The sequence below is a fragment of the Janthinobacterium sp. BJB401 genome (assembly GCF_013372745.1).
Taxonomy (GTDB): domain Bacteria; phylum Pseudomonadota; class Gammaproteobacteria; order Burkholderiales; family Burkholderiaceae_D; genus Janthinobacterium; species Janthinobacterium rivuli.
On sequence record NZ_JABXFH010000022.1, the window covers coordinates 1 to 57,671 of the forward strand.

At 60.7% G+C, this 57,671-nt stretch carries 49 protein-coding genes (1 of these 49 running past the window's edge); 27 read left to right on the top strand and 22 right to left on the bottom strand.

Annotated features, from left to right (window positions below):
- Positions 1–22: 22 nt before the first annotated feature.
- Positions 23–1,327, bottom strand: coding sequence for an MFS transporter (locus HWE17_RS15485; protein ID WP_176389356.1), 1,305 nt, complete (start codon positions 1,325–1,327; stop codon positions 23–25).
- Positions 1,328–1,479: 152 nt separating this feature from the next.
- Between HWE17_RS15485 and HWE17_RS15490 the strand changes: the two genes are divergently transcribed.
- Complete coding sequence (locus tag HWE17_RS15490; protein WP_176389357.1) at positions 1,480–2,196, top strand: SDR family oxidoreductase; 717 nt, start codon at positions 1,480–1,482, stop codon at positions 2,194–2,196.
- A 3-nt stretch (positions 2,197–2,199) separates the two neighbouring features.
- Here HWE17_RS15490 and HWE17_RS15495 read toward each other — a convergent pair whose 3' ends face one another.
- Positions 2,200–2,478, bottom strand: coding sequence for a DUF1993 family protein (locus HWE17_RS15495; RefSeq protein ID WP_176389358.1), 279 nt, complete (start codon positions 2,476–2,478; stop codon positions 2,200–2,202).
- Between the two features lie 134 nt (positions 2,479–2,612).
- Between HWE17_RS15495 and HWE17_RS15500 the strand changes: the two genes are divergently transcribed.
- From HWE17_RS15500 to HWE17_RS15560, 13 genes are all read left to right on the top strand, one after another.
- The gene (locus tag HWE17_RS15500) at positions 2,613–3,035 is read left to right on the top strand and encodes a hypothetical protein (RefSeq protein WP_176389359.1); all 423 of its coding nucleotides are present in this window, start codon (positions 2,613–2,615) and stop codon (positions 3,033–3,035) included.
- Between the two features lie 74 nt (positions 3,036–3,109).
- A complete protein-coding gene (locus tag HWE17_RS15505) occupies positions 3,110–4,075 on the top strand; it encodes a bifunctional helix-turn-helix transcriptional regulator/GNAT family N-acetyltransferase (protein WP_176389360.1) in 966 nt (321 codons plus the stop codon).
- An 83-nt stretch (positions 4,076–4,158) separates the two neighbouring features.
- Entirely contained in the window at positions 4,159–4,797 is a 639-nt protein-coding gene (locus tag HWE17_RS15510) for a TetR/AcrR family transcriptional regulator (RefSeq protein ID WP_198521383.1), read from the top strand.
- A gap of 116 nt (positions 4,798–4,913) precedes the next feature.
- Positions 4,914–5,708 (top strand): alpha/beta fold hydrolase, encoded by a 795-nt coding sequence (locus HWE17_RS15515; RefSeq protein ID WP_176389361.1) that lies wholly within the window; start codon positions 4,914–4,916, stop codon positions 5,706–5,708.
- 148 nt (positions 5,709–5,856) lie between these two features.
- Positions 5,857–8,061 carry a TonB-dependent receptor gene (locus HWE17_RS15520; RefSeq protein ID WP_176389362.1) on the top strand — a complete coding sequence of 735 codons (2,205 nt, stop codon included), beginning with the start codon at positions 5,857–5,859 and terminating at the stop codon, positions 8,059–8,061.
- 84 nt (positions 8,062–8,145) lie between these two features.
- The gene (locus tag HWE17_RS15525; RefSeq protein ID WP_176389363.1) at positions 8,146–9,141 is read left to right on the top strand and encodes a PHB depolymerase family esterase; all 996 of its coding nucleotides are present in this window, start codon (positions 8,146–8,148) and stop codon (positions 9,139–9,141) included.
- A 74-nt stretch (positions 9,142–9,215) separates the two neighbouring features.
- Positions 9,216–10,079 carry a hypothetical protein gene (locus HWE17_RS15530; protein ID WP_176389364.1) on the top strand — a complete coding sequence of 288 codons (864 nt, stop codon included), beginning with the start codon at positions 9,216–9,218 and terminating at the stop codon, positions 10,077–10,079.
- A gap of 81 nt (positions 10,080–10,160) precedes the next feature.
- Positions 10,161–12,956 carry a type VI secretion system Vgr family protein gene (locus HWE17_RS15535; RefSeq protein ID WP_176389365.1) on the top strand — a complete coding sequence of 932 codons (2,796 nt, stop codon included), beginning with the start codon at positions 10,161–10,163 and terminating at the stop codon, positions 12,954–12,956.
- A gap of 18 nt (positions 12,957–12,974) precedes the next feature.
- A complete protein-coding gene (locus tag HWE17_RS15540) occupies positions 12,975–15,266 on the top strand; it encodes a DUF3274 domain-containing protein (protein WP_035825275.1) in 2,292 nt (763 codons plus the stop codon).
- A 58-nt stretch (positions 15,267–15,324) separates the two neighbouring features.
- Positions 15,325–16,941, top strand: a complete 1,617-nt coding sequence (locus HWE17_RS15545) for a DUF2875 family protein (RefSeq protein ID WP_176389366.1) — start codon at positions 15,325–15,327, stop codon at positions 16,939–16,941.
- Positions 16,942–16,954: 13 nt separating this feature from the next.
- The gene (locus HWE17_RS15550; protein WP_035825279.1) at positions 16,955–17,221 is read left to right on the top strand and encodes a PAAR domain-containing protein; all 267 of its coding nucleotides are present in this window, start codon (positions 16,955–16,957) and stop codon (positions 17,219–17,221) included.
- A gap of 100 nt (positions 17,222–17,321) precedes the next feature.
- Positions 17,322–17,969 carry a hypothetical protein gene (locus HWE17_RS15555; RefSeq protein ID WP_176389367.1) on the top strand — a complete coding sequence of 216 codons (648 nt, stop codon included), beginning with the start codon at positions 17,322–17,324 and terminating at the stop codon, positions 17,967–17,969.
- Positions 17,970–18,013: 44 nt separating this feature from the next.
- Positions 18,014–18,448, top strand: coding sequence for a DUF695 domain-containing protein (locus tag HWE17_RS15560; protein WP_052755885.1), 435 nt, complete (start codon positions 18,014–18,016; stop codon positions 18,446–18,448).
- Here the strand turns inward: HWE17_RS15560 and bla are convergent, their stop codons facing one another.
- Both bla and HWE17_RS15570 read right to left on the bottom strand, forming a co-directional pair.
- Positions 18,449–19,342, bottom strand: a complete 894-nt coding sequence (gene bla, locus HWE17_RS15565; RefSeq protein WP_176389368.1) for a class A beta-lactamase — start codon at positions 19,340–19,342, stop codon at positions 18,449–18,451. It lies immediately after the preceding gene.
- Positions 19,335–22,010, bottom strand: coding sequence for a PAS domain-containing protein (locus HWE17_RS15570; RefSeq protein WP_176389369.1), 2,676 nt, complete (start codon positions 22,008–22,010; stop codon positions 19,335–19,337). Before HWE17_RS15570 ends, bla begins: the two co-directional genes overlap by 8 nt.
- A gap of 542 nt (positions 22,011–22,552) precedes the next feature.
- Here HWE17_RS15570 and HWE17_RS15575 point away from each other — a divergent pair.
- Complete coding sequence (locus tag HWE17_RS15575; protein WP_051959425.1) at positions 22,553–24,778, top strand: TonB-dependent receptor; 2,226 nt, start codon at positions 22,553–22,555, stop codon at positions 24,776–24,778.
- 78 nt (positions 24,779–24,856) lie between these two features.
- Here the strand turns inward: HWE17_RS15575 and gluQRS are convergent, their stop codons facing one another.
- From gluQRS to HWE17_RS15640, 13 genes are all read right to left on the bottom strand, one after another.
- Positions 24,857–25,786: a tRNA glutamyl-Q(34) synthetase GluQRS gene (gluQRS, locus tag HWE17_RS15580; protein WP_176389370.1), complete on the bottom strand. Its 930-nt coding sequence runs from the start codon at positions 25,784–25,786 to the stop codon at positions 24,857–24,859.
- Between the two features lie 126 nt (positions 25,787–25,912).
- Positions 25,913–26,764, bottom strand: a complete 852-nt coding sequence (locus tag HWE17_RS15585; RefSeq protein ID WP_176389371.1) for a hypothetical protein — start codon at positions 26,762–26,764, stop codon at positions 25,913–25,915.
- Positions 26,765–27,380: 616 nt separating this feature from the next.
- The gene (locus HWE17_RS15590; RefSeq protein WP_176389372.1) at positions 27,381–27,803 is read right to left on the bottom strand and encodes a hypothetical protein; all 423 of its coding nucleotides are present in this window, start codon (positions 27,801–27,803) and stop codon (positions 27,381–27,383) included.
- Between the two features lie 317 nt (positions 27,804–28,120).
- Positions 28,121–28,597, bottom strand: coding sequence for a hypothetical protein (locus HWE17_RS15595; protein ID WP_176389373.1), 477 nt, complete (start codon positions 28,595–28,597; stop codon positions 28,121–28,123).
- Between the two features lie 76 nt (positions 28,598–28,673).
- Entirely contained in the window at positions 28,674–29,282 is a 609-nt protein-coding gene (locus tag HWE17_RS15600) for a hypothetical protein (protein WP_176389374.1), read from the bottom strand.
- Between the two features lie 37 nt (positions 29,283–29,319).
- Positions 29,320–29,604, bottom strand: a complete 285-nt coding sequence (locus HWE17_RS15605) for a hypothetical protein (protein ID WP_176389375.1) — start codon at positions 29,602–29,604, stop codon at positions 29,320–29,322.
- Between the two features lie 62 nt (positions 29,605–29,666).
- Complete coding sequence (locus HWE17_RS15610) at positions 29,667–30,122, bottom strand: hypothetical protein (protein ID WP_158300035.1); 456 nt, start codon at positions 30,120–30,122, stop codon at positions 29,667–29,669.
- Positions 30,119–30,286: a hypothetical protein gene (locus HWE17_RS15615; RefSeq protein WP_176389376.1), complete on the bottom strand. Its 168-nt coding sequence runs from the start codon at positions 30,284–30,286 to the stop codon at positions 30,119–30,121. Before HWE17_RS15615 ends, HWE17_RS15610 begins: the two co-directional genes overlap by 4 nt.
- Before the next feature lie 85 nt (positions 30,287–30,371).
- Positions 30,372–30,647 carry a hypothetical protein gene (locus tag HWE17_RS15620; RefSeq protein ID WP_158300037.1) on the bottom strand — a complete coding sequence of 92 codons (276 nt, stop codon included), beginning with the start codon at positions 30,645–30,647 and terminating at the stop codon, positions 30,372–30,374.
- Positions 30,590–30,940 carry a hypothetical protein gene (locus HWE17_RS15625; RefSeq protein ID WP_176389377.1) on the bottom strand — a complete coding sequence of 117 codons (351 nt, stop codon included), beginning with the start codon at positions 30,938–30,940 and terminating at the stop codon, positions 30,590–30,592. The genes HWE17_RS15620 and HWE17_RS15625 overlap by 58 nt, the downstream gene beginning before the upstream one ends.
- Positions 30,941–31,017: 77 nt before the next feature.
- On the bottom strand, positions 31,018–32,064 hold the full coding sequence (gene tssG, locus HWE17_RS15630; protein WP_176389378.1) for a type VI secretion system baseplate subunit TssG: 1,047 nt from the start codon (positions 32,062–32,064) through the stop codon (positions 31,018–31,020).
- Complete coding sequence (gene tssF / locus HWE17_RS15635) at positions 32,028–33,881, bottom strand: type VI secretion system baseplate subunit TssF (RefSeq protein WP_176389379.1); 1,854 nt, start codon at positions 33,879–33,881, stop codon at positions 32,028–32,030. The genes tssG and tssF overlap by 37 nt, the downstream gene beginning before the upstream one ends.
- Positions 33,882–33,959: 78 nt before the next feature.
- On the bottom strand, positions 33,960–34,772 hold the full coding sequence (locus tag HWE17_RS15640; RefSeq protein WP_081922859.1) for an outer envelope protein: 813 nt from the start codon (positions 34,770–34,772) through the stop codon (positions 33,960–33,962).
- Between the two features lie 440 nt (positions 34,773–35,212).
- Between HWE17_RS15640 and HWE17_RS15645 the strand changes: the two genes are divergently transcribed.
- The 6 genes from HWE17_RS15645 (at position 35,213) to HWE17_RS15670 (ending at position 42,528) form a co-directional block, all read left to right on the top strand.
- A complete protein-coding gene (locus HWE17_RS15645; RefSeq protein ID WP_176389380.1) occupies positions 35,213–36,727 on the top strand; it encodes an ABC transporter ATP-binding protein in 1,515 nt (504 codons plus the stop codon).
- Entirely contained in the window at positions 36,720–37,796 is a 1,077-nt protein-coding gene (locus tag HWE17_RS15650) for an ABC transporter permease (RefSeq protein WP_035825304.1), read from the top strand. The genes HWE17_RS15645 and HWE17_RS15650 overlap by 8 nt, the downstream gene beginning before the upstream one ends.
- Positions 37,789–38,718: an ABC transporter permease gene (locus HWE17_RS15655; protein ID WP_176389381.1), complete on the top strand. Its 930-nt coding sequence runs from the start codon at positions 37,789–37,791 to the stop codon at positions 38,716–38,718. Before HWE17_RS15650 ends, HWE17_RS15655 begins: the two co-directional genes overlap by 8 nt.
- Positions 38,719–38,739: 21 nt before the next feature.
- Entirely contained in the window at positions 38,740–39,816 is a 1,077-nt protein-coding gene (locus tag HWE17_RS15660; protein ID WP_176389382.1) for a BMP family ABC transporter substrate-binding protein, read from the top strand.
- A gap of 121 nt (positions 39,817–39,937) precedes the next feature.
- Positions 39,938–40,774, top strand: coding sequence for an HDOD domain-containing protein (locus tag HWE17_RS15665; RefSeq protein ID WP_099379493.1), 837 nt, complete (start codon positions 39,938–39,940; stop codon positions 40,772–40,774).
- A gap of 137 nt (positions 40,775–40,911) precedes the next feature.
- Positions 40,912–42,528 carry a M28 family peptidase gene (locus HWE17_RS15670; protein WP_176389383.1) on the top strand — a complete coding sequence of 539 codons (1,617 nt, stop codon included), beginning with the start codon at positions 40,912–40,914 and terminating at the stop codon, positions 42,526–42,528.
- 165 nt (positions 42,529–42,693) lie between these two features.
- Here HWE17_RS15670 and HWE17_RS15675 read toward each other — a convergent pair whose 3' ends face one another.
- On the bottom strand, positions 42,694–43,908 hold the full coding sequence (locus HWE17_RS15675; RefSeq protein WP_176389384.1) for an MFS transporter: 1,215 nt from the start codon (positions 43,906–43,908) through the stop codon (positions 42,694–42,696).
- Between the two features lie 148 nt (positions 43,909–44,056).
- Positions 44,057–45,055 carry an LLM class flavin-dependent oxidoreductase gene (locus HWE17_RS15680; protein WP_176389385.1) on the bottom strand — a complete coding sequence of 333 codons (999 nt, stop codon included), beginning with the start codon at positions 45,053–45,055 and terminating at the stop codon, positions 44,057–44,059.
- Positions 45,056–45,315: 260 nt separating this feature from the next.
- Here HWE17_RS15680 and galT point away from each other — a divergent pair, with 260 nt between their 5' ends.
- The 5 genes from galT to HWE17_RS15705 all read left to right on the top strand — a co-directional run bounded on the left by galT (position 45,316) and on the right by HWE17_RS15705 (position 54,402).
- Positions 45,316–46,419: a galactose-1-phosphate uridylyltransferase gene (gene galT, locus HWE17_RS15685; RefSeq protein WP_176389386.1), complete on the top strand. Its 1,104-nt coding sequence runs from the start codon at positions 45,316–45,318 to the stop codon at positions 46,417–46,419.
- Entirely contained in the window at positions 46,416–47,531 is a 1,116-nt protein-coding gene (locus HWE17_RS15690; protein WP_176389387.1) for a M24 family metallopeptidase, read from the top strand. Before galT ends, HWE17_RS15690 begins: the two co-directional genes overlap by 4 nt.
- Positions 47,528–48,595 (top strand): galactokinase, encoded by a 1,068-nt coding sequence (gene galK, locus HWE17_RS15695; protein WP_176389388.1) that lies wholly within the window; start codon positions 47,528–47,530, stop codon positions 48,593–48,595. The genes HWE17_RS15690 and galK overlap by 4 nt, the downstream gene beginning before the upstream one ends.
- Before the next feature lie 66 nt (positions 48,596–48,661).
- A complete protein-coding gene (locus HWE17_RS15700; RefSeq protein ID WP_369681742.1) occupies positions 48,662–50,512 on the top strand; it encodes a glycoside hydrolase family 2 protein in 1,851 nt (616 codons plus the stop codon).
- Between the two features lie 53 nt (positions 50,513–50,565).
- The gene (locus tag HWE17_RS15705; RefSeq protein WP_176389389.1) at positions 50,566–54,402 is read left to right on the top strand and encodes an NAD(P)-binding protein; all 3,837 of its coding nucleotides are present in this window, start codon (positions 50,566–50,568) and stop codon (positions 54,400–54,402) included.
- A 315-nt stretch (positions 54,403–54,717) separates the two neighbouring features.
- Here HWE17_RS15705 and HWE17_RS15710 read toward each other — a convergent pair whose 3' ends face one another.
- Positions 54,718–55,218, bottom strand: a complete 501-nt coding sequence (locus tag HWE17_RS15710; protein ID WP_176389390.1) for a hypothetical protein — start codon at positions 55,216–55,218, stop codon at positions 54,718–54,720.
- A gap of 436 nt (positions 55,219–55,654) precedes the next feature.
- Here HWE17_RS15710 and HWE17_RS15715 point away from each other — a divergent pair, with 436 nt between their 5' ends.
- Positions 55,655–55,954 carry a hypothetical protein gene (locus tag HWE17_RS15715; RefSeq protein ID WP_099400830.1) on the top strand — a complete coding sequence of 100 codons (300 nt, stop codon included), beginning with the start codon at positions 55,655–55,657 and terminating at the stop codon, positions 55,952–55,954.
- On the opposite strand, the gene HWE17_RS15720 is transcribed toward HWE17_RS15715, so the two are convergent.
- Complete coding sequence (locus HWE17_RS15720; RefSeq protein ID WP_255206268.1) at positions 55,955–56,368, bottom strand: VanZ family protein; 414 nt, start codon at positions 56,366–56,368, stop codon at positions 55,955–55,957.
- Positions 56,369–56,917: 549 nt separating this feature from the next.
- Positions 56,918–57,671 carry the 3' portion of an SDR family NAD(P)-dependent oxidoreductase gene (locus tag HWE17_RS15725; protein WP_035825332.1) on the bottom strand. It continues 11 nt past the right edge of the window, so the window shows 754 of its 765 coding nt (coding positions 12–765); the start codon falls outside the window, past its right edge; it ends in the stop codon at positions 56,918–56,920.

Below are 57,671 nucleotides of genomic sequence, written 5' to 3' on the forward strand. Positions count from 1 at the left end.
CACGCCGGGGCGCTGCGCGGATCTAGCGTCCCACGGTCTGCCGCTGATCCTTGATGAACAGCGCCGTCAGCATGCCCACCACGCACACGCCGATCACGTAATAGGCGGGACCCAGCACGTTGTTCTTCAGCATCAGGGTCACGACCACGGGCGTCAGGCCGCCGAAAATCGCGTACGACAAATTGTAGGAAAACGACAATCCCGAGAAGCGCACCTGGGCCGGGAACGCTTGCACCAGCACGTAGGGCACGGCGCCGACGACGCCGACGAACAGGCCCGTCATCGCGTACAGGGGCAGCAGCAGGTCGGGGCGGCTGCCGACGGTGGTATAGAAGAGATAGGTGGAAATGGCCAGCAGCACGGAACCGACGAAGATCACGCGCTTGCCGCCCAGGCGGTCGGCCAGCATGCCGGCGATGATGCAGCCGAAGGCCAGGCAGAGTGTCGCCACGGTATTGGCGACCAGGGTGGTGCGCGGCGCGATGTGGTGGATCTTTTGCAGCAGGGCAGGTGTCATCAGGATGACGACGACGATGCCGGCCGACAGCATCCACGTCAGCAGCATCGATACGACGACGGCGCCGCGGTGGCTGCGTAGCACGGATTTCAACGGCATTTCCGTGGCCAGCGCCTTGCGCTGCTGCATTTCCGCAAACACCGGGGTTTCATGCAGCCAGCGGCGCAGATACATGGCGCCAAAGCCGAAGATGCCGCCCAGCAGGAACGGGTAGCGCCAGGCGCCCTCGGTGATTTCTGCTGGTGTATAGACGGTGTTCAAGCCCGTCGCCACCAGCGAACCGAGCAGGATGCCGACCGTCAGGCCGGCCGTCAGCACGCCGCAGGCAAAGCCCGTGAAACGGCTCGGCACGTGTTCGGACACAAACACCCAGGCGCCCGGCACCTCGCCGCCCACGGCCGCGCCCTGGAAGACGCGCATCAACAGCAGCAGCAGCGGGGCGGCCAGGCCGATGGTGGCGTAGGTGGGCAGCAGGCCGATCAGCAATGTCGGCACGGCCATCATCAGGATGGACAGGGTGAACATGCGCTTGCGGCCGAGCAAGTCGCCGAAGTGGGCCATGACGATGCCGCCTAGCGGACGCACGACGTAACCGGCGGCAAAGATGCCGAAGGTTTGAAGCAAGCGCAGCCATTCCGGCATTTCCGGCGGGAAGAACAACTGACCGATGGCGTTGGCAAAGAAGACGAAGATGATGAAATCGTAGAATTCCAGCGCGCCGCCGAGGGCGGCCAGCGACAGGGTCTTGTAGTCTTGTTGGGTGAGGGGACGGCTTGCGGCGTTGATGGCGGCGGTGTTGGAAGTAGGCATGTGTCTCGTTCTTGTGTGTTATCGGAGATTGCCAGATCTAGCATACGCATTTCCGCCGCGTGAGTAAATGCGGCGCGTATGGGGAGCAGCCTCAGCTGTGCTTAATACAACGCCGCTATCATCAGCGTTGACTTCATTGGAAAGGACACACAATGCACATCATGATCGTGGGCGCCAGCCGAGGCCTGGGACGCGCGCTGGTGGACGGTTTGCTCGCTGACGGCCATGCCGTCATCGGCGTATCGCGCCAGCGACCTGCCGACTTGCCCGCCAGCCAGGGCGCGCAGCTGCAATGGATAGCGGCGGACCTGGCGGCACCGGCCGAGGCCGTTGAACGCATCGCGCGCGAGGCACCGGCAGCATTGGACGCGGTCATCTATAACCTGGGCGTGTGGGAAGAAAAGGCGTTCAGCGACGAGTACGCTTTCCTCGGCGATGCGGACGACGCCATCGTCGACATGGTCAATACCAACATCACGGCGACGATATTGCTGCTCAAGCGCCTGGTGCCGCGCTTGCTGGCCAGCAGCAAGCCGCAGCTGATACTCACGGGTTCCACGTCCGGCCTGCGCCAGAGCGGCCGTCCGGAAGTGACGTTCAGCGCCTCGAAATTCGCCTTGAACGGCATCGCCGACGCCTTGCGCGAAGGTTTCCGTGTACAGGGGCTGGCCGTGACGGCGCTGCAGCTGGGCTATTTGAATACCTACGATGGCTTGTCCGTGCCGCTGGCGGATGCCGCCGCGCGGGGCGAAGGCGAGCTGATTCCGGTGCATGACGTCGTGGCCGTCGTGCGCATGCTGCTGAGCCTGTCGAATGCCTCGTTCGTACGCGAACTGGTGATGCCGGCGCTGCGCGACGAGCGTTTTTAGGCTTTACGCCGGAAACAGCGCCCCGGCTTGTCGCATGTTGGCGGGCGTGGCGAGCTGGGGCAGCGCTTGCCGCGTCAGCCGGCACACGGCTTCCTGCGCTTGGGTGCACGTAAATTCCACCTGCCGTGCCAGGGTGTGCATGTCGGGCACCAGCCGTGATACGAGCAGGTTTTGCGCATCGAAGCCCAGCGCCTGGGCGCGTTCTTCGCCTTTAATTAACAGCGTCGTCAGGGAGCGCAGCATCTGTACAAAGCAGGGAATGGTGATGGCGTAGACCGACATGGACTTCCTCAAGTAAAGGGGCGAGAGCAATACCGGCATGATGCCCGTGCCAGCCGGGTTTCAGCGTGCCGCTTGAACATGCTACAGTCCGCCATTGCCGCCAGCCCAGTGCGGCGCTCCCTGGATCAAGATTGATGCCTACCTGGACTTCCCCGCCCCAACTCGTCGCCCTGGCCGCCTTCTATGCGCAAGCGCAAGCCCATCCGGAAACGCTCAGTGATGCTGTCTTCCTGGAAAATGCGAAAAGCGCCCACTGGCCCACCAATTGCTGGAGTTACGTGGAAGCATCGTTCGCCATCATCGCGCCTGCCTGTCTGCTGCGTCCGCATCTGACTGCCGAGCTGATCGCTTTCCCCATCGACGCCATGATCGCGGGCGGCCTGGAGGATGCAGGGCAAGTCATCGCAATCGGCCTGGCCTGCGCCACGCGCGACGCGCCGTATGTGGCGCCAAGCGAGGAGGGTAAGCGCTGGCTGACGCAGGTGTGGCCGGGACTGGGGGAGATGGTCGAGGCCGTGTTTCAGGCCAGGTTGCAGGAGGCGTTGGCGGAAGACTAAGCAAGCTGGTGCTTGACCTGGAAAGCTGGTTTACGTTAGGGTATACGTAACTACTTACATATATCCTGACTAACATGTCCTCCACCCTGCAAACCTACGGCTCCCTGATGCTGGCCAGCCGCCTGCGCCGTCTTTCCGATCAACTGTATGCCGGCGTCGATACCAGCTATGTGGCGGCCGGCGTCGAGCTGACGTCGCGCTGTTTCCCCTTGTTATTGCTGCTGCGCGACAACGGTCCCACGGCGATCACGGCCCTGGCCGCGCAGATTGGGCAGACGCATCCTGTGGTGGTCCAGTTGGGGCGCAAGCTGCTCGATGCTGGCGTGGTGACGGAAATGCCGGACGCCAAGGATGAGCGCCGCCGCCTGCTGGCGCTGTCCGACGCGGGGAAAGCCTTGCTGCGCGATATGGCGCCCCTGTGGGATGATGTGCGCGCGGCCGTCGATACGGTGTTCGAGCAGGGTACGCCGCAGCTGATGGCCAGCCTGGACCGGGCCGAAGCGCGCTTGCAGGCGCAAGGTTTCGGCGAGACGATCGCTGCCTGCCGGCGCCAGCGCGAGCAGGCCGCCGTGGAGATCATTGATTACGCCGCCCACTATGCGGCCGACTTCAAGCGTTTGAATATCGAATGGCTGGAACGCTATTTCTATGTTGAGGCGCTCGACGACAAGGTGTTGTCCGATCCGCAAAGCTCGGTCCTCGACGCTGGCGGGCAGATTTTCCTCGCGCGCCTCGATGGCAAGATCGTTGGCACTTGCGCGCTGATCCGCGCCGATGACGCCAGTATCGAGTTGTCGAAGATGGCTGTCACGCCCGAATGCCAGGGCCTGGGCATCGCGCGCAGGCTGATCGAACGGGCCTTCGATGCATTCGAGGCCAGCGGCGCGCAACTGCTGTTCCTGGAGTCGAACAGCAAGCTGGCGCCCGCCATCCGCCTGTATGAAAGCAGCGGCTTTGCCCACGTGGCGCGGCCGGCCGGCGACGCGCATTATCAGCGCGCCGACGTCTACATGGAGTGGCAGGGCAGGCCGCGTAGTTGAACACCCCATCGGCCGTCTCCCGCGTTACAATACGCGCACCCATAACGGAACTTAGGTTCCACTATTCGAGACGCCGACGCCGCATGCCTTCCTTTCCGATGCCCTTCCCGCAGATGATCGTTCCCCCGGAACCCACCCAGGCGCGCAGCAAGCAAGCGTTCGAGCGCCTGCTGCAGGTCGGTGAACAGTTGCTGGCGGAAAACCGTTTCGATGAAATCGGCGTGGCTGATCTGGCGAAACTGGCGGAAACCTCGGTGGGCACGTTTTACCGTTTGTTGGGCGACAAGGACACCTTGAGCCGCTTGCTGCTGCAGCGCTTTTTTTCCGACATGGTGGAAAAGGTCGAGACCCTGACGGAGTTGCGCCAGTGGGAAGGGCGCAGCCTGGAAGACTTCATCCGCGCCATGGTGGCCATGTTCGTGGCCGTGAATGGCGGGCGCAGCGGCGTCTTGCGGGCCTTGATCACGCGCGCGTCGCAGGATGCGCAATTTCGCGACAGGGTGCACCAGATCAATCATCTGATCTCGCAACGCACGGTGGCCGTGCTGGCCAGCAAGTCGTCCAGCATCCGCCACCCGAATCCCACGCAGGCGATGATGGTGGTGCCGCCCGTGCTGCTGGGCATCCTCAACCAGCACACCCTGACGGGTTCGCTGTCCTTTTTGTCGGGCGCGGCGCTCGAGGATGAACTGGTGCGTGTTGCTTTAAATTACCTGACTTGAACTATTTAGCGATTTAACTTGAAATCGGAATTCGGATTCCGTATTATGTTTTCCAACAGCAGGAAAACATATTCCTGCACCTGAACACAAAGCATGTTCAACAGCAAGGAGACAGAATGCGGCGTCACACGACATCCGATGTTCCATTGCATTACCTCGACCTCGGCAAGCAGCAGGGCGAGCCCGTGTTTTTGCTGCACGGCCTCGGCTCCTGCGCCGAAGACTGGCGCCCGCAGATCGACGCTCTCGGCAGCAGCTATCGCCTGATCGTGCCCGACCTGCGCGGCCATGGCGCCAGTCCCGCGCCCAACGGCGACTGGCAGATCGGCGACTTTGCCAACGACCTCTTCAATTTGATGGACCAGCTCGACGTGCCGCACGCGCACATCGTCGGCTTTTCCCTGGGCGGCATGGTGGGCCTGGAAATGGCCAACCGTGCTCCCGGCAGGGTGGCCAGCTTGTGCCTGATCAATTCCCAGCCGTTCCAGGGTAGCAAGCCGGCCGCGCTGCTGTTTGCCTACTGGCTGCGCCGCACGGTGATCGCCACCTTCGGCCTGAAAGCCATGGGCAAGATCATCGGCAAGAAACTGTTCCCCGATCCTGCACAGCAAGCGCTCGTCGAGCGCTTCGCCACGCAGATGGCGGGCATGGACAAGCGTGCCTACCTGGCCGCGCTGGACGCCATTTTCCACTGGGATATCGATATTCACTTCCAGGCCCTGGCCATGCCCGTCCTCATCATGGCGGCCGACCAGGATTACACGCCCGTCGCCAGCAAGCGGGCCTTTGCCGCACAGTTTCAGCAGTGCGAGATCGAGATCATCGCGAACTCGCGCCATGCCACGCCCCTGGACCAGGCGCAGCGTGTGAATACCTTGTTGCAGTCCTTCCTTACCATAAATTCAAAATAAACAGGCCACTCGCCGCACGGGCCGGGGGCCGGGAAACAGTCATCGCAGGGCAGGTGCTCGCATTGCGCGCGCGGGTACCGTTACGTCTTGCAATCCTGGGATCCGGCCGTCTTCCCTGGCGGTAAGCAAGCCTGACATTGGAGACGCTATGAAACTTGCTTTGAAATTGATGCCCGCCGCCCTCGCCGTTGCCGGCGCTTTTGCCACCCAGGCTCAGGCGCAGGAAGCCATCCCGGCCACTGCTGCCAGCGCCCAGGAAGCCAGCGAGGCGAAAGAACGCATGGAAACCGTGACGGTCTCTGCCCGCCGCCGCGAAGAGCGTCTGCAGGACGTGCCGCTGGCCGTCACGGCGTTTTCCGCCAAGGCCCTGGAACGGGCGAATATCCAGAACCTGGCCGACTTGCAGGAGCGCGTGCCGAACCTGACCGTGTACGCCTCGCGCGGCACGAATACGACATTGACGGCCTTCATTCGCGGCGTGGGCCAGGCTGACCCTGTCTGGGGCGTGGATCCGGGCGTGGGCATTTATTTTGACGACGTCTACATGGCCAGGCCGCAAGGCGCCCTGCTCGACGTGTTCGACGTGCAACGCATCGAAGTGCTGCGCGGCCCGCAAGGCACCCTGTACGGCAAGAACACCATCGGCGGCGCCATCAAATACATTTCGCGTCCGCTGGCGAAGGAAAACGGCGCGTCGGCGGAAGTGGGCATCGGCAACTACAAGCAGCGCAACTTCAAGGCCGCCTTCAATCTGGCCAACGAGAGCGGCACCTGGCGCGCGCGCCTGGCCGCCGCCAAGCTGGACCGCGACGGCTTCGGCCGCAACACCTTCAATGGCGAACAGGTCAGCGACCAGGACAGCACGGCCGCGCGCCTGTCCGTCGGTTACTTTCCGCAAGACATCCCCTTGACCGTCGTGCTGAGCCTGGACGCCACGGATGACAAATCGGGCGTGCGCGGCTTCCAGCGCATGGGAGTGAGCGCCTTCGACCCGCTCAAGCGGCCCGCCAGCACGGATGCGTATGACATCCAGAGCGGCATGCCGGGCAATAATTTCACGCATAACCGGGGCGGCTCGCTGGTGGCCAATTACACCTTGTCGAATGACTGGTCCGTCAAAGTGATCGGCGCCAAGCGGCGCAGCACGTCCGAGCAAACCATCGACTTCGACGGCTTGCCGCAGCCCATCGCCGACGTGTTCGGCGACTCGCGCGACGAGCAGAAGAGCCTGGAATTGCAGGCGTCTTACAGCGGCGACTACGGCGCCGGCGTGATCGGACTGTACCGCTTCGAAGGCACGGCCGGCGGCGGCATCTACAACAACTTCCTGGGGCGCCAGTTCACGGCCGCCGTCAGTACGGTGGAGACGGACAGCACGGCGTTGTACACGGACTTGACCTGGCCGCTGGGCAAGGTGTGGAGCATCAATGCGGGCTTGCGCCACACGCGCGAGGAAAAGCGCGCCATCGTGCTGAACCGCGCCTTTGCCGACGTGGGCTTTACGCGGCCCATCCAGACGGCGGCTGACTTCGACAAGTCCTTGTCGGTCAGCAATACCTCGCCGAAACTGTCGGTGCGCTATGAAGCGTCGAAGACGACGAATTTCTACAGCAACCTGTCGCGCGGTTTCAAGTCGGGCGGCTACAACGTGCGCGCCAACAACCTGGTGGTGCCGGACTCGGCGCGGCCGTACAAGGATGAAAAACTCGACGCGCTGGAAGTGGGCATGAAGTATGCGGCGCCGGACGACACGTTTGACGCCAACGTGGCCCTGTTCTACAACCGCTACAAGGATATCCAGTTGTCGGTGTTCACCAGCTATGTGCAGCCGGGCGGCGTGCCGGGCTTCTATGGCGACTTCACGAATGCGGGCAAGGCGACCGTGAAAGGGGCCGAGTTCGAATTTTCGTGGCGGCCCAACCGCCAGTGGGAAGTCAACGGCTTCCTCGCGCTGCTCAATGCCCATTATGACGAGTTCATGAGCGGCGGCAAGAATATCGCGGATACGCAAAAGTTCAGCAATACGCCAGCCCGGCAAGTGGGCTTGAACCTGACACGCACGGACCGCGACGTCTTCGGCGGTGCCTTGCGCAGCATGGTCGGTTATGGCTACCGCAGCAAGGTCTACCCGACCACAGACTTGAGCGAAACGCTGGCGCAGGGCGGCTACAGCATCTGGACGGCCGGCGTCGTGTGGGAAGCGCCGAAGAACTGGACCTTCAGTCTGCATGGCAGCAACCTGGGCAATAAACGCTACCGCACGGATGGCTACAACATTCCGGCCGTGTTCATCCTCGACGGTTTCTACGGCCCGCCGCGCCAGATCATCGCCAAGGCTGGCTACAAGTTTTAAAAGGTTGTTGAAGTGCCAGCCTGGTTAGCGCCAGGCTGGTTTGTTGTCGCTGTTTTCGTCCTTAATAACAATCAGGAGACTGGCATGGCACATCTGCATCAGCAACTGCGTCACTTCTTATCTGCACTCATCGCCGCCTGCGGCTTGCTGGCCGCGCTGCCGGCCGCAGCCGGACAGTGGGACTTCGGCCTGTACGCGAGCCTGTGGGGATCGCGTGAATACCAGGTCTGGCTACCGAGCAATTACAATCCGAATACGCCGCTGCCCGTCGTGCTGATGCTGCACGGCTGCGGTTCCGAGCCCAACAGCATGGCCGCCGTCAGCCGCTACAACCAGCTGGCCGACAGCGAAAACTTCATCGTCGTCTATCCGCGCCAGAACGCCACGGCCAATCCCATGCGCTGCTGGAATTTCATGTTGCCGCTGAACCAGGAGCGAGGCACGGGAGAACCGGCCGTGCTGATGGGCATCTTGAACAAGGTCAAGAGCAAGTATGCGGTGCAGGACAGCCGCGTGTACGTGACGGGCATCTCGGCCGGCGGCGCCATGGCCTCCATCATGGCCGCCTGCTATTCCGATGTGTTCGCCGCCGTGATGGTGCATTCGGGCGGCATGTACAAGGGCGCCATCGGCATGCTGACGGCCGCCGATTCGCTGTTCAACGGCAGCTCGTTCGACCCGAAAGTGCGCGGCAAGGATGCCTGGCGCTGCTCCGGCTCGCCGCGCCGGCTGATGCCGACGATGGTGTTTCACGGCACGTCCGACATCGTCGTCAATCCCGTCAACGGAGAGCAAACCATCGAGCAATTCCTGCAGACCAGCGACTATGGCGACGATGGCCTCGACAATGACAGCGTGCGCTATCGTGCCGACAGCATCGTGCGCCAGACGGTGCCCTACGGCCGCAGTTACGCCATCGACACCTATCTGCACAACGGCGCCGTCATCGCGCAAAAATACACGGTCGAGGGCATGAACCACGCGTGGAGCGGCGGCCCTCCCGGCTGGCCATTCAGCGATGAGCTGGGCCCGGACGCCACCGTGATCAGCTGGAATTTCTTCAAGAATTACCAGCGCTGATGCTTTGGGAAACTTGCAGCTTGTACAATGGGGCGCAGCGATTGCGCCCCATTTTTTAGCCCGTGAAAGATTTCATGTCTGCTTGCCGCCTGTTGTCCTGTCTTGCCGCCGTACTGCTGTCCGCTTGCGCCAGCGCCGGGCCGCCCGCGCCATCGGCGGCCGACGCGCAAGCGTTCGAGCATGCCGCCCAGCAAGACAGCATGCGCAGCGAGTGCGACTGGAACGTGCGCTATGCTCCCGTCGCGCCACAGGAAGCCAGCGTGGCGCAACTGCAAGCCATCGCCACGGCGCGCCTGGCGGCCCTGCAACTGGCGCCCGCCTGGACCCTGGCCGTGCCCGGCAGCGCGGCGCACGCTTTCACGGACTCGGCGCAAGACCGTGCCGGGCTGCAATTGTTGCTCAGCATCGTCTTGCCGGCCATGGAGCGCTACCCGGCTGGCGTCTTCGCGCGCACGGGCTTGCGCCACGTCGTGCTGGTGAAAGACTTGAGCGTGGACGGCCAGCGCCGCCTGGCCATGCCGGCGCCGGAAATCGACAGCGTCGTCTACGCTGACAACCTGCTGGCCGCCCTGTGTCCATCCGGCATGGAGCTGCGCGTGCACCACGAGTATTACCACTTCATTGAATTCCGCCTGTTCAACGACTTCTATTACCGCGACCCCGCCTGGCTGGCCCTGAACCCGCCCGGCACGGCTTACGGCCAGGGCGGTGCCACGGCCTATGGCAAGGGTTTCCAGAACCTGGGCCACCCGCAGCCGGGACTGGTCAGCCTGTACGCGGCCTACGGCCCCGAGGAAGACAAGGCGGAAGTGTTCGGCTGGATGATGGCGCCTGCGTATGCGCTGCGGCTGGAGCAGTGGACGGCGTTTGATCCCGCCTTGTTGGCGAAGCGGCAATTGTTGAGGGATGTATTGAGCAGCAAGACAGCCTCTTACTAAATATCAAGTATTTCCCTGCCATCCCATGGCATTGTCGGTTCTCCAGCTTGATTCGATGCAAGTGCGAACGAGGAGAATGCCATGGACGGTGACGAGTCGATATCGGGTGCCGAGCGACCGCTGCGCCTGCGCCTGGGTGTTTCGCCCAAGGTGCCTGCCGGCGTGCTGATACCGCAGCGTATCGCCGGCAGCGAGGCCATCTGTGGCGGCATCGAATACCGCATCTTGTGTGTCTCGACGCATGCCGACTTGCCGCTCAGTAGTTTGATTGCCTTGCCCGCGGCTATCGATATCGTCACCGATCAGGGGCAGCTGCGCAGTATCTGCGGCATCGTCACGCAAGCCAGTGCCGGCGACAGCGACGGCGCGCTGGCCAGCTACCAGCTGGCGCTGACGGACGCCTTCGCCATCATGGAAAAGCGCTGCAATACGCGCGTCTTCCGGCGCCTGACGGATATCGAGATCGTCAAGACCTTGCTCGATGAATGGATACGCAGCAATACCGTGCTGGCGCATGCCTTCCAGTATGCGTTTGCCGATTTCTTTGAGGCGCAAACGTATCCGCAGCGCGAATTTGTCATGCAGCACAATGAGTCCGATGCAGCCTTCGTACGGCGCCTGCTCAAGCGCAATGGCGTCGCCTGGTTTTTTCGTGCCGAGGGCAGTACGGATGCACATGCCGAGCCAGCGCATACCTTGGTGCTGTTCAACCATGCCGATGGCTTGCGGAAAAACATGGCCGATACCGTGCGCTATCACGCGGACCGCGCGACGGAACAGCGTGACACCCTGACGTCGTGGAGCGAAGTGCGCAAGTTGCAGGCGGGCAAGGTGACGCGCCATAGCTGGAATGAAGAACATCCGCGCGCGCGGCCGTTCATGACCGCCGATGCCCTGGGACGGGGGACGCAGGGCATGCATGGTAATGCGATTGCCGCTACGCTCGATGATTACCGCGTGCTCCCGCCGCGTGCGGGCAACGATCATGAGGCCTTGTGCCAGCTGGGCATGCTTGCCATGCAGCAGCACGATTACGAGAGTCATTGCTTTCACGCCGAAGGCAGCGTACGCGACCTGTGTCCGGGTGAATATTTTACGCTGGCCGAGCATCCGGACGTTGACGCCTTGCCAGCGGCCGCGCGCGATTTTGTCGTCACGTCGCTGCACGTGGCGGCGCAAAACAATTTACCCAGGGAGCTGGCCGCCCGGGTGGCGCGTTTGTTTGCGCGTAACCGCTGGCTGGCCGATGAGGCATCGCTGCCGCAGTGCGAACTGGCGGCTGCCGTGGACGGTGGCCCCTTGCGCATGCATATCGAACTGACGGCAGTGCGGCGCGGCGTGGCCATCGTGCCGGCCTACGACACGCGCAGTGATTTGCCGCCAGTCACCATGCAAAGTGCCATGGTGGTGGGGCCGGCGAATGAGGAAGTCCATTGCGACGCGATGGGCCGGGTCAAGGTGCGCTTTCCCGCCACGCGCAAGCTGGACCACGAGCATGCAGGCGGCACGGGCGCCTCCGACACGGATGCCGATTCGGCCTGGGTGCGCGTCGCGTCGAGCTGGGCGGGAAACGGACCTGGCAGCATGCAGCAATGCGGCTATCTCGGTTTGCCCCGCGTCGGCAGCGAAGTTTTGCTGGCCTTTCTGGGCGGAGATCCGGACCGGCCCATCATCGTGGGACAGTTGTACAACCATAATGCGCAGCCGGTTGCCTTGAGCAAGGTGGGCGACCTGCCCGGCAACCGTTATTTGTCCGGCATCAAGAGCTGTGAGATCAAGGGCACGCGTGGCAACCAGCTGCGCTTTGACGATGTGCACGGGCAAATCAACGCTCAGCTTGCCAGCGATCACGGTTCCAGCCAGCTCAACCTGGGCTGGCTGACGCAGGACCGGCGCAATGGCCAGGGCGAGGCGCGCGGCGAAGGCGCCGAACTGCGCACCGATGAGCAACTGGCCATGCGGGCGGGCAAGGGCATGCTGATTTCGGCCTGGAAGCGCCTGAACGGCGAGGGTAGCCACATGGCGCGCAGCGAATATCTGGGCCTGATGGAAAACTGCCTGGAATTGTTCCGCTCGCTGGGTAGCTATGCGGCCACGCATCAGGGGCTGGAGCACGCGGACGAAGCGCAGCAGGAATTGCAGCACAGCTTGAAAGGCTGGGAAGGCGGCAGCAATACGCAGCCCCGTGCCGAATTGGGCGGTGCGGCGGCGATTGCCGTCACGGCGCCTGCCGGCATCAGCTTTGCCAGCTCGAAAGCTATCGTCAGCTATGCCGTCAGCAATATCGATACCGTGGCGCAGCAGCACCTGCAAGCGGTGGCAGGCCAGCGCTACAGCGTGAATGCGGGCAAGGGCATCTCGTTGTTTGCCCATGCGGATGGCATCCGCGCCATCGCCCATCATGGCAAGTTCCTGCTGCAAAGCCAGCATGACGACATGGACCTCAACGCGGCGAAAAATTTGAAGCTCACCGCCAGCGAAGGCAAGCTGACGGGCATGGCCGATGAAATCGTGTTGATCTCCAAGCACGGCGCTTTCATCCGCATCGCCGACGGCATCACCTTCGGCAGCAAGTCGCCGCTGAACTTCAATGCGCCCAATTTCATCTTCAATGACCCGCAAAGCATGGAGGTGCAATTGCCAAGCTTTGCCGAGGGCAAGGCCGACCAGCAATTCATCTTTCAATATGAAGGCGACGACAGCGCCGTCGATGGCGTGCCGCAACAACCGCAGTTGGCACCGCAGGCGCACTTTGCCGTGGAGCTGGGCGATGGCTCGTCGGCCAATGGGCGCAGCGATGGAGGCGGCAAGACGGACGTGCTGGAGCGCGCAGCGATGCACCTGGCCGCCATCGAAGTTTTCAACAACAAGGATTGATGACGCCAGGAGAGTGCGATGGGCAGCTATCCGAAAGTACCGTACGTGGTGGGCGAGGAAGTGGCGCTCCTGCATTGCGAACGCAGCGTGTGCAAGAAGGTGAAAATACGCCGCAACCTGCCGGGCAATATCATCGTCATCCATGGCGTCAACGATGTGGGCGTCAGCTACAAGGCGGTGGAGCATGGCTTGTGCGAGGGCTTGACGAAAAGGCTGGGACGCGGCTTTACGCCAGCTTCTTACCGCATGCCTGTGGCAGCGGACAAGGACAAGCTGGAAGATGACCCCGATGCCGTTTTCTTCAAGCGCACGATCGCCAAGGACACCAACAGCCCCGTGATTCCCTTCTATTGGGGCTACCGCGAAGTTGAAGGTAAGACGACTACCATCCATGGTCAGTTCGTTGACCGTTACGGCAACCGGCTGGACAAGGATCTGTCGAAGGAAGGTGGGCCGTTCGGCAACGCCACCAGCAGCTTGCCCGACATGTGGCGTCCGGGCATGTATGCGCCTGCGGACCCCATGGGCGATGCCTTGCGGCCACTGAAAACGGCGCCCGGGCGCATGTATATGGTGCTGGCGGCGCAGCGGCTGGCCGCACTGATTTCCATGATCCGCGATTACGACGCGGATGATACCGTCAGCATCGTTGCGCACAGCCAGGGTTGCCTGCTGTCGCTGCTGGCGCAAGCCATGCTGATGGAGAAAGGGTTGGCGCCAGCCGATAATTTGATACTCACGCATCCGCCGTACAGCCTGGTGGATAGCCTGCCTCTGTTGATGCGAGGTGCTGCCTGGTTCGATGGCGGTGAGGATGCGGCGATGAAGCCCTATTACCATTTGCTCAGTGGTGCGCAGACCATGGGAGCGCGCCTGAAGACATTGGTGAACATAGTTTCCGGCGTGGCGAAGGGCAACGGCCAGGCTTGCCAGCCGCCGTTTGCCGAGCTGAAGAAGGACGAACATCGCGGTATGGTCGGCAGCCGCTGGCAGAGCGCCGACGACCGCGACAACCGCCGCAAGGTTTATCTGTATTTTTGTCCTGAAGACATGACGGTGGCACTCGATAACATCCAGGGCATAGGGTGGGATGGCGTGCCCGATCATGCACCGGGAAGTGAATTGGTGGAAGAAGAGGAGACATCCAGTCTTGATGGGTACAGTATTTCCTCCGGTCATACCAAGATGGTGGAACACAAGCAGGTACGCGGCGCTCTGGTGGAACTGGGTGGCAGATTTTATCAGCGGGTATTCAGCAACAAGATCCGGCTGGATCCGGCCACGGGAAAGACCACGGTGTCGTTGGTAGGCAAGCCGCCACCGTTTGACTTTCCGTTGCGCCTGTCGACGGAAACGGAGCAATCGCACGTGGAGGTTTCTCTGCGAAAACACCGCGCACAACATCAAGCGGTGGCCTGGCCTGTCAATACCCGGTTGAGCAAGACGGAGCAGCGCAATGGCATTCGAACTATCACGGGCGAAGCATTGAAGCTGCCCGTAGCCGCCGACTTGCGCGGCACATCGCAAATCGATCCGGAGAATATCCCGGCTACGTCCATGATGAGAAATCGTCCTGTTGCCGATCAGGGACCAGCGGAAGAAGTCGATCCTTGCGATGCGTCAGTGGCACCGACCAGCGGGAGCGGCATGCAGCTACGCAGCGAATTTCGTCCTGATCCTGGCGGTTATCAAAAGTTTCCCGAACGGGCAGAACACCTGAATCTACGAGAGCTGGCATTGATGACGGCAAGCTACAACAAGGAAAAAGGACTGGACGTGAAAGACAAGCTGGATCAACGCGAAATTGTCTCGGCGCAACGCTACCCTGACAGCAATGTCGTGGCGAAAATTCAGGAAAGCCCGAACGAGGCGCGCTTGCGCTGGCAGCGGGAAGTCAGTGCCAAGTCTTTCCACAGTTCCATTATCGGTAGCGCGAAAAATCATAGCCAGGTGACCGCGTATGACGTGGCGATTGGCAGCGGCAAGGCGTCGTCGGATCCACAGTTTTATGCGTATCTGTGCGCGGTGGCGGATTGGCGGGTGAAGATTCTGAAGAAAGGTGAGCAACCGAGAGACGGAATACTATTAATGCATCGATTTCGTGCTTTGTATTCTTCTTATCTGGATGTTGAGCCAGCATGGCGGCAATCCATTATTGAAGGAAATATTGGCTATTACAACAGCGGAAGTTTACCTGCAGGACTTCCATTGCTGTCGGGCGCCTTATGGAAGATTGTCGTATCGCAAACAAAAAATATGAAAGTAGTGGCTGAAGAAAAGGTAAGTAGCGTGTCCAAGACGCATCGATAACAGCTTACTTGGACTGATTGTGCATCCTTCGGAATTGCAGACCTAAAAGGTGAGAACTATGATGATGCTTCGTTGGTTGGGGATATCGATAGTTGTTGTAATTTTATTTACTGGCTGGTTATGGCTAGGCGCCGCATCTAAGAGCCAAGCACGTGAAATTGCGTCACAGTTGCAGGCGCAACAGAAAAAGCTGCCTTTGGAACTAGGACGAGAGTATGTGCTGGAAGTGATCGGATTTGGCGTGACGTTGGATAAATATCGGCAGGGTAAATTGTGGGAAGCCTTACAAAAAGGAAGTGCTTATACCAGCATACGTGAGCAGGATCCGATGAAGTATCCGTGGAAAGGAATGGATAAAGATGGGCAGGGGGGAGGCCGAGCCTGCGACGCATTGGAAAACGGCGTTAATTTCACGCCCATGTATTGGGGCTTACCATCGTTTTATGCTGGTTCTCCGATTCTTGATCCTGATGAGCAGCCCAGTTTATACGCGCCGATGGCCGGATTGGTAGCTGGTGCATCGACAATTGGTCTGCCGGCACATTTATTTTCGATAGGTCCTTGGAAATTGGATGAGAGACCGGATCGCTTGTTGATTGAAGTCTTTGAATTTTTTGACCAACATCCAGAGCTGCCTTATGTTGTCGTACATTCCGAAGATAGTGTGGGTACGCGCGATGGAAATCGCAAGCCGGGTGATGCGATGAGATTAAAGGATGGCTACTATATCCCCGAGATGCCCGATACCACTGCCGTATTTGTGCTGGCGCGCCGCGACAGAATAGATCCTTTGCGCCCTTATGTATGGGAGGATCCCGAGAATAAGTTTGTTCAGGGGCACTTCAAGGCCATGTATTACGATTTGAAGAGTTCATTGGCCAAACCAGTCAAATCAATATGGTCCAGTTTTAGCATGTCTCGCCAACCCACCGTCGCCGAATGGCTCGCCGCTGCCGCCGCTTTTGCCCAGCGGCCCGATATCCGTGGCGTGGGCTTGCATACGTTCGACAAGCTCAATCCCTGGGAAAATCGTCCCCCGCGCGACTGGAAGCCGACGCCGTGGTTTCCCATTCCGTGGAACCGGGAACAGATGGAAACTTTCGACCGCCTGCCCTCATTCGGTTTCGTGCACCGACCCGTATTCGTCAAGTTCGCGGATGAGGAAGGCAAGCCCGTCACGCGGCGCGACGCGCGCCAGAAGATATTCAATGCAGGCTGGCAGCAGGCACTGCAGACCTTGCCGCAAGCGGAGCGCGGCAAGGGGCCAGCGCGCATCGTGGCCGGTACGGGAAATCAGCCGGAGCAGGTGCTGATGCTCGAAGGCATGTTGCATGACTATGCGTCACAAGGCGGGCCGGAAATCGACAGCAGCAAGAGCGCACAGTTCATCAATACCGATCTTCGCCTGGGCAATACCGGTGCCGCCACCTGGTTCATGCAGATGGCCATTGGCGTGATGGGCAGCTATCGCGATGGCGGCGCCACTGCCGCGATTAATTTGCGTGACGGCAATGAGGCCAGCATCATCTTCATCACGCCGCCATCGGACGCCAAACGCCAGCAGCAGGATGCCAATGGCGATATCTTCCGCAGCCGCGTCACCCCGTCCGTCGATCCGGGCAATTATGCGGCGCCATCGGTGGAAGCCATCCTGGAAAGCTCGGTGGGCAAGTAGAACGGGAGGCAGCATGCGTAAAGTCATCCGTTTGGGCGACGCCACGTCGCATGGCGGCAAGGTGCTCAGTTGTGCCGCCACGCATTTTACGGTCAATGGCATTGCCGTGGCCTGCGTCGGGGACTTGTGCAGCTGCCCCGTCAAGGGGCATCAAGGCTGCAAGATCGCCAGCGGCTCGTCGCGGCACACCATCAACGGCATCGCCATCGCCTTTGAAGGCGATACTACCACCTGCGGTGCCAGGCTGCTCGCTGGTGGTGTCAACTTCCGCACGTCCTGACGCCGTACGCTCCTTGTATTTCCTGGTAACTATATAATCTGCGCTTGGGCGATATCCGCCCCTGAACGTCGATTGAAGGAATGCCATGCCAGGATATTTCATGCGCTCTGTAGCGCTCTTTACCCTATCGGCCGTGTGCATCTCAGCCAGTGCCGCCGAGGTGGTGGCAGTGGATGCGCAGCAGCGCGCGTCCTTGCTGGAATTTTATGCACAGCAATATCCGGGCGAGCCGGCTGCGCGCACCGTGTTCGAGAGCGTGCCCGTGGTGGGCGGCCGCGGCAGCGAAGTGGTGGGCAGCGTGGAAACGTCGCCGTATCGCGGCCATGGCGCGCTGTGCCGGACGCAGCGCACCAAGTTCGTGCTGCACGGCGAGGGCAAGCAGGCGCGCTGGCAAGAGGCGGGCATGGAGTATTACGCCTGGCTCGACCGTGGCACCTGCCGCGCGGTGGCCGAACCCGTGCGCATGCTGCAGCGCATTCCCGATGTGGAACTGGAAGGCGTGTTGTTGTACCAGAAGCCGTTGCTGGAGCGGGCGCGTTTATTGATGGCGGGCAATACTGCCTGCGCCCCCTTGCGGGCGCTGAAATTTTCGCTGGCGGCCGTCGACGTGGGCACGGCCGCACCGCGTGCCGAAGAGCGCTATGCGCTGGTGTTCAAGAGCGACCGCGACAGCTACGCCCGCGTCTGGCTGCGCAAGAGCGGCGCCCAGTATGACGCGTGGAATGTGACTTGCCCGCCAGTACTGTAGACTGCTCGCCCTTTGCCCGATTTTACTTTTTGACTGTTGCAACCATGAACGAAAATTCCACTTCCGCCCGCAGCTGGGGCACCATCGTCACGCATAGCGACGAGATGGCCATCATCTACCGCTATGTCGATACTTTCCATGACGACTGGGACCTGTCGTCGCAGCCGGACCGCATCATCATCGCCTGGCGTTATGAAGACGAAACGGGCATGCCCGCGCCGAACGAGCGCGAGCACATGGAAGAGCTGGAAGCGGCGCTGGCGCCCGTGGTGGAAGAAGACGGTTTCGCCACGCTGGCGCTGGTGTCCACCGGTGAAAACTTGCGCGAATGGATTTACTACACGCAGTCGGGCGAAGAGTTTTTCAACCGCCTGAACACGGCGCTGGCGCCGCGTCCAAAGTTCCCGATTGAAATCCGCAGCGCGGCCGACCCCGCATGGTCCACGTACGCGGGGTTTATGGCTGCTTTACCGAAATAATTAGGTCAGCGCGGCCGTCACGATACGCGTGGCGGCCGTGATGATGTCCTGATTCGTGTCCGCTTTTTTCTGTTCGCGCGTGTAGTACACGGCGATGACCAGTGGTGCGCCGCTGGGCGGGTAGGCCACGCCGATGTCGTTGACGCTGCCATACGCGCCCGAGCCCGTTTTATCGGCCACCTGCCAGCCGGCAGGCACGCCGGCGCGGATGCGCTTGTCGCCCGTCGTGTTGCCGCGCATCCAGGTATCGAGTTGCTGGCGCTGCGGCGCCGGCAAGCTATTTTCCAACAACAATTGCTGCAAGCTGTGCGCCATCGACGCAGGGCTGGCCGTGTCGCGCACTTCTCCCGGGATGGCGCTGTTCAATTCCGTTTCCCAGCGTTCCAGCTGGAACACCGTATTGCCGATGCTGCGCGCAAACGCCGTCACGGCTTGCGGCCCGCCTAATAATGTCATCAAGAAATTGGCCGCGCTATTGTCGCTGTACTGCAAGGTGGCGGCGCACAGGTCGGCGACCGTCAGGCCGTCGGCCAGATGCTTTTCCGTGATGGGCGAGTAGGTGACCAGTTCCTTTTTCTCGTAACGCACGTGCTGATCCAGCAAGCCCGGCTGGCTGACGCTGCGCGCCAGCACGGCACCCGCCAGCATGGCCTTGAAGGTGCTGGCCAGGGGAAAGCGTTCATCGGCGCGGTAGGCCACGCGCAGCTCGCTGCCCTGGCGCCAGGCGGCAACGCCGAGGCGTCCGCCTGCGGATTTTTCCAGCGCGGCCAGTTGCGTCTGGGCGGCGGCGATGCTGGTGGCGGGCGCGGCAAACAACATCGGTGTCGGGCACAGCAGGGCGGCGCCGCCGGCCAGCAGGAGGTTGCGGCGGACGTGGTTCAGGGATTCAGTCATGGTCTGTCAGTGTTGTTGGAGTGGAAAGGGTGGCCAGCAGTTCGCCGATGGCGAGCAGGTTGGCCGGTTTGGTCAGATGGTGGTCGAAGCCGGCCGCGCTCGATTGGCTGCGGTCGTTTTCGGCGCCCCAGCCCGTCAAGGCCACGAGCACGACGTTGGCGCCGGCCGGTATCCGGCGCAGCGCACGCGCCACTTCATAGCCGTTCATGCCGGGCAGGCCGATGTCGAGGAAGATAACGTCCGGCAGGAATTGCGGCGCCACGGCCAGAGCCTGTGCGCCGTCGTGGGCCACTTGCGTGGCGTGGCCCATCATGTCGAGCACGGCGGCGAGGGTGTCGGCCGCATCGACATTGTCGTCGACCACCAGCACGCGGAAATGGCGGCTGCTGGCGGAGCTGGCGGCGATGGCCGGTTCGGTGGGCGCCTTGGGTTCCACCGTCAGCAGCGGCAGGCGCACGCTGAAGGTGCTGCCCAGGCCGGCGCCTGGACTGGCCACCGTGGCGCTGCCGCCATGCAGCTCGGCCAGGCGCCGCACCAGTGACAGGCCGATGCCCAGGCCGCCCTGCGCTCTGCCCATGTTTTGTCCCACTTGCGTAAACATGTCAAACACGGTGGCGATCGATTCGGCGGGGATGCCCACGCCGCTGTCTTTGACTTCGATCAAGGCCTCGTGGCCATCGCGTAATGCGCGCAAGCTGATCTGGCCGCCCGCCGGCGTGTACTTGGCGGCATTGTTGAGCAAATTGCCCAGCACTTGCGCCAGGCGCGTGGGATCGGCCTCGAGTGGCAGCGCCTGCTCGTCGAGTTCCACTTGCAATTGGTGGCGGCCCGCCTCGATCAGCGGCATGCTCGTTTCCACGGCGCCGGCGATGATGGTTTTCAAGTCCGTGCGCTCGGGCTTGAGTTCGATCTGGCCCCGCGTGATGCGGGCCACGTCGAGTAAATCATTGACCAGGTGCACCATCTGATTGACTTGCCGCTCCATCACGTCGCGCACCCGCGCCACTGTGGCGGGCTTGTCGGCGGCCAGGCGCATGATCTGCAAGCCGTTGCGGATGGGCGCCAGCGGGTTGCGCAGTTCGTGCGCCAGGGTGGCCAGGAATTCCGTCTTGCGCCGGTCCATTTCGGACAGGTTGTCGGCCAGCTGGCGCAATTGCTGTTCAGATCGCTTGCGCTCGCTGATGTCGCTGAACAATACCGTCAGCAGGCGGCTGCCGGGGCCGCCCAGGCGCGCGGCGAAGACTTCGAACCAGCGCTCCATGGCCACGGCTTCGTTTTCGTAGCGCACGGGCTCGCCGGTCTTGACGACCTGGTCGTACAGGTCGAACCAGTGCTGGTCGTGGTCGGGCACGAAGCTGCGGATGGTCTTGCCGATGGCGTTTTCCAGTCCCGACTGCTTGACGAAAGCGGGATTGCCTTCCAGGTAGCGGAAATCCACGGGGCGGCCTTGCTCGTCGTACAGCATTTCGATGACGCAAAAGGCCTGGTCCATCAGCTCGATCAGGGTACGGTAGCGTTCCTCGCTGCGGCGCAGCGCATCTTCCACTTGTTTCTGGCGCGTGATGTCGAGCAGGACGCCGGGCAATTGCAAGGGCGTGCCATCGGGCGCGTATTCCGCGCGGCCCCGCGCGATGACCGAACGGTACTGGCCATCGCCGGCGCCGACGCGGTAGCTGGCCTCGAACGGCGTGTGCGCCTGCAGCGCCTGGGTAATCTGCGTGCTGACTTGCTCGCGGTCATCGGGGTGGATGATGTCCAGATAGCGCGCCAGCGGCGCCGCCGTGGCCGCATCGGCATTGACGGGGAACAAGCGCGCCATATTGCTGTCGGCCGTGACCCGGTCGGCCACGATGTCCCAGTTCCAGGTGGCCACTTCGCCGGCCGCCAGGGTCAGACGCAAGGTTTCCTCGTTCTGTTTACTGGCCGTCAGGTCGAGCGAGATGCCGGACAGGCCGATCACGTTGCCAGCGCCGTCGCTGGCGCAGGTGCCGCGCATGTGCGCCCAGTGCAGCGACCCATCGGGCCAGCGCACGCGGATATCGACTTCGAAATCGCTGGCGCTGGCGATGGCCGCGTGCACCACTGTTTGCCAGTGCTGCAGGTCGCCGTCGAGCATGGCGCCCGTCAGCTGCGCGTAATCGATGTGGCTGTCAGGCGGCAGGCCCAGGTTGGCCTTGAAGGCATCCGAGCCGGCCATGCTGCCGCTGCCCAGGTCGATCTCCCACGTGCCCATGCGGCCGCCCTGCATGGCCAGGCGCAGCCGCTGTTCCGTCTGCCGTTGCTGCGTCACGTCGCAATGCGAGCCCAGCCATTCAACGATGCTGCCGTCGGGCGCCAGCACGGGCAGCATGCGCACGAGCATGTTGCGGTAGGCGCCGCTGACGTGGCGCAGCCGGTATTCCGCTTCGAACACGCTGGTCAGGTGCGATGGCATGACGTAAGGCAAGTTGCGGTCGTCCGGATGCAGGGCATTGACCCAGCCGCGGCCCAGCAGTTCAGCCTCGGTCTGGCCCGTGAAGGCGCGCCAGGATGGCTGGTCGGCATCGAACTGGCCGAAGGTTTTCGTGCTCCAGACGATGTCGCAATGGGCGCTCAGCAGTAAATGCGCCGCCTGGGCGGCGACGGTGGCGGACGGGACGGCGTTGCTGGGTTGGCTGGATTCTGGCATGGAGGCGATCGACGATGGTGCAGGGGGCTGCCGCCGCACTGGAATGGGGCGGCTTGGCAACTCAATTCTGGCGATATTACAACTATTTTTACCGCCGGGGCTGTCTTGCTGGACGCCAATTCCGCTTTCGCGGGCCAGGCAAAAAAAGTCGCGCCCTGCGGCAGGTGACCGGGGGAAATAGCAATGAAATAGCAAGGAAATAGCAAGGAAATAGCAAGATAGAGGCGGTATTGTGGCTGAATAACCACTAGTCGGCCCATTATGTTGATGAATGAATATTTTACATAACAATATTCTTGCAGCGCACAAGGCGCTTGAATTAAATTGGCGCCTTACTCAAAAGTTGGTGTTCATCAGACATCCCAGAGATGCGGCCGCTACCGCTGTCAGCTAGCACGACAGCCAGGGCAGAGCCAGTGACGCCAGGAGTGGAGAGACATCCGCTCGCGCTGCTGCACCGTGATGGTGCAGACGATCATCCAGCGCCGTACATAAGCCGGAGACAGGTTTCGCAATTCTTTTTTAAACTTCTGGGAAACAACATGATCAAGATGTCCAAGATGCACAAGCGTTTGTGCGCCAAAAGCGCTGCTATGCTGGCACTGTCCGCTGCCTTGCCTATCGGCTCGGCTTACGCTGATGAAGTCGCTGCTGATACGACCCCTGCCGCCAGCCAGCTGGAAACCGTGACCGTGACGGCGCAGCGCCGCAAGGAAAATATCCGCGACGTGCCCGTCTCCGTGTCGCTGCTGCGCGACGAAAAGCTCGACGTGCTGGTATCCGGCGGACAAGACATTCGCGTGCTGGCCGGCAAAGTGCCGAGCCTGAACGTGGAATCGTCGAATGGCCGCACCTTCCCCCGCTTCTACATCCGCGGCTACGGCAATACCGACTTCAATATCTTTGCATCGCAACCTGTTTCCCTGATTTACGACGATGTCGTGCAAGAAAATCCTATCCTCAAGGGCTATCCGATTTTCGACGTGGCTGGCGTGGAAGTGCTGCGCGGCCCGCAAGGCACCTTGTTCGGCCGCAACACCCCTGCCGGCGTGGTCAAGTTCGAATCCGTCAAGCCGAACCTGGACAAGGTTGAAGGCTATTACAACGTCTCCGCCGCCACGCACAACACGACCAATTTCGATGGCGCCGTCAACGTGCCGCTGAGCAAAGAATGGGCCATGCGTGTCTCGACCTTGCGCCAGCACCGCGACGACTACGTCGACAACACGTTTACGGGCAAGAAAAACGCGCTGGACGGCTACAACGAACACGCCGAACGCGTGCAATTGATGTATGCGCCGAACGGCACGTTCAACGCCCTGTTCAATGTGCATCAGCGCAGCACCACGGGCAGCGCGCGCGTGTTCTTCGCCAACGCCATCAAGCTTGGCACGAATGACCTGGTCGACGGTTTCGATCCGACCAAATCCTACACCGATGCCTTGAACTTCCAGGAGCTGCGCACCAATGGCGCCAGCGCCCGCCTGAGCTGGGAACTCGACGGCGTCAAGCTGTACTCGATCACCGGTTTCGAGCGCGTGGGCAAGTATGTGTCGCATGGCGACATCGACGGTGGCGCACCAGGCATGGTGCCAGCGATTCCATTCCCGGTGGAAACTGCCGGCGGCATCAGCAGCGTGAAACAGTACTCGCAAGAATTCCGCGCCGAATCGAAAAGTGCCGGTCCGCTGAATTGGCAGGCTGGCGTGTACTACTTCAATGAGGACGCCAACGGCTATACGGATAACTTCGGCGGTAGCGACCATGCGCTCGTTTCGCACCTGGCCAGCCGCCAGAAAAACACGGCCTGGGCCACCTTCGGTTCCGTCAACTATGCCGTCAACGATGACTTCATGCTGCGTGCCGGCTTGCGCTACACCAAGGACAAGAAGGATTTCAACACGGTAGTAGCGAACAACGTCCCGCAAATCAACCCGACCAGCGCCGATGTCAGCAAAGCCAAGGTCAACTGGGACCTGAGCGGTACCTACAAGTACAACAAGGATGTGAACTTCTACGGCCGTGTCGCCACCGGTTTCCGCGCACCAAGTATCGCGCCAGCCAGCAAGGATGTGTCCGTGACCGTGGCCGATGCGGAAACGATCACCTCGTTCGAAGCGGGCATCAAGGCCGACCTGTTCGAGCGCCGCGCCCGCGTCGCTTTCAGCCTGTACAACTACCAGGTGAAAAACCAGCAATTGACGGTCGTTGGCGGCACCTCGAACGTGACGCGTTTGATCAATGCGGCCAAGACGAATGGCCGCGGCGCGGAACTGGAACTGGAAGGGTTTGTCACGCCTAGCCTGAAGATGTCGCTGGGCGGCAGCTACAACTTCACGGAAATCAAGGATCCATCCCTGTCGGTGGCCACATGCCGCAGCTGCACCGTGACCGATCCGATCAACGCCGCTAACCGTGCTGTTATCAACGGCAACCCATTGCCGCAAGCGCCGAAGTGGACGGTCACCGCCACTGGCCGCTATTCGATCCCGATGGAAAACGGCGAATTCTTCGTCTTCACGGACTGGGCTTATCGCAGCAAGATCAACTTCTTCCTGTACGAGTCCACCGAGTTCACCGGCAAGCCGATGGTCGAAGGTGGCTTGCGCGTGGGCTACACCTGGGATGCTGGCAAGTATGAAATGGCCGTTTTTGGCCGCAACATCACCGACACCCAGCGTATCACGGGCGCCATCGACTTCAACAACCGCACGGGCTTCATCAATGAGCCACGTCAGTTTGGGGTGCAGTTCAAAGGCAACTTCTAATTGCCTGATACCAGGCGCCGGCCCTAGCGGCTGGCGCCTGCATTCCAACCCGCCTACGGTTCGCCGCGGCGGGTTTTTTTATGCGTGTATCGGAAGTTGCGACAAGCGCTGCGCCCAGGCGGGAACGGCTTGCCGCCAGAAGTCTTCCACGTTCTCGGCGCGCACGTCGAGGCCGAGGAAGCGGGCCGCCGGCAGCAGCGCTGACGCCAGCAGTTCGGTGGCTTGTGTTCCTGTATCGAAGGCGAGGGCGCCCGTCTGCTTGGACAGCTTTTCGCCGCTGTCGTTCGTGACGACAGGCACGTGCAGGAAGCCGGGATGCGGCAAGCCCAGCACATCCTGCAGATACAGCTGGCGTGGCGTGGAATCGAGCAAGTCAGCGCCGCGCACCACCTGCGTGATACCCTGCGCGCCATCGTCGACGACGACGGCCAGCTGATACGCCCAGTAACCATCGCCGCGCAGCACGATGAAGTCGCCCACGTCGCTGGCCAGATCCTGCCGCTGCGGACCGGCCCAGCGGTCGGCAAAAGCGTATACGGCATCGGCCCCCTGCGGCACGCGCAGCCGCAAGGCCCGCGCCGCCTTGCCCGGCGCCAAGCCGTGGCGGCAGGTGCCCGGATACACGGCGGCCCCATTCTTCGGCGCGCCCGCCAGCAAATTCGAATCCTGGATCTCCTTGCGCGAACAGCCGCACGCATACACGAGGCCATCGTCCTGCAATTGCTTCAGCGCCGCCTGGTACAGCGGCAGCCGCCGGCTCTGCCACGTCGCCTCGCCATCCCACTGCATGCCGCAGCGCTGCAGGCTGGCCAGAATGCCGAGATCGGCGCCCTCGACATTGCGGTCATAGTCCAGATCCTCGATACGCAACAGCCACATGCCGCGATGCACCTTCGCATCGAGATAACTGGCCATGGCGGCAACGAGTGAGCCCATGTGCAGGGGACCGGAGGGGGAGGGGGCGAAGCGGCCGATGTAGGGGGCGGTGGGAGAGTTCGGAGACGGCATGCTGTGAGTGTAGGCGGTGGTGACAGGCGCTGATGGTTGATTGCTCAGGGTGGGGAGCTTTGGCGACAGCGGCAAGTATCGTGCAGGGCGATGGGCAAGTCAAATCCTGGGCTGTTCCTGCATTGCCTAATTGATCATCAAATGCGTAACGTTATCTTCAAAATATGAAATTTCTTCTTTGCAGTAATGCGCGTCATTCAGCGCTCTGAAATGTAAATCCTTGTCGAATTCCTTCGTTCTGAACCTGTTACTGAGCAGTGCTACAACGCTCCCCTCATCTGGCCAGCCTGAAGAATGCAATGCTATCAATGTATTTTCAAAAGAAATTTCATTGATGAGACAGATTTTTAATTTTCGAGGTAGCTTCTTCAATAAATTTAGCCATCGTATCTCACTTGCTTTTGGAAAAAAGGTATCACTATTTTTTATGGATGCTAATATTCGTTGCTGCACTTCTACAGATTTATCTATATTGATATGCGATACACAATGATCATTCATTTTCAATCTGATAGGTGATTTTCTGGCTATTTTGTACTGCAAGATTATGCATGAGGAGGATATTTTTATGTCATGCTGTGCGATAACGCTTCCCCACGAAAATTGAAATGCTATTTCTGATAGTCCTTTCATTTTGCCGGGAATGCCAGACTTTCTTTGAATTTGTTTGACTAGCGATGATTCTCTCACGCCGTTGCCTACAGGATTATTTTCAAAGTAATGCATTATTATGTAATCTATTTCTGGGAAATTTTCTTTTACAATAATCAACTCGACAACGTAATCGCCTACCCATCCATTGATATCAAAAATATAAAGTCCAGCCCCTGTTGTTGTGGGTTTTGTCTGGAATGTATTGATAATGCTATTTATGAAATCGTTTGCTGGAATTTTTTTCGATAAGGCAATCTCTCCATTGACGAGCAGTAATCCATCAATGAAATCAAAAATATAGCCTGGGATTTCAAATTTTTTCATTCTGTTATGCGAAATTTTGAATGAGGCATCCCGTATGAATTATTGCAGTGATTCAGCACGTTTCGTAGAGGAAAATATTATTCTCCATCGGATATTCGACGTTCAGAAAATTTGCGTAGGGAGTCTCTACGTAACTAACGAAAAAAGCAGTTTTTTCAATCGCTCCATGAGCGTGTCAATATTTTTCGTTGGTAAAGTGAATAGATTGAGCGTACTACCTTTGCTACCTACGCGATGTGCTTGTTCAATGTTTGAAGGATGCATGAATTCTACTGAGAATTTTTTTTGGACTCGTGCGCCATTGTCAGGCGGCGACTTATACCTGAATCACACTGAATGATGCTATCCATCGTAATAACGAATCCGAGATTGTCAATGTAAAATTCTTTTGCTTCGTCAAAATTCAGACAAAGTATTCCTATATTGATTGTGTTTAACATGTGATTTTTCTGGATTTCATGCTTCTCTTGGGATGATAGGATAAATACAAAAAATATTACTTTCAAATTACATAAACCAGGATTTTATTATTAATAAAAAATTTTCACAGGCTTCATGTTCTTCTTTGAAAACGCGAAGCCCTGTCTTTATTCCTCGTTCATAGTAAATAGTGGTTTTATTGATAGGCACAAAAAACCGATGTCGTGTGATTGTGCGGGTCATGACATGCATCTATTTTCCCCCAAGGTCCTGATTGCGGCAGCGTGATAGCAAACTCATCTAGAAACCATCGTCTCAATCTTCTTGTATATTTTCCTTCGGGTTTAGACTGAAATCCGTCCATGCAATTTTCCGGACCAAAATCCCAGTATTTTATGGGTCCATCATCTTTCTCAAAAAAACAAATAACGATTATTTTCAATTTTTTTCGTTTGAAACTTGTTTTGTAGGCGATTACCTCCGCCTCATACTTTATCCATACTTCCCAGCCTTGATCCATCGAGTGTAGATTTTTTCTTTTCATTCCTCTAAATAGAATGATCGATTCGTTTGCAGAAAAATATCCATCTTCAAATTTAATATCACGAATTATATACATTGTCAATAATTTTAATTTTGTGAAATTTTATCAGTTTCTTATTTTCATCAATCAGGTTTATCTTATGGTTTTCTGATTGGGCATAAAAGTAAGCGGAGAAGAAACTTGGATTTATAAAAATGCAAAAAAATATTTCCAACTCTTTTCCTCTGAATTTTCATTGATCAGTAGATTGATTATTTTTGGCGTGATTAGTTCGCTATTCCAATCCTTGGACAGCTTAATGTGGATATCAGTTCCATTTCCAATTTAAAAATTCATACTTGATAAAAATTTCTTATGTGGATAAATAAGAATTTTCATTTTGGTCCTTTGATTTATTGCGTATAAAAATAGTGCATATTCCACGATATTCCAATTGATGCCATCGCTGATTGAAGAGATGCTGAAGCTGAAATTTTGCCCCATGAAAAATTAAATGCGGAGAATGTTTTCTTTACCTCATCAGGATCTTTGCCCAAGACTTCAGCAAGTAATTTGGCTAGTCGGTTTTTGTCGGCTATTAATTGGTTTTCTGTCGTTCTGTATCCATATTTTTTTGTGTGTCCTCCATCCCATGATAGCCAAACACTCTTCATGCAATAATTTTCAAAAGTAAAATTTATGCCAAATTCAAATTCATTCAAGTTTCCGCACGTTGATAAATTGCGCACATAAGTGTTTGTTTTATTATCTTCTATCTCAATGTTATTTTCTTTTGCAATTTGAATAAATTCAGATTCGTTAAGTGGCGCCATCATGATGCCATCCAATAGGAAATAACCACTTTCTTTATCAAAGGATAATGTTTTCATTTTTTGAAACCTTGCCGGATGATTTGGTGCGGAGTGGTAATACGATAATCTCCAGCCGGACACTATGCCTTGACCGCTAACGGATGAGATTTTCGCATATCCACTCTAGAGTTTTCGCATAGGAAATATTTCCTTGTTCCCGTTCTTGGGCCGCATCATGAAGAAAAGAGTTCTGTAGTTCCGGAGTTCTCTTTTGCGTGATCCACATGCAAATAGAATCAGCGATAGCATGATCTATATTTTCCTCATCAAGTATTTTTGCCATCATGTGCAAACCTTTCAAAACATGATTTTTCCAGATGTGGAATTCGGCCACAATCATGCGCAATCTCAGGGATTTGCTTTTTTCGAAGCGATCAAGAATTTTCTCTTGTTCATAGCTTGGTGAGTTTTGTAGGTAGTAACTAAATATAGCTTCAATATGGCTATTGAAAACATCGTCGTCGTCGGCAGATACATTGATGGCGATGATATTTTGTGCAATTTTTAACATGGCTGCGTTTGCAGGACTTTGCCATGCTATATCCCAGATGACCTGATGTAGTTCCGGGCTATAAAATTCGCGTTCGAGCAAGCTGGCAAAAAAATCAAGTTCGTTGCTTGTAAGTGGCGCAGTTTTTTTTGCGATAATTTTTCTTCGCAAATTTTTAAGATATTTTTCTTCCAGACGCAATTTTTTCATCATTAACTAGAGTGAACTCTATTTGATTGATAGTATCATTTTATCTATGATAGTTTGAACTGATGATTTTTCTCGTATTTTTTGAAATGGTATAAGTGATGGATCTTCCCAGTAATGTTTTTCCACCTAGTATTTTTTCACCTAGTGCAAAATTTGGTACGAAAGTTATTTTAATATCTTCATTGTTGTCTTGAATATATATTTCAAAATCTGAAATATTTCTTTGTTCTTTTCTGAATTCATTCAAAGCCACGAGCAATTTTTCAATATTTTTTCCGGAAATTTTTTCTTCCAAGTTTTCCATTTTGGATATATGTTTTTTCATATCTCTATCGAGATAGGAAAGGTTTGTTGGAGTACTCTGCTAGTTCATATTTATTTTCTTTATTATATATTTGTGTTTTTTCCATATATTATCATTGTCGAGCAAAGTGATGATTTTTGATCTGCCTTGATTAGTATGTAGCCCCACGAGAAAGAAAAAAAATCCTCGTACTTTGTCGATGTTTCAGCTGATTGAGCTAGTGAATTTGAAATTAACTTACTAAGATATTTTTTTTCATTGATCATGTCCGAGTGACTGGAGTTATAGCCAAGTCTGTTTGTGATTCCATCTGTCCAGAATATTTCAATAATGCAAAGAATTCCATTTTTAAGTCTGAAATTTACTCTTGTTTCCACATTGAGAAATTGAATATTTTGCATGCTATATGTTTCAAATTCATTTATTTTTCCAAAATATTCAAGAAAATTTATGTTCTTTATTTCTTTTGTTGATGTGTTTTTGTTTACGTGAAAATTCTCATTTATTTCGATATCTCCAGTATTTTTATTTATATTCATTTATGGCGTCGAAAATTTAAATATTTTTCATTAGCTTTGAGTTTTGATATATCTGAATCATCAATGAAATATTGATTTCCTCCTCCTGCGTCTGTAATGTATGTGCCAATAGCTCTTGCTTCCTTTGCTGCCATTCCTTGAGCGCATGGATGGTTTTTTTGCATCGATGACCCGTGGTGGAATGTGGTTGCTGGTCATTTTTAAGAAATTTTTATGGACATATCTTGCTTTAAAGTAATTTAAAGAAATTCATTTTTGATAATTTATTTTAATTATTTTCTTGTCTTTTTTTGAGATAAGATAAACCACCGTCCGACCCAGCGAGGTTTTTCCTCCTAGCATTGGACTCTCTCCCTTTGCAATATTTGGGTGGAATGTTAACTCTATTTCATTGTCATCATCTTTTATGTAGATAATGAAATCTTCAATATTTTTTTGTTTTTTTTCAAAATCAATATGGGCAATTGTTATATATCTAAAGTATTCTCCAGAAATTTTGTCATCAAATTTCCGGACTTTTTCCATAATTTTTTCTCCTTTAATTTCTTTGTTGGACTCAATATTTTGTGCGGATGATTTGTGTGTAAAAGTTCGATGGTCAGCACCTTGTCGAGCGCAATGGCGGCATCGTCGGACAGCACTTCCACCACACAGGAAAAGTCGCGCGACAGGCTTTCGCTGGCGGACAGGCTGTTGGCGAGGAAGCGGATGCCGGCGGGGCCGTCGCCATGCGGAAAGCGCAGGCGCAGCAGGCGCTGACCCTGCATGTCGCCCGTCAATGCCGTCCATGCCGCCGTCGTATCGGGGAATTCGCTCATCGCGCATCGCTTCACGGTAGGGATCGTTGGCCGACTGTAGCAATAGCGAACACAAGCGTTTTGCGCGGCCGCAAGGATCAATCGTTGAACGAGGGCATCAAGTGCATTTCGTAATGTTTGTCATCGCGGTGGCGCGGCGTTGCCGCATCGCCAAGGAAACTGTTACAGCCGAGGCCGCCTTGTGGCGCTGCCGTCAACGTCGCCCCTTGCACATCGCTGGCGCGCAGCACCAGCACGATGTCGTAGCGCACGAGAGGCTGGCCGAACAGCATCAGCATGTGCCGCAGCGCCTGGCTGCCAGCGGCGCGCGGCAAGAAGCTCGCGTGCTGCTTGGCAGTGAGCGGACCGAGGCGCAGGCGCACGGCCAGATCGGGACGGCGGCAGCGCTCGCCGACGATGGCGCGCTGGCCCAGCACGGCATTGGCCATGCCCAGCGCCGTTTGTTCGCGCGGCGCCAGCACGTCCATGGCTCCCGTCGCCTCGTCGATATGGCAGGGCACGCCGAAGTGATCGGTGAGGATGCGCGCCATGACGATGGACGAGATGTTGCGCTGCTGCAGCAAGCCGCTGTACAGGCCGGCGGCCGCCTCGTCCTGGCCCTGGCCCGGCTGGCATGCGGCCAGGGCCAGCAGGCGCGACAGGAAGTCCCCGCTGTGGCCGGCTTGCTCGATGCGGTATTTTTGCCAGGCCTGGTAAAACAGGGCCACGGCGCGGCTGGAAAACAGGTCGAGAAAGGCGCGCGGGCCGGTGTCGCGTTCGCTGTACTGGTGCGCGGCGATGCGTTCCGAATAGTGGCTGGGCAAGCTGCCCTGGCAACCCAGCAGGCCCATGAAGGCGGGCGTGAGGTGGATGGCCTGGCCGTGGCCGGACAGCAGCGCCTGCAGCAGGGCATCCGCATCGTCGATGCCCCCCGTCGCGAGCGCCTCGACCTGGCTGGCGGGAAAGCGCAGCGAGACGCTATTGTCGAAGCGCACGAGCTTTGCCAGCGCCGTGTGTTCGTCGATGCCGTGTTCGGCCAGCCACGCCAGCAGCAGGCGCAGCGCCTGGAAGCACTCGAAGCGCTGCGGCGCGTCGAGCAATTGCTGGATCACGCTGGGGTGGCGTCGGCGCTGCGTTCCGGGCATCGTATGAGTTCCTCGCCGCTGCGGTGCGACAGCAGCGTCAGTTGGCTAAAGCAGTTGAGCTGGCTGTTCAGGGCGAAATAGCGCTGCAACACCTGGGCAAAGATATAGATACTGCAGCCGACGAAGGCTTGCTCGTCGATGCCCAGGCGGATGGCGATGCCGGGCATCAGGGTTGGGAACGGCACTGTGGGCATCCACGCGCGCGTGCTGCCGTGTTCGAGCGTGACGATGCCCTGAATCAACCGCTGCGTGGTGGGCGAGCGGGGCAGGTCGTACAGGCCCAGCATTTTCTGGAATTCACCCAGGCCCGCCTGCGTCAGGCCCGAGTAATTGAGCGACAGGTGCGCAATCAGGCGCCAGTGGGTGTCCGCCAAGAAACGCAGGCTGGGCGTGGGCTTGCGCAGGAAGCGCGTGGGGATGCCGTCGGGCACGTCTTCGGCCAGCAAGTCGCCGCCGGGCAAGCCGTAGTGCAATTGCGTGGGCAAGTCGCGGTTGCTGCACAGCAGCTGCGTCGAGACGGTGGCGCAGGCCGCGCTGCCTGGTGAAAACTGCGGGTCGATCAGGCTCAACCGCGTTTCATGGCCGGGGCTGATGGCGGCCACGGCTTCGTCGCGGCGCGCCAGCCAGTATTGGCCATGCTCCTGGCCCTGATCTACCTGAGAACCCTGCAGCGAGGCATATAGGGGCAAGAAAGTGCTCAGACGCTCGCCGGCCTCGTCCTTGCGCACCACGGTGACGGCCTCGATGCTGTGGATGTCGTAGGCAAACGCATGCGTGGCATCGGCCACCAGCGCGTAGTCGGGCTCGGTATGCGTGAGGCGGATGGGCACGCCGGACTTGGCAAACAGGTTGACGACGGGCGTGCAGCCGAGCAAAAGATTATCGGGGCTGACGCCGGACAAGAGCCGCGCCTCGTGGCTGTCGCTGCGCACGCCCTTGAGCGGCAGGTGCAGGGTGAACTGGCGGCACTGTTTTGGCAGCAGGGCGGCCAGCAGGGACCATGCGATATCGATGAAATGAAATTTTTCCGGAAACGCGAAATACTCGGTCAGCAGGCGCAGGGCCGGGTGCGAGCGGGCGGAAATGGGGATCAGCGCGTCGTCGTCCGCATAGCCTGCCGGCGCCAGCAAGGCACCGTCGATGGCTTGCCACGGGCCGTGTTCGTCCAGCGCCACGTACGCGCCCGCGCCGTGCAGGAACAGGGCGTCGATGAGGGCCGCGCGCACCGACGGTTCGCCATCGGCAAACAGGCGCAGGCTGGCAAAGCCGGCCTGGTCCAGGTGGTAATTATCACTGCTGCTGGTGAACTGCATGCTGAGCAAGGCGCTGGCGCCGGCGGGCAGGCGCAGGCCGGGCGGGGCGTCAATGATGGGCGAGAAATGCAGCTGCGTGATCGCCAGCGGCGCCAGGCTCACGTCATATGCGCTGGTGAACTTGCAAGCGACGCCCTGCACCGGTTGCGAGCGCAGCACGGTGCCGCGTGGGACATGCGCCACCTGGGCCAGCTGACCGCCAGCGGGCGCTTCGTCTGCCGCGATGCGCACGATGGAGCACGAAGGAAACGGCCGCAGGTAGTGCGGGTACAGGGTTTCCAGCAAGGAGTTGGTAAATTGCGGATAGGCGTCGTCGAGGCGCTTGGCGACCCTGGCTGTGAGCAGGGCAACGGACTGGATCAGGCGCTCGATGTGCGGGTCTTCGCAGGTGTCTCCGGCGATCAGCAGGCGCCCGGCCGCTTTCGGATAGCGGCTGGAAAATTCGCGCGTGTACTGGCGGAACAGGCCCAGCTCGCGCTCGTAATACGGCAGTAGTTGTTCCACGGTCGCGCTCTCCGCCAGCAGGAAAGCTTCATGCTGGCATCAGGCGCGACCGTGAGTGTTGATGCGTAACAATGAATTTTAGAAATGGTACTCCGCGCGTATCATCGGCGTCTTTGCCGTCTGCCCCACGTTGCCCGTGGTGGCGGGCGAGTTGCCGAACTTGTTCTTCCAGTACTGGTATTCCAGGCCCACGCGGAAGGTGTTCTTGGCGCTGCCCAGGGCCGCGCCCACGTCGAACATCACTTGCATGTCGATATTCGTTTCCACCGCCGTCTTGCGGCCCACTTCATCGTTGCCTTTTGAATCGATGAGGTTAAAGAAGCCTTCGAACGAGAACAGCGGCGACAGCGGGATGCCCCAGGCGCCCGTCAGCATGGCGTGCGTTTTATACGTGTAGCGGCCCGTCACTTGGGAGATGGGCGGGAAGGCGCCGCTGGGGGCGTTGCTTTCACGCAGCAACAGCAGGCTGGTGTTGAAGAAACCGGGCACGTCCCACATCAGGGTGGGGCCGGCCACCAGCATGCGCTTGCGTGAATTGTAGCCGACGTCATTTTTCGTGTTGACGTCGAAGCCGAGGGTGACGCCGACGCCGCGCACGGGGCCGAACTTGATGTCGCTGCCGCGCACCTTGCCGATGTCGATGGTGTTGCGGTACACCAGGTACGCTTCCTGCGCGCCGGACGTCTTGCCGAGCGCGCCAGGGTCCTTGCTGTCGGACATGAGGAAATCGAGGTTGACGAAATTGCTGCCGTATTTGTAGCCGCTGGCGTGCGTGATGGCGAAGATGTTTTTCTTGATGTCGTCCGGATTGAACGGCTCGCGGTAATCATTGCCGGCGCGCCAGCTCAGCGCGGTATCGCTCCATTCGGCAGCCTGGGCGGTTGCGCCCACGCCGAGGGTGGTAGTGAGGCAGAGCAACAGACACGGTATGGTTTTTGGCACTTTCGGCTCCTGATGGCGGTGTGGGGAAACGGGAAATGAAATAGCAGGGGGCGTAGCCCGCATGAAGCGCTGCGATGGGGATAATTACGCGCCGTTCAATCCATGATGCGAGAAGCGCCGCGTCGGGCGATATGTCTTGTCTGCATACTTACTATCATTTCTTGCATATAATCATCGCACCTTCTCGCCCTTGCGGGGCAAGGCGGCCGCTGTAAAGCTGATAATTTTTTTCAAAATTGTATACAGGTGTTGTTTTTTTGAGGAAATAGAAATGCGCGCCGCCGCGTCATCCCCCAAGCATCGCGGATGCCGATACGATAGAGACAAGAGCTTGAATTTCTCCACCGGCGACGATGCCGGCGACCCTGCAGCGAGGCACGAAAAAAACAATGACGGCACGCCTGGAATTACTCGATATCAGCAAGCGCTATCCGGCCGTGGTGGCCAATGACGGCATCTGTCTCACCGTCGCGCCCGGACAAATCCACGCCGTACTCGGCGAAAACGGCGCCGGCAAATCGACCTTGATGAAAATCATCTACGGCGCCGTGCAACCCGATGGCGGCCGCATCCGGTGGAATGGCCGGGAAGTCGAGATCGCCAACCCGTCGGCCGCGCGCGCGCTGGGCATCGCCATGGTGTTCCAGCACTTTTCCCTGTTCGACACCTTGACCGTGACGGAAAACATCGCCCTCGGTTTGCCCGCCGGCACCAACATGGCGGAGCTGGCGCAGCGCATCGAAGCGACGGCGCGCCAGTACGGCCTGGACCTGGAACCGCAGCGTCACGTGCACACGCTTTCCGTCGGCGAATGCCAGCGCGTGGAAATCGTGCGCGCCTTGCTGGCCAAGCCGCAACTGCTGATCCTCGATGAACCGACGTCCGTGCTGACGCCGGGCGCCGTGGAAAAACTGTTTACCACCTTGCGCCAGCTGGCGGCCGAAGGCTGCAGCATCCTGTACATCAGCCACAAGCTCGACGAGATCCGCGCCCTGTGCCATACGTGCACGGTGGTGCGCGCCGGCAAGAACGCGGGCGTATGCGACCCCTCGCAAGAGTCGGCGGCCAGCCTGTCGCGCATGATGATCGGCGCCGAGCCGCCTGCCGTCACGCGCGTGGCGCGCACGCCCGGTGCGGCCATGCTGAGCGTGCGGCAGCTGGACCTGGCGAAGAGCCATCCGTTCGCCACGCAGTTGACGGACATCAATTTCGACGTGCGCGCGGGCGAGATCGTCGGCATCGCGGGCGTGTCCGGCAATGGCCAGCAGGAATTGCTGGCGGCCCTGTCGGGCGAGGACATGCGCGCAGCCCCCGCCAGCATCGTGCTCAATGGCACGCCGGCGGGCCGCTTGCCGCCCGGCCGCCGCCGCGCCCTGGGCTTCGGCTTCGTGCCGGAAGAAAGGCTGGGGCGCGGCGCCGTGCCCGACATGGGGCTGGCCGACAACGTGTTATTGAGCTTGCAGACACCGGCCACCATCCGCCATGGCTTCGTGCGCCATAACGTCATCGCGCAGCGGGCGGCCGCCATCATCGCCCGCTTCCAGGTGAAGGCGGGCGGGCCGCAGGCGCTGGCGCGCAGCCTGTCTGGCGGCAACTTGCAGAAATACATCGTTGGCCGCGAAGTCATGCGTGAACCCACGGTGCTGGTGGTGGCGCAGCCGACCTGGGGCGTGGATGTGGGCGCGGCCGCGCAAATCCGCGCTGAATTGCTGGCCTTGCGCGATGCCGGTTGCGCGCTGCTGGTCGTGTCGGAAGAGCTCGATGAATTGTTCGACATCAGCGACCGTTTGCTGGTGATGGCGAAGGGAAAAATCTCGCCATCGCTGGACGTGGCCGAGGCCAGCGTGGCGCAGGTGGGGCAATGGATGAGCGGGCTGTGGCCGCAGGAGGCAGCCCATGGCTAAATTTGCCTTGCGCCTGGAAGCCCGGCCGACTCCGTCGCGGCTGATGTCGTGGCTGTCGCCCGTGCTGGCCGTGCTGCTGACCGTGCTGTGCGGCGCGCTGCTATTTCTTGCGCTGGGACACGATCCGCTGGCCGGTCTCGCTGTCTTCTTTGTCGAACCCTTGCGCGACGCGCACGGCTGGTCCGAGCTGGGCCTTAAAGTCGCGCCTTTGTTGTTGATTGCCGTGGGCCTGGCCATCTGCTTTCGCGCCAACATCTATAACATCGGTGCGGAAGGGCAACTGACCCTGGGCGCCATCTGCGGCGGCGCGGCCGCCTTGCACCTCGATGACGGCGTCGGCGGCGCGGCCATCATCAGCGTGTCCCTGCTGGCCGGCATGGCGGGCGGCATGGCGTGGGCGGGCCTAGTGGCGTGGCTGCGCGACCGCTACAACGCCAGCGAAATCCTCGTCTCGCTGATGCTCGTCTATATCGCCCAATTGCTGCTCAGCTATCTCGTATACGGCGTGCTGCGCGACCCGGAAGGGTTCAATTTTCCCCAGTCGAAACTGCTGTCCGACGGCTTGCTGTTGCCGATGGTGATCAGCGATACGCGCTTGCACGTGGGCATCGTGTTTGCTTTGCTGGCTTCGCTGGGCGGCTGGCTGTATTTGTCGCGCAGCATTGCCGGCTTCCGCCTGCGCGTGGGCGGCATGGCGCCGGCCGCCGCGCGGTATGCGGGCTTTTCCTCACGCAAGACTTTATGGTCATCCCTGCTGATTTGCGGCGCCCTGTCCGGCCTGGCGGGCGCCTGCGAAGTGCTGGGGCCGATGGGGCAGCTGACGCCCACGGTCTCGCCCGGCTACGGCTTTGCCGCCATCATCGTCGCTTTCGTCGGACGCTTGCATCCCGTGGGCGTGATTTTTTCCAGCTTCGTCATGGCCCTGTTTTATATCGGCGGCGAACTGGCGCAGTCGCGCCTTGGTTTGCCCAGCGCCATCACGGGCGTGTTCCAGGGCATCTTGCTGTTCGCCTTGCTCGCTTGCGACGTGCTGATTCAATACAAATTGCGCTGGAGAAAACATGGATAACCTGCTGCTGACCATCGCACCGCTGGTCGCCGCCAGCATCAATGCGGGCACGCCGCTGATGCTGGCCGCCCTTGGTTTGTTGGTGAATGAAAAGGCGGGCGTGGTCAACCTGGGCGCGGAAGGCATGATGCTGGTGTCGGCCATCACGGGTTTTGCCGTGGCCGTCAACACGGGCAGCGCCACCTTGGGCTTTCTCGCGGGGGCGGGCGCCAGCATGGTGCTGTCCGGCTTCTTTGCCTGGCTGACCGTGTGGCTGGGCACGAACCAGTACGCGACGGGCCTGGCTTTATCTCTGTTCGGCGCCGGCGCGTCCACGTATATCGGCTTGAAGTACGTGGGCAACAGCTTGCAGAACGGCCGCTTCGGCATCCCTTTCCTGGAAGATATTCCCGTGCTGGGGCCGGCCCTGTTCCGCCAGCATCCGATGGTGTATCTGTCCTTGCTGCTGTGCGTCGCCATCGCCTGGTTTCTGTACCGCACGCGGGCGGGACTGGTGCTGCGCGCCGTGGGCGAATCGCCCGCGTCCGCGCATGCGCTCGGCTATCCCGTGCGCCGCATCCGCCTGGCGGCCGTGCTGTTCGGCGGCGCCTGCTGCGGCCTGGCCGGCGCGTTTTTATCGCTCGTGTACACGCCGCTGTGGGTCGAGGGCATGGTGGCGGGACGCGGATGGATCGCGCTGGCGCTGACCACCTTTGCCACCTGGCGCCCGGCGCGCGTGGTGGGCGGCGCCTACCTGTTCGGCGGCATCACGATTCTGACGTTCCACGCGCAGGCGCTGGGCGTGCCGATTGCATCGCAACTGCTGTCGATGCTGCCCTACCTGGCGGCCATCGTCGTGCTGGTGCTGATCTCCAGCAATGCCAATTACATCAAGCTCAACATGCCCGCTTCGCTGGGGAAAAATTTCAATCCCGGAAATTAATCACTGACCACAAGGAAAACCATGTCCAAGAAATTGTTGTGCGCCGCCGTTTGCAGTGCGATTTTGATGCCCGCCATGGCCGCCGCGCCCGCCGCCGCGCCGCTGAATGTCGGTTTTGTTTACATTAGCCCCATCGGCGACGCGGGCTGGACCACCCAGCATGACCAGGCGCGCAAGGAAATGGAAAAGGCGCTGGGCAGCAAGATCACCACCAAGTACGTGGAAAACGTGCCGGAAAGCGCGGATGCGGAACGGGTCATCCGCGACCTGGCGCAAACGGGCAGCAAGCTGGTCATCACGACCTCGTTCGGTTACATGAACCCCACCTTGAAAGTGGCGAAACAATTTCCTAATGTGAAGTTCATTCATTTGACTGGCTACAAGACGGCCGTCAACGTGGCCAACACGAATGCGCGTTTCTACGAGGGCCGCTACCTGGCCGGCGTGTTGGCAGGCAAGATGAGCAAGACGCATGTGGCTGGCTACGTGGCGGCATTCCCGATCCCGGAAGTGTTGCAGGGCGTTAACGCCTTTACGCGCGGCATGCGCAGCGTCGACCCCAAGGCGGAAGTGAAAGTGGTGTGGGTCAATAGCTGGTTCGATCCGGGCAAGGAGCGCGACGCGGCCATTACCCTGATCGGCCAGGGCGCCGACGTGGTCACCCACCACACGGACTCGACCGCCGTGGTGCAGGCGGCGGAAGAAAAGGGCAAGTATGCGATCGCCTACCATTCGGACATGAAAAAGTATGGTCCGAAGGCGCAGCTGGCCGCCGTCACCCACCATTGGGGCGACTACTATACGAAGCAGGCGCAAGCCGTGCTGGACGGCACGTGGAAAACCAGCAGCACCTGGGGCGGCATCAAGGATGGCATGGTCAAGCTGGAAGGCATCAACGCCGCCGTGCCGGCCGACGTGAAACAGTTTGTATTGGCGCGCGAGAAAGACTTGGTTGCTGGCAAGCTCAATCCGTTCAGCGCGCCGATCAAGGATAACGACGGCAAGGTGCGCCTGGACAAAGGCGTGCTGGACGATGCGGCGCTGACGAAGATGGATTATTTTGTCGAAGGTGTGGCAGGGAAAGTTTCCGGAAAGTAATAGGTTTGAGTTTGAACTTGCTGTAATATTGCCGGAAACGGGAGCCAGGCCGGGGATACATGCGCATTCCCGGCCCATCCACACAGCAGAGCCTGAACAGGCCCGTACCGGAGATTGACCCATGGACAGACTGGAAGTATTCAAGATTATCGCGCTGCAAGCGAGCAAGGGCGAGCTGACGTTCCCCGCCAACGTCAAGGCCACCTTGAAGCTGCAGGAAGCGCTGGACGACCCCGATTGCCATATCGAAGCGGCCGCCCGCATGGTCATGGCCGAGCCGCTGCTGTCGGCCCGGGTCGTGGCCTTGGCCAACTCGGCCGCCTACAACCGTTCCGGCAATGAAATCGCCAATGTGCGCGCGGCTGTCTCGCGCCTTGGTTTTGCCACATTAAAGTCGATGGTGGCGTCCGTCATCGTGCGCCAGCTGGGCAGCCAGATTACCGATCCGCAATTGCGCGCCAAGGCGGCCAAGCTGTGGGAACACACGGCCCACGTGGCCGCGCTGAGCCAGGTGATCGCGCGCAAAGTCACGCATGTCGACGTGGAAACGGCCATGTTCGCCGCCATCGTGCACGAAGTGGGCGGCTTTTATCTGCTGTCGCGCGCCGAGGAGTATCCGGGCTTGCTCGACGACAATACCGAAGACTGGATCGAATACGGTGAAAAGTTGATCGGCCGCGGCGTGCTGCGCCAGCTGCAAGTGCCCGACATGGTCTTGCAGGCTGTGGAAGGCATGTGGCATGGCGGCAGCCCGTTCCCGCCCCGCACCCTGGGCGCGACCCTGGTGCTGGCCAACGATTTGTCGCCCGTGGGCTCGCCTTTGCACCCGCCGGAAAGCGCCGCGCGGCGCCAGGCGGCGGCGAAGATCGACTTCGGCATCGGCGGCAGCACCTTGCACACCATCCTCGAGGAATCGGCGGAAGAGATCGAATCGCTGGCGGCCGCACTGCTGGTCTGAACGTTCTTCCTGAAATATCCCCGCCTTTGCCGCGGGGATTTTTTTCGTCCGCATTTTGATCCATCTTTCTCCATGGCATACAATCGCCGGCTCGGCCATCCGCCGGACCGCTTTCCTCCTCTTACCCAAAGGATCTTATGCAGAAGCTGTTTTCTTCCCTCGCCTTGACTGCGCTGGCGTTTTCCGCGCAGGCCGCGACCGGTTCGCCCATCGTGCAGGAAGCGCCCTTGCGCGCCCACCTGGCCTTCCTGTCCAACGATTTGCTGGAAGGCCGCGGCACGGGCCAGCGCGGCGCCGACCTGACGGTGGCCTACCTGGAAACCCAGGCGCAGATGGCCGGCTTGCAACCCGTGCGCGGCAACAGCTATCGCCAGAGCGTGCAGATCGCCGGCGTGAAATCCTTGCCGCAAGATAGCAGCCTGCAGGCGGTGGCGGGTGGTGGAAAGGCCGTGCCACTGGCGTTCGGTCCGGACTGGGTCTGGGCCACGGGCTACTCCGTTGCCGCCCACACCTTCGACGCGCCGCTCGTCTTCGTCGGCTACGGCATCACGGCGCCGGAAGAAGGCTGGAACGATTTCAAGGGTGTCGATGTCAAAAACAAGATCGTCGTCATGATGGTCAACGATCCGCAGCCGACCGCTGCCGAACCAAACCGTTTCGCTGGCAAGGCGCTGACTTATTATGGCCGCTGGACCTACAAATTCGAGGAAGCCAAACGCCAGGGCGCGGCCGGCGTCTTGCTGATTCACACGAAACCGTCGGCCTCGTACGACTGGAGCGTGGTGCAGAACAGCTGGAGCGGCAGCGAGCGCTTTCAATTGGCTGACCGCACAGCCGGCACGCCGCTGCAGGGCTGGGTCGCGGAAGACGCGGCGCGCCGCCTGTTCGCGGCCGGTGGGCAGGATCTGGACGCCTTGCGCGCGCAAGCGGAAAGCAAGGACTTCAAGGCCGTCGCCTTGAACGCCAAGTTGTCGGGCGAGATGAAGTCCATCGTGCGCAAGGTGGAGCAGTTCAACATCGCCGGCATGGTGCCGGGTACCGACCCGACACTGAAAGAGGAAGCCGTCATCTACAGCGGCCACTGGGATCACCTGGGCAAGCAGGGAGATACTGGCGACACGATCTACAACGGCGCCGTCGACAATGCGTCCGGCACGGCCGGCTTGCTGGCCATGGCGCAGGAAGCCGTGAAAAAGCCTGCGAAGCGCACGCAGATCTTCCTGTGGGTGGCGGCCGAGGAGCAGGGTTTATTAGGTAGCGCCGCCTACGCGGCCGATCCGCTGTGGCCCCTGAACAAGACGGCTGCCGCGCTGAACCTGGACAGCCTCAATTTCGTCGGCGCCACGCACGACATCGGCGCGCAAGGCAGCGAGCGCACGGAACTGGGGGCCATGGCCGCCACGGTGGCGAAATCCATGGGCATGCACATCGCGCAAGCGCGTCCCGACCTGGCCGGCGGCTATTTCCGCAGCGACCATTTCAGCTTCGCCAAGGCGGGCGTGCCCGCGTTTTCCATCAATGGCGGACGCGAGTACATCAAGGACGTGGAAAAGTCGAAAGCCAAGGCGGCCGCCTACGGCCCCCGCTACCATCAGGTGACCGATGAGTACGACGCCAGCTGGGATTTATCGGGCATGACGCAGCAGGCGCAATTTACGCTGAACCTGGGTCTAGCCGTGGCCAACGCGGCGAAGATGCCGGCCTGGAAGGCGGGCGATGCGTTTGGCAAGGCGCGCGAGCAGGCTGCAAAGTAAGGGGTGGTTTGTGCCAACAATGTTGTCGGCTTACGCGCTGGCGCGCTAAGCCGACCTACGTGACTTGTTTCTATCAGCATCAGGCGTAGGTCGGATTAGCGCGGCGAAGCCGTGCGTAATCCGACAGTATTGTTGGCCCCATAGTGTTGGCGCCGCAGCGTCGGATCAGGCAGCCCGCTCCAGCCGCCGCTGCGTGTGCCGGTACTTGCTCCACACCAGCAGCAGCAACAGCGGCATGGCGCCGCCCACCATGCACAGGGCGGGCCAACCGCCGGCGGCAAAGCTGGCGCTGGCCAGGGCCGAGCCAGCGGAGGCGCCGATGAAGCCGCCAGCGATGAAGACCGTGGTGACCCTTGCGCGCGCATGCGGCGCCAGTTTATAGATGATCGACTGGTGCGTCACTTGCAAGCCCATCACGCCCATGTCCAGCAGGACGATGCCGATCAGCAGCAGCATCAGCGAATGGGCGCCAAAGCCGATCAGGGCCCAGCCCGCGATCGAGGCGACGGCCAGCAGCCAGGTGGCCTGGCGCGCATAGCCGCGGTCGGCCATGCGGCCCGCCGTGTTGGCGGCAAACGCGCCCGTGGCGCCGGCCAGGCCAAACAGGCCGATCTGCATTTCCGAGTAGTGGTAGGGCGCGCCGCTGAGCAAGAAGGTCAGGCCCGTCCAGAATACGCTGAAGGTGCCCAGGCCCAGGCCCGAGAACAGGGCGCGCTGGCGCAGCAACGGTTCCTGGCGGATGATGTCGGCCAGCGAGGCCAACAGCTTGCCATATTGCAGCTTGCCGCGTGGCGCTTCGTTTGGCAGGATGCGGCGCAGCATGACGAGCAGGGCCGCCACGACGATGGCGGCCAGCACGTAGACACTGCGCCAGCCTCCGCTGATCTGCGACACCGTGCCGGAGACGGTACGCGCCAGCAAGATGCCCAACAACAAGCCCGTCATGACGGTGCCCACCATGCGGCCCCGGCTGTGATCCGGCGCGTACGAGGCCACCATGGCCGTGACGACCATCAAGGCGCTGGACGTGATCCCCATCAAGACGCTGGCGATGGCAAAGACGATGATGTTCTGGCTGGTGGCGGCCAGCAGCAGGGCGGCTATCTTGGCGATCAGCATCCACGTCAGTAACTGGCGGCGGTTCAGCACGTCGCTGAGCGGCACCAGAAACACGATGCCCAGCACATAGCCGATCTGCGTGGCCGTGACCAGGTAGCCCGCTTGCGGCACGCTGACGCCAAACGAGGCGGCCAGCATGGACGTGAGCGGCTGCACGTAATAGAGGCTGGCGACGAGCACGCCGGCGGACAGGGCGAACAACAGGATGCGGGTCGACGTCAGCAGGGCGCTGGCGTCAACATTCGATGGTGCGGATTTCATGCGCTTACAACTTTCTTGGAATGATGCTTTTGGATGGACATGATAGCGGGGCTGCGCATTTCTTGCCGGGCAGGCAAAAAAATCCCGGCGATCGTTGCCGACGGCCGGGAAAAGGGTATAGGGGGATATACCGAGGGAGAATTAAAACTTAAGCAGCGCGTGCCAGCTCCGCATGCACCTGCGCCGTGATTTCATACGAGCGCAGCCGGTGCTGGTGGTCGAAGATCTGCGACGTGATCATCAGTTCGTCGGCGCCCGTTTCGGCGATGAAGGCGGCCATCTTCGCCTTGACGGTGTCTGGCGCGCCGATGGCGGTGCAGGACAGGACGGAATCGAGCATGGCGCGTTCCTGCGGGCCCAATTGCTCCAGGTAGCCGGGCACGGGCGGCTGCAAACGCGACGGGCGGCCCGTGCGCAGGTTGACGAACGCTTGCTGCATCGACGTGGCGCGCAGGTGCGCCTCGGCATCCGTGTCGGCGGCAAAGACGTTAAAGCCCAGCATCACGTACGGTTTCGCCAATTGTTTGGACGGCTTGAAGTGTTCGCGGTAGTAGGCCACGGCTTGCATCATCATTTGCGGCGCGAAGTGCGAGGCGAAGGCATACGGCAAGCCCAGGTGGGCGGCCAGCTGGGCGCCAAACAGGCTCGACCCGAGTATCCACACGGGTACCTTCGCGCCCTTGCCGGGCACGGCCAGCACGCGCTGGCGCGGCTCGTCGGACATATAGTCGATCAATTCCTGCACGTCCTGCGGGAACTGCTCCGCGTCCGATTGCAGGTCGCGGCGCAGGGCGCGCGCCGTCGTCTGGTCGGAGCCGGGCGCGCGGCCCAGGCCCAGGTCGATGCGGCCCGGATGCAGCGCTTCCAGGGTGCCGAACTGTTCCGCGATGACGAGCGGCGAGTGGTTCGGCAGCATCACGCCGCCGGCGCCCACACGGATGGTTTTCGTGCCGGCCGCCACATGGGCGATGACGACGGCCGTGGCGGCGCTGGCGATGCCGGGCATGCCGTGGTGTTCGGCCAGCCAGTAGCGGTTATAGCCCCAGCGTTCGCCGTGCTGCGCCAGGTCGAGCGTGTTCTTGAACGACTGGCTGGCGTCGCTGCCTTCGGCGATGGGGGCCAGGTCGAGTATGGAAAATGGAGTCATGGTAGCGATATCGGGACGTGGTTGAAAATCACAATGGACGATTTGTCTATCCCCTGACGACAATAGGGTCGGCCTTGAAAGCGGCAGGGATGACAGGCTGGACACATGATAATGCGAATCGGGAATTTGCGTACTGATCGGTAAAAAACTCGTGCCGGCTGGGGCCGGTGCTGCTTAAACTGGTGAAATCGCCGCAAACTCTGGAACTTTCCTTGCCAGCCCCAGTCTTAAGAATTCGTGCCTTAAGATTGTGAAACATCATGTATTGCGAGCAACTCGTCAAACCCGACGGGCGCCAACTGACCCTTTACAGTAGGCGTCCCATCGTCGTCGCTGGCCTTGCACCGAGCCCTTTCCCCTTGCCGCAGGAAGCCAATCCGCACTTGCGCTGGCACCCCTTGCGCGGCGAGTGGGTGGCGTACGCAGCCTATCGCCAGGGCCGCACCTTTCTCCCTCCGGCGCAGTACAACCCGCTGGCGCCCACGCGCGATCCCGCGCATCCGACGGAGTTGCCTGCCGGCGACTACGATATCGCCGTCTTCGACAACCGCTTTCCCACCCTGGCACTGCATGCCCATGACCCGCCCGACCTGACGGTCGCCACGGCGCCCGCTGGCGGCCACTGCGAAGTGGTGGTGTTTGCTCAGGATGCCGGCGCCTCGCTCGGTACCTTGCCTGTCAGTCACATCGTCTTGCTGCTGCAAGCGTGGGCCGAACGCACGCAAGAGCTTGCCAAGCGGCCCGGCATCGCCTATGTGCTGCCGTTCGAAAACCGTGGCGCGGAAGTGGGCGTGACCCTGCACCATCCGCATGGCCAGATCTACGCCTATCCCTTTGTTCCACCGGTGCCGGCCCGCATGCTGGCGCAGGAAAGCGCGTATTTTGCCGAGCATGGCCAGGCCTTGCTGGTGGACATGGCGCGGCGCGAAGCCGATGGCGGCGCGCGCCTGCTGTATCTGGGACCGGAAGCCATCGCTTTTGTTCCCGCCTGCGCCCGCTACCCGTATGAAGCGTGGGTGATGCCGCGGCGGCAGACGGACAGCTTTGCGGCCTTGTCGGCCGGGCAGCGCGAGGATCTGGCACGCGCGCTGAAAACCGTCTTGCTGAAATACGACGGCCTGTGGCAGCGCGAGATGCCCTATCTGATGGCCTGGTACCAGGCGCCGCCGGACGGGTGCGCGCATCCGGAAACGCAGCTGCACGCGCAGTTTTATCCACCGTACCGCACGCGCGAACGGCTCAAATACCTGGCCGGCACGGAGCTGGCCGCCGGCATGTACGCCATGGATGCCTTGCCCGAGGAATCGGCGCGGCAGTTGCAGGAAGTGCGCGTGGCATGGGAAATGGCGGGAGAGATCGCATGAATTGGAATGTTGAACTGGAAATTGCACATAAACTGGCGCAGATGCGCGGCTGGCTGGAGCAGGAGCGGGCGGGCGCGCTGCGCCTGCGCGGCGTGGACTGGTTCGCCTGGGCCACGGCGGGCGCGTCGGGCAGCGCCTGCCAGACGGCCGAGTGCGGCTGTGCCGAGGTGCTCGTCACGCGCGATGCTGCCTACATCCTGACGGATGCGGCCGAGGCGCAGCGTCTGCGCCACGAAGAAGTGCGCGGCAGCTGGACTTGGCAAGTGACGCCGTGGATGCAGCCGCGGATGGCCGAATTGCGCGAGCATTTCGTGCAGCATGCGGCGGGTGGGCGGCCCGTGCTGTGCGACCGGCCTGGCCTGCATGAACGCAGCCTGCCCGTCGTGCTGCGCGAAGAGCGCTTGCCCTTGCTGGCCTCGGAACAGGCGCGCTACCGCGAAGTGGGGCGCCTGGCCGCCGCTGCCGCCAGCGAAGCGCTGCGCGCCGCGCGTCCCGACTGGAGCGAGCAGGAGCTGGCCGGCGCCTGCGCCCGCGCCCTGTGGTCGCGCGGCCTGCACGCCGTGTACGTGCTGGCGGCGGGCGCCGAGCGCTTCGGGCGCTACCGGCGGGCGCCGCCGGCCGCGTCGCCGCTGGGCGAACGGGCCGTGCTGGCGCTGTGCGCGCAGCGTTTCGGCCTGTGCGCCAGCCTGAGCCGTCAGCGCCGCTTCGTTCCCGTCCATCCCGTGCGCGACGGCATCGGCGAAGCGGACGCGGCCATCTTGGCGCTGGAAGCGGTGGCGCTCGATGCCTGCGAAGTGGGCCACGCGCTGAGCATGGTGTATCACGCGCTCGACAGCGCCTATGCGTATGCGGGCCAGCCCGATACGGTGCACGAATACCGGCAGGGCGGCATCGCCGGCTACCGCTCGCCCGAAGTGGCCGCCGGCGCGCACACGGAAATCACCCTGAAGGAGGGCATGGCCCTGGCCTTCCATCCCACTTTGCCCGGCAGCATGGTGGAAGACACTTTCCTGCTCAGCGGCGGGCACCTGCACAACCTGACTTGCGACCCGGACTGGCCGGCCACATCCGTGCAGGGGCGGCTGCGTCCGCTGACCCTGGAGTTGCCATGATCACCCCCGAGGCGTATTTCGGCGCGAGCCCCGTGGTGGATGCCTCGGCGCCCGGCAGGGTCAACCTGCTGGGCGAGCATACGGACTACAACGATGGCTACATGCTGCCGTGCGCCACGCCGCAACGCACGCGGGTGAGGCTGGCGCTGGCCGCCGATGGACACCATCAGTTCTATTCGGCAACCCTTGATGAGCTCGTGCGTTTCGAGCACCAGTGCGCCGCGCCGCCCGGCTTCGGCCGCTACCTGGAAGGCTGCATCCGCCTGCTCGAGGAGCGCGGCGTGGCGGTGCCGGCCGTGCGCGCGCATATCGAATCGGACGTGCCGCCGGGCGCCGGCCTGTCGAGCAGCGCGGCGCTGGAGATCGCCATGCTGCGCGCGCTGCGCCAGCTGCTGGGGCTGTCGATTGACGACGTGTCGCTGGCGCTGATGGGGCAGCAGGCGGAAATCCGCTATGCGCAGGTCAATTGCGGCGTGATGGACCAGATGGCGTCCAGCCTGGCCGACGAGCGCCACATGCTGCTGCTCGATGCGCGTACCTTGCAGCATGAATTGCTCGACTTGCCTGGCGACAGCGAGGTGCTGGTCATCGACAGCGGCATGGCGCGCACCCTGGCCGGCAGCAAGTACAACGAGCGGCGTGCCGAGTGCGAACAGGCGGCGCGCCTGCTGGGCGTGGCGGCGCTGCGCGACGTGCGCGAGCCGTCCATGGTGGAAGGCTTGCCCGAACCGTACCGCCGCCGCGCGCGCCATGTGGTCAGCGAAAACCTGCGCGTGCTGCAAGCGTGCGGCCAGCATGGTCCCGTTCTGTTCGGCCAGTTGATGACGCTGTCGCACGCCAGCCTGCGCGACGACTACGAAGTGTCGCTGCCGGTGCTCGATGCGCTGGTGGCGTTGCTGTCGGCGCAGTCCGCCGTGTACGGCGCGCGCCTGACGGGCGCCGGTTTTGGCGGGGCTTGTGTGGCCCTGTGCCGCAAGCACTGCGCCGCCAGCGCTGGGCGCGCGGTGGTGCAGCGCTTTAACGCTGCCGGACACAGCGCACGCATGGTGGTTCCCTTGGCATGAGCGTGGTTTGATCTTGCTCATGCGTTGCGGCGCAAGTCCCATACGCCGGAACTTGCTCCCTGCGGCATGCATCCAACACGCATGCTCAATGACCATCTCTCCCCACCGAATACGCATGACGGCCAGGCTGAAACCGTCCTGCCGGGCGCGGGCGCCTTTGCCTATCCCCGGCCGCAGATGGTGCGCGAAAATTGGCAATCGCTGAACGGCGCCTGGCGTTTTACGTTTGACAATGAGCGGCGCTACCGCCTGCCCGACGGCGGCATCGGCTGGACGCACGAGATCATCGTGCCTTTCCCTCCGGAATCGCAGGCCAGCGGCGTGGGCGACCGAGGCTTTCACCGCGTTTGCTGGTACCAGCGCGAGTTCCTGCTGCAGCCGGGCGGTCCCTGCGTGCTGCTGCATTTCGGCGCCGTCGACTACCATGCCAAGGTGTGGCTGAACGGGCACGTGGTGGCCGACCATGAGGGGGGGCACACGCCGTTTGTCGCCAACATCAGCCATGCGCTGCTGCCCGACGGGCCGCAGGTGCTGACGGTGCGCGTCGAGGATGATCCGCACGACCTGGCCAAGCCGCGCGGCAAGCAGGACTGGCAACTGCTGCCCCATTCCATCTGGTATCCGCGTACCACGGGCATCTGGCAAAGCGTGTGGATCGAGCGCGTGGCGGCCACCTACATCGGCAAGCTGCGCTGGACACCCGTGTTCGAAGGCTACGAGATCGGCTGCGAAGTGTTCGCCATGGGCGACCTGCAGGATGACCTCACCGTGGCCGTGCGCATCTGGCATGGCAGCAACCTGCTGGCCGACGACCAGTACAAGCTGATCGAGAACGAGGCGAGCCGCAAGATCGCCCTGTCCGACCCCGGCATCGACGATTCGCGCAACGAACTGCTGTGGAGCCCGGAGCGGCCCATTTTGCTCGATGCCGAAGTGACCTTGTGGCATGACGGCGAGCTGCTCGATACCGTCAAGTCGTACACGGCGCTGCGCTCGGTGGCCATCAACCGCGACCGCTTCATGCTCAATGGCCGGCCGTATCCGCTGCGCCTGGTACTCGACCAGGGCTACTGGCCCGACACCCTGCTGGCGGCGCCTTCCGACGATGCCTTGCGGCGCGATGTGGAACTGGCCAAGGCCCTGGGTTTCAACGGCGTGCGCAAGCACCAGAAGATCGAGGATCCGCGCTACCTGTACTGGGCCGACCGCCTGGGCTTGCTCGTCTGGGAAGAAATGCCATCGACGTACCGCTTTTCCAGCAAGGCCATCACGCGCATGGTGCGCGAATGGACGGACGTGATCGAACGCGACTACAGCCATCCGTGCATCCTCGTCTGGGTGCCGTTCAATGAGTCGTGGGGCGTGCCCAACCTGACGGCCATCCAGGCGCACCGCAACGCCGTCGAAGCGCTGTACCACCTGACGCGCACGCTCGACCCCACGCGCCCCGTGATCGGCAACGACGGCTGGGAAGCGTCGGCCACCGACATCCTCGGCATCCACGATTACGACTGCGATCCGGAACGCCTGCAGGCGCGCTATGCGATCAGCGACTCGGCCCGCACGACCCTGTTCGACCAGCGCCGTCCGGGCGGGCGCATCCTCACGCTCGACGGCTTCCCGCACCGGGGCCAACCCATCGTCCTGACGGAGTTTGGTGGCATCGCCTTCGACCGGGAACAGGGCGAATCGGCGGAAACCTGGGGCTATGCGCGCGTGGGCAACGAGGCGGCCTTCCTCGATATTTACCGGCGCCTGATGACGGTCGTCAATACGGCGCAGATGTTCAGCGGCTTTTGCTACACGCAGTTCGCCGACACCTTCCAGGAAGCCAATGGCTTGCTGACGGCGGACCGAACGCCGAAGGCCGCGCTGGAACTGCTCAGCGCGGCCACCCGCAACATCCGGCTCAATTGAACGCAGGCCGGACCTGGCAAGTTTCATCTGGTTCAGATTTCAAAGGGGCAGGCATGGCCGATACCGATGGCGCGGCAGCGCCGTTCCTTACTTACTGGCAGGCCGGCTACGAAGGCGCCGACCACGTCACCCATGGCGGCCAGGCGCTGGACATGAACCGCGCCACGGGCCACCTGGACAGGGTGCGCGAAGACTACCTGCTGTTGCGCCAGTTCGGCATTCGCAGCGTGCGCGAAAGCATAGGCTGGCGCCTGGCCGAGCGCGATGGCCAGTTCGATTTCTCTTTCATCGAGGAGCGCGCCGCCGTGGCGCAGGAGCTGGGGCTGCAGATCAACTGGACTTTCTGCCACTACGGCTGGCCGGCCGGGCTCGACCTGTTTTCACCCGACTTCGTGCCGCGCTTTGCCCGCTATTGTCGGGCAGCAGCGCAGTTCCTTGCGCCGTATGCGGGTAGCGCGCCCGTGTACTCACCCATCAATGAAATCTCGTTTACCAGCTGGGGCTTGTCGGTGCACATGTTCCAGTGCCTGAATATGTACCGGCCCGATGCGAGCCAGGAAGGCAAGCGGCAGCTGGTGCGCGCCAGTATCGCCGGCTGCGATGCGATCCGTGACGTCAGTCCGCAGGCGCGGTTCCTGCAATGCGATCCCCTGATCCACGTGACCGCGCCGCCCGGACGTACGGACTGGGTCGACCAGGCGGCGGCCTGGCGCGCCTCGCAGTTCGAAGCGTGGGACATGCTGTGCGGCCGGCAAGCGCCGGAACTGGGCGGCGCGCCGCGCTACCTGGACTTGATCGGCCTGAACTATTACCACAGCAACCAGTGGGAATGCGGCAGCAACCTGCGCCTGTGGTGGCACCTGGGCGAACCGCGCCGCATGCCCCTGCACCAGTTGCTGCTGGAAGTACAGGCGCGCTATCAGCGGCCTTTGCTGCTGGCGGAAACGAGCCACGTGGGCAGCGGGCGCGGTGCGTGGATACGCGACGTGGCCGCCGAGGCGGCGCTGGCTGTCCAGCATGGCGCCGCGCTGCGCGGCATCTGTATTTATCCCGTCATCGACCGGCCTGACTGGGACGATGCCAGCCACTGGCACCGCAGCGGGCTGTGGGAGGTCGGCCTGGAAGGCGAGGGGGGCGAGCGGCTGCGGCGCATCCTCGTGCCCCCCTACGCGGCGGCACTACGGCAGGCACAGCGCCTGACGGCACACCTTTGTTCAACGTTTGCCCCGGCGGGGCAGAAAGGAACTGGCATGCGAACCATCATCGTTTTTTCCCATTTGCGCTGGAATTTCGTGTATCAGCGTCCGCAACAGCTGCTGTCGCGGCTGGCGCAGTTCTACCGCGTGGTCTTTGTCGAGGAACCCGTCTGGGACGATGGAGCCAGCAGGCTGGAGCTGTCCACGCCGGCGCCGAACGTGACGGTGTGCCAGCCCCGCACGGCCGTGCAGGCGCCCGGTTTTCACGACGACCAACTGGCCGTGCTGCAGCCCCTGCTGAGCCAGATCACGCCTGCCGACGACCCCATCGTGTGGTTCTATACGCCGATGGCGCTGCCACTGCTGCCAGCCCTGCACGCGGGCCTGGTCGTGTATGACTGCATGGATGAACTGGCCGCATTCAAGAATGCGCCGCGTCAGTTATTGCAGCGAGAAGCGGCCTTGCTGGCGCGCGCCGACCTGGTGTTTGCGGGCGGTCCCAGCCTGTTTGAGGCGAAACGCACGCGCCACGCCAACGTCCATTGCTTCGCCAGCAGCGTCGACACCGTGCACTTCGAACAGGCGCTGGACCGCCACAATGGCCATCCCGCGCAGGCGGAGATTGGCCGGCCCAGGCTCGGCTATTACGGCGTGATCGACGAGCGTTTCGAGCCGGCCTTGGTGGCGGCGCTGGCCGACGCCCATCCCGACTGGCAAATCGTGCTGGTCGGCCCCATCCTCAAGATCGACCCGGCCAGCCTGCCGCAGCGCCAGAATATTCATTACCTGGGCCAGCAACCGTACCAGGCCCTGCCGCACTTCCTGGCCGGCTGGGACGTGTGCCTGCTGCCGTTTGCCAGCAATGAGGCGACCCGCTTCATCAGTCCCACCAAGGTGCTCGAATACATGGCGGCGCAACTGCCCATCGTCAGCACGCCGATCGCCGATGTGGCCGTGCCGTATGGCGACATCGTGGCCATCGCCGATACACCCGACGCCTTTGTCGCCGCCTGCGAGGCGGCGCTGGCCGCGACGCCGGAACAGCGCGCGGCCATGGCCGCCCGCATGCGCGCCATTGTCGACGCCACCTCCTGGGATGCCACGGTGGAGCAGATGCGCAACTTGCTCGACACGACGCCGCCGGGGCAGGGCGCCCGCCAGGCCGTGCCCGCCGCCGGCACGACACAGGCCGCCGCACCGGGCGCCGGCGCCGATGTCAATTTGCTGCATCCCCCCGGTGCGCCGCAAGCCGTGGCCTGCGCCATCATCGGCGCCGGTCCGACGGGCTTGAGCGCCGCCTATCACCTGGACGCCGATACTTTGCTGCTGGATAAAAATGCCGCCGTGGGCGGCTGGTGCCGCTCCATCCAGGACCGCGGTTTTACTTTCGATCACGCGGGCCACATCATGTTTTCCAACGATGACTATGTGCTCGACATGTACCGCACCTTGCTGGGGACCAATCTGCACTGGCAAAACCGCGAAGCCTGGGTCTACAGCAAGCGGGTCTACACGCGCTATCCTTTCCAGGGGGCGCTGTACGGCTTGCCGCCAGCCGTCATCAAGGAGTGCATCGTCGGCGCCATCGAGGCGCGCTACGGCAAGGCGCCGGCCGCGCCAAGCCCTGAAACGGCTGCGGCCTGCGCCGTGGAAGACTGCTGCGCCGACGGCGGCACGGGGCTGGAACAGCTGCACGATGCCGTGGCGGCGCCGGGCCAAGCCCAGGCCCAGACCGCGCCCAATTTCGAGCAATTCATCTATCAGGTGTGGGGCAGCGGCATCGCCCGCCATTTTGCGATTCCCTACAACAAGAAATTGTGGACCGTCCCCCTGGCCGAGATGGAAACGTCGTGGCTGGGCGGGCGGGTGCCCTTGCCGAACCTGGAAGAAATCATCGAGGGCGCGCTCGAACCGATGGCCAGGCCGATGGGCCCGAATGCGCGCTTCGGCTACCCCTTGCGCGGCGGTTTTCAGGCCTTGATGTCGGGCTTCCTGCCGCACCTGCAGGGCAAGCTGGAACTCAATGCCGATGTGGTGCAGGTCTTGCCGCGCCAGCACGTGATCGTGCTGGGCGACGGCCGCCGTTTCCGCTATCAGCACTTGCTGAGCACCATGCCCTTGCCGCAACTGGTGCGCCTGATCAGCGAGCAGGCGCCGTCGCAGGTACAGGCGGCGGCGCGCGCCTTGCGGCATATTTCCGTGCGTTGCGTTAACCTGGGCGTGGCGCGCGAAAACATCAGCGAGAAACACTGGATTTACTATCCGGAAGAGACGATATTCCACCGTATTTTCCTGCAAGGGAATGCCAGCCCCCACTGCAACGCGCCGGGCGGTTTCGGCCTGACGTGCGAGATCAGTTATTCGCCCTGGAAACCGTTGCCGCTCGATGGACAGGCCCTGATCGACCGCTGCATGGCCGACTGCATCGCGGTAGGCTTGCTGCGCGACGATGACCGCCTGCTGGCCGCCAACCAGGTAGACATGCCGTACGCCTACGTGGTGTACGACCACGCGCGGGCCGCCAATGTGGCGCTGGTGAAGGCATGGCTGTCCACGCAGGACATCGTGCTGGCGGGACGCTACAGCGAGTGGGAATACTACAATTCCGACCATGCCTTCCTGGCCGGGAAAAAAGCGGCGGAACTGATCGCCGGGCTGGCGGCAAGCCAGCGCAAGGTGGGTATGGTGGAGTAGGAGCTAGCGCCGGGAGCACGGGAATGGCGCTCCCGGCGCGTGGTACGTGGTAGACAGGATGGGTACGACGCACATGAGGGATGCGATGAAGATGAGGGACGGGCAACAGTGAAGATGAGGGACGGGTAACACAGGCAACAGACAACAGGCAGCAGGCAACAGGCAACAGGCAACAGGCAACAGGCAACAGGCCAGGACAATGGAACCTGCTGCCTGTGCCGGGCGTTGGTGGCGCGCCTGGACGCTGGCGCTCAGCGCCCCGAATGCCAGCGGCCAGGCGGGATCGGCGCATGCCGCGCTGATCCCCGGATATCGTTAATAGCGCTGCAGCAAGCCGTTGACCACCTTGACCCGATCGCCGATCTGGTAGCCGGGCTGGGAGTTTTGCATGAGGGTGCGCGTGCTGCCATCGTCCAGGCGCAGGGTGACCCGGTACTGCATGTTGCCCGAGGTGGTGCCCGCTGTGCCGGAGCTGCCCGACTGCATGTCGCCGCTGCCCTGATCCATGCCACGTGGCACCGGCTCGATCGATTGCACCGTGGCGGAGGCGATGCTGACGCCGGACTGGCTGCCGTCCATGCTCATGGCGTTGTTGGCCGTGGACGTGCGCGTGTCGGCGCCGCCGGTGCTGGTGTCGTTCATGGTGCTGCCGGTGATGCCGGTGTTGGTCGCTGCGTTGCCCGTCGCGGTCGTATTGCTGTAGCTTTCACCACTGCGGCCATTCATGCTGCTCATGCCGGTGCTGTTCGGATTTGAACTGCAGGCGGCCAGCGTACACAGCAGGCCGGCCAGCGCCATGGTTTTTTTTGCTCTCATCTTGTTCTCCTCTTGGTCTGACAAAGTGTTAACCCGGTTTCCAGGGTGTGGCGGAGGTCAGCGTCAATGGCGCATGCCAAGCATGGCCGCAACTACTGCTAAGTAATCCTCAGGAAAATATTGTCCATTTATGACGAACAGAACCGGATGCGATGCAAGGCGCCAGTTGCGCCGCGGTGCGCGCACTGCCAGCAGCTGGCAAGCCTCGTCGGCCACCTTGCAGAGTGCCGGTTATGGAAGTCAGAAATCACAATAATTTAATGGGGGTTACTTGGTAAGAGAGCAGGGCGGGAAAGATGTTCGATCCTTGTTATTTCACATTGAGGTACATCAAGCGCTTCAATTGTAGAGCTTGGTATAAAAGACATTCTTGTGCAGGGCGAGCACGGCGTTCGCGCTTTCCCCTTGTTCCCCGTTGCTTACTTCAGGAGAATAAATGTCTGCCGATTCCCATAGCGTCAAGCTGATCAATGAGCTGGTGATTGCGGTGTACGGTGCCCCAGGCGCTGCGAACGGCGCGCGCGCCCGTTATGCGCTGACGCAGGCCCTGCATGCCTTGACGAGGCTGTCACGGTCGGAACAGTTGATGGAGATGCAGCGCGATGCGGCGCGCGCAGCGGGAGCGGCCAGCCGGCGGGAGATGCGCACGGCCTTGCGCCGCATCGCCAGCCGGGCGGCAGCCGGCCAGGGGCAGCTGTCGCTGGCGCTGGGTGCCGGCGATGGCGGCGCGCCGTGATCAGCCTTGCTGTTTCTTCAGCGCGGCGGCGGCCATGGCAGGCCAGCAAAAGTACAGTGGCAGCACCACGGCCGTCGCGGCCGTGATATCGACCACCCAGTCGCTGACGGCGCCACGGCGGTATGGCAGGAAACTCTGGATGAATTCGTCCAGCGCACCCATGGCCGCCACCATCAGCACCGACAGCAGCGCCCGGCGCGCCATGCCGCCAGCCGTGCCGCTGAACAGGATCAGAGCCAGCACGCCATAGCCGACGGAATGCAGCACGCCGCCCGACGCATATTGGCCCACGTCCGCGCGCACACCGGGAATGTCGCCGATCAGGATCACCAGGGCATAGAGCACCAGCGCCGTGCGGTAGCGCAAGCGTTCGTAGCGGTCGGCAAAACACAGTTCGGGCAAGGGTGCAGACATGAGGCGTCAGAACAGGTGGAAAGGCCGTCACAATATCATGGGCAGGGCGGGCTACCGTGTTTTTGCGCAAGAGCTTGCCGTGCGGGCAAAAAAAAGGCCCGCGGGGACGCGGGCCAAAAACCCAAATGAAATGGGTCAAGAGTTGAGAGTTGCTCGGTACTCAGCATGTCGCGCGCCTTGCCGGCGCTCGCCACGGTCATGAAAGGGAGTGGTGTGCCATCGCGGCACACCTGTCTGTAGTCAGGCATATCGGTTGCCTGTACAGCAGATGAAGCAAGTATAGGGGGCGAAGATGACGGGCTGATGACACGCCGCAACATTTTTTTGCGGTAGCCAGAAGGAGCGGGAAGATTGTGCATCATGGCAAGAATAGCCATGTTTCAGCCGTGATGGCGAAAAAAAAAGCCCGCTGGTGAAAGCGGGCTTAAAACTATTTTCTTGGAGGAGAATAGTGGAGACAGGTGCATTATGCTGCGTCGCACGATATGTGTCTAATGGTCTTTTTAGATAACCATTATTCTTTTTTGATATAACTGTCTGCGTCTGTCTTCATTCCTTCACGGCCACCGTGTAGTTGAGCGCCATGCGCCCGCCATCGACATAGATGGTCTGGCCCGTCATGTAGGTGGCGTCGTCGCTGGCCAGGAAGGCGGCGATGCCGGCCACTTCTTCCGGCTCGCCGCAGCGGCCCAGCGGCGTGCGCGACAATATCGTGTGGCGCGCCTGCGGGCTCGACAGCACCGCCTGCTTGGCCAGTTCCGTCAGGATGGTGCCGGGGCCGATGCCGTTCACGCGCACGCCGTGCGGCGCCAGGTTCAGGGCCATGACCTTGGTCAGCTGGTTGATGGCGCCTTTCGATACCACGTACGGCACCTGGTTCGGGATCGCCAGTTCCGCATTCACGCTGGACATATTGATGATGCAGCCGCTGTTGCGCTTGACCATTTCGCGGGCCACAGCCTGGCCGCACAGGAACATCGATTTCAGATTGATGCGCATGACCCGGTCGAAATCGTCTTCGCAAACGTCGAGGAAATCGGCCGCGTGCGTGACGCCCGCATTGTTGACGAGGATATCGATGTGGCCGAACTGGGCCAGGGTTTCCTTCAGCATGGCGTCGACGTCCGCCTTCTGGCTGACGTCGGCGCAAAAGAAGCGCGCCTGCGGGCCGAGGGCGGCTGCCGCCTGCGCGCCTTCTTCCTTGATGTCGACCAGCATCACTTGCGCCCCTTCGGCGATCAGGCGGGTGGCGCAAGCCAGGCCGATGCCTTGCGTGGCGCCCGTGACGATGGCGGTTTTATTG

Excerpts from the sequence above, each read along its gene's own strand:
- HWE17_RS15485 (WP_176389356.1), bottom strand. The coding sequence starts at position 1,327 with ATGCCTACTTCCAACACCGCCGCCATCAACGCCGCAAGCCGTCCCCTC.
- HWE17_RS15490 (WP_176389357.1), top strand. The coding sequence starts at position 1,480 with ATGCACATCATGATCGTGGGCGCCAGCCGAGGCCTGGGACGCGCGCTG.
- HWE17_RS15495 (WP_176389358.1), bottom strand. The coding sequence starts at position 2,478 with ATGTCGGTCTACGCCATCACCATTCCCTGCTTTGTACAGATGCTGCGC.
- HWE17_RS15500 (WP_176389359.1), top strand. The coding sequence starts at position 2,613 with ATGCCTACCTGGACTTCCCCGCCCCAACTCGTCGCCCTGGCCGCCTTC.
- HWE17_RS15505 (WP_176389360.1), top strand. The coding sequence starts at position 3,110 with ATGTCCTCCACCCTGCAAACCTACGGCTCCCTGATGCTGGCCAGCCGC.
- HWE17_RS15510 (WP_198521383.1), top strand. The coding sequence starts at position 4,159 with ATGCCTTCCTTTCCGATGCCCTTCCCGCAGATGATCGTTCCCCCGGAA.
- HWE17_RS15515 (WP_176389361.1), top strand. The coding sequence starts at position 4,914 with ATGCGGCGTCACACGACATCCGATGTTCCATTGCATTACCTCGACCTC.
- HWE17_RS15520 (WP_176389362.1), top strand. The coding sequence starts at position 5,857 with ATGAAACTTGCTTTGAAATTGATGCCCGCCGCCCTCGCCGTTGCCGGC.
- HWE17_RS15525 (WP_176389363.1), top strand. The coding sequence starts at position 8,146 with ATGGCACATCTGCATCAGCAACTGCGTCACTTCTTATCTGCACTCATC.
- HWE17_RS15530 (WP_176389364.1), top strand. The coding sequence starts at position 9,216 with ATGTCTGCTTGCCGCCTGTTGTCCTGTCTTGCCGCCGTACTGCTGTCC.
- HWE17_RS15535 (WP_176389365.1), top strand. The coding sequence starts at position 10,161 with ATGGACGGTGACGAGTCGATATCGGGTGCCGAGCGACCGCTGCGCCTG.
- HWE17_RS15540 (WP_035825275.1), top strand. The coding sequence starts at position 12,975 with ATGGGCAGCTATCCGAAAGTACCGTACGTGGTGGGCGAGGAAGTGGCG.
- HWE17_RS15545 (WP_176389366.1), top strand. The coding sequence starts at position 15,325 with ATGATGATGCTTCGTTGGTTGGGGATATCGATAGTTGTTGTAATTTTA.
- HWE17_RS15550 (WP_035825279.1), top strand. The coding sequence starts at position 16,955 with ATGCGTAAAGTCATCCGTTTGGGCGACGCCACGTCGCATGGCGGCAAG.
- HWE17_RS15555 (WP_176389367.1), top strand. The coding sequence starts at position 17,322 with ATGCGCTCTGTAGCGCTCTTTACCCTATCGGCCGTGTGCATCTCAGCC.
- HWE17_RS15560 (WP_052755885.1), top strand. The coding sequence starts at position 18,014 with ATGAACGAAAATTCCACTTCCGCCCGCAGCTGGGGCACCATCGTCACG.
- bla (WP_176389368.1), bottom strand. The coding sequence starts at position 19,342 with ATGACTGAATCCCTGAACCACGTCCGCCGCAACCTCCTGCTGGCCGGC.
- HWE17_RS15570 (WP_176389369.1), bottom strand. The coding sequence starts at position 22,010 with ATGCCAGAATCCAGCCAACCCAGCAACGCCGTCCCGTCCGCCACCGTC.
- HWE17_RS15575 (WP_051959425.1), top strand. The coding sequence starts at position 22,553 with ATGATCAAGATGTCCAAGATGCACAAGCGTTTGTGCGCCAAAAGCGCT.
- gluQRS (WP_176389370.1), bottom strand. The coding sequence starts at position 25,786 with ATGCCGTCTCCGAACTCTCCCACCGCCCCCTACATCGGCCGCTTCGCC.
- HWE17_RS15585 (WP_176389371.1), bottom strand. The coding sequence starts at position 26,764 with ATGAAAAAATTTGAAATCCCAGGCTATATTTTTGATTTCATTGATGGA.
- HWE17_RS15590 (WP_176389372.1), bottom strand. The coding sequence starts at position 27,803 with ATGTATATAATTCGTGATATTAAATTTGAAGATGGATATTTTTCTGCA.
- HWE17_RS15595 (WP_176389373.1), bottom strand. The coding sequence starts at position 28,597 with ATGAAAACATTATCCTTTGATAAAGAAAGTGGTTATTTCCTATTGGAT.
- HWE17_RS15600 (WP_176389374.1), bottom strand. The coding sequence starts at position 29,282 with ATGATGAAAAAATTGCGTCTGGAAGAAAAATATCTTAAAAATTTGCGA.
- HWE17_RS15605 (WP_176389375.1), bottom strand. The coding sequence starts at position 29,604 with ATGAAAAAACATATATCCAAAATGGAAAACTTGGAAGAAAAAATTTCC.
- HWE17_RS15610 (WP_158300035.1), bottom strand. The coding sequence starts at position 30,122 with ATGAATATAAATAAAAATACTGGAGATATCGAAATAAATGAGAATTTT.
- HWE17_RS15615 (WP_176389376.1), bottom strand. The coding sequence starts at position 30,286 with ATGCAAAAAAACCATCCATGCGCTCAAGGAATGGCAGCAAAGGAAGCA.
- HWE17_RS15620 (WP_158300037.1), bottom strand. The coding sequence starts at position 30,647 with ATGGAAAAAGTCCGGAAATTTGATGACAAAATTTCTGGAGAATACTTT.
- HWE17_RS15625 (WP_176389377.1), bottom strand. The coding sequence starts at position 30,940 with ATGAGCGAATTCCCCGATACGACGGCGGCATGGACGGCATTGACGGGC.
- tssG (WP_176389378.1), bottom strand. The coding sequence starts at position 32,064 with ATGCCCGGAACGCAGCGCCGACGCCACCCCAGCGTGATCCAGCAATTG.
- HWE17_RS15645 (WP_176389380.1), top strand. The coding sequence starts at position 35,213 with ATGACGGCACGCCTGGAATTACTCGATATCAGCAAGCGCTATCCGGCC.
- HWE17_RS15650 (WP_035825304.1), top strand. The coding sequence starts at position 36,720 with ATGGCTAAATTTGCCTTGCGCCTGGAAGCCCGGCCGACTCCGTCGCGG.
- HWE17_RS15655 (WP_176389381.1), top strand. The coding sequence starts at position 37,789 with ATGGATAACCTGCTGCTGACCATCGCACCGCTGGTCGCCGCCAGCATC.
- HWE17_RS15660 (WP_176389382.1), top strand. The coding sequence starts at position 38,740 with ATGTCCAAGAAATTGTTGTGCGCCGCCGTTTGCAGTGCGATTTTGATG.
- HWE17_RS15665 (WP_099379493.1), top strand. The coding sequence starts at position 39,938 with ATGGACAGACTGGAAGTATTCAAGATTATCGCGCTGCAAGCGAGCAAG.
- HWE17_RS15670 (WP_176389383.1), top strand. The coding sequence starts at position 40,912 with ATGCAGAAGCTGTTTTCTTCCCTCGCCTTGACTGCGCTGGCGTTTTCC.
- HWE17_RS15675 (WP_176389384.1), bottom strand. The coding sequence starts at position 43,908 with ATGAAATCCGCACCATCGAATGTTGACGCCAGCGCCCTGCTGACGTCG.
- HWE17_RS15680 (WP_176389385.1), bottom strand. The coding sequence starts at position 45,055 with ATGACTCCATTTTCCATACTCGACCTGGCCCCCATCGCCGAAGGCAGC.
- galT (WP_176389386.1), top strand. The coding sequence starts at position 45,316 with ATGTATTGCGAGCAACTCGTCAAACCCGACGGGCGCCAACTGACCCTT.
- HWE17_RS15690 (WP_176389387.1), top strand. The coding sequence starts at position 46,416 with ATGAATTGGAATGTTGAACTGGAAATTGCACATAAACTGGCGCAGATG.
- galK (WP_176389388.1), top strand. The coding sequence starts at position 47,528 with ATGATCACCCCCGAGGCGTATTTCGGCGCGAGCCCCGTGGTGGATGCC.
- HWE17_RS15700 (WP_369681742.1), top strand. The coding sequence starts at position 48,662 with ATGCATCCAACACGCATGCTCAATGACCATCTCTCCCCACCGAATACG.
- HWE17_RS15705 (WP_176389389.1), top strand. The coding sequence starts at position 50,566 with ATGGCCGATACCGATGGCGCGGCAGCGCCGTTCCTTACTTACTGGCAG.
- HWE17_RS15710 (WP_176389390.1), bottom strand. The coding sequence starts at position 55,218 with ATGAGAGCAAAAAAAACCATGGCGCTGGCCGGCCTGCTGTGTACGCTG.
- HWE17_RS15715 (WP_099400830.1), top strand. The coding sequence starts at position 55,655 with ATGTCTGCCGATTCCCATAGCGTCAAGCTGATCAATGAGCTGGTGATT.
- HWE17_RS15720 (WP_255206268.1), bottom strand. The coding sequence starts at position 56,368 with ATGTCTGCACCCTTGCCCGAACTGTGTTTTGCCGACCGCTACGAACGC.